At 66.6% G+C, this 45,114-nt stretch carries 40 protein-coding genes, 1 tRNA gene and 1 pseudogene; 15 read left to right on the forward strand and 27 right to left on the reverse strand.

Annotated features, from left to right (window positions below):
- From Q0C41_RS09520 to Q0C41_RS09530, 3 genes are all read left to right on the forward strand, one after another.
- Positions 1-414 (forward strand): protein-disulfide reductase DsbD domain-containing protein (locus Q0C41_RS09520; RefSeq protein ID WP_291983195.1); only part of this gene is annotated, 414 nt, incomplete at its 5' end.
- A 12-nt stretch (positions 415-426) separates the two neighbouring features.
- Positions 427-501, forward strand: a tRNA-Cys gene (locus tag Q0C41_RS09525).
- Between the two features lie 30 nt (positions 502-531).
- Positions 532-1,800 (forward strand): putative sulfate exporter family transporter, encoded by a 1,269-nt coding sequence (locus Q0C41_RS09530; RefSeq protein ID WP_291983197.1) that lies wholly within the window; start codon positions 532-534, stop codon positions 1,798-1,800.
- 207 nt (positions 1,801-2,007) lie between these two features.
- Here the strand turns inward: Q0C41_RS09530 and Q0C41_RS31395 are convergent.
- The 9 genes and pseudogenes from Q0C41_RS31395 to Q0C41_RS09570 form a co-directional block, all read right to left on the reverse strand.
- Positions 2,008-2,418: pseudogene (locus Q0C41_RS31395) on the reverse strand (cation-translocating P-type ATPase C-terminal domain-containing protein); the annotation flags it as partial.
- On the reverse strand, positions 2,340-2,612 hold the full coding sequence (locus Q0C41_RS09535) for a hypothetical protein (protein ID WP_291983199.1): 273 nt from the start codon (positions 2,610-2,612) through the stop codon (positions 2,340-2,342). The pseudogene Q0C41_RS31395 and the gene Q0C41_RS09535, both read right to left, overlap by 79 nt.
- Positions 2,609-6,085, reverse strand: a complete 3,477-nt coding sequence (locus Q0C41_RS09540; protein WP_291983201.1) for an efflux RND transporter permease subunit — start codon at positions 6,083-6,085, stop codon at positions 2,609-2,611. Before Q0C41_RS09540 ends, Q0C41_RS09535 begins: the two co-directional genes overlap by 4 nt.
- 5 nt (positions 6,086-6,090) lie before the next feature.
- Positions 6,091-7,368: an efflux RND transporter periplasmic adaptor subunit gene (locus tag Q0C41_RS09545; protein WP_291983203.1), complete on the reverse strand. Its 1,278-nt coding sequence runs from the start codon at positions 7,366-7,368 to the stop codon at positions 6,091-6,093.
- Positions 7,365-8,627: a TolC family protein gene (locus tag Q0C41_RS09550; RefSeq protein ID WP_291983204.1), complete on the reverse strand. Its 1,263-nt coding sequence runs from the start codon at positions 8,625-8,627 to the stop codon at positions 7,365-7,367. The genes Q0C41_RS09545 and Q0C41_RS09550 overlap by 4 nt, the downstream gene beginning before the upstream one ends.
- 1,190 nt (positions 8,628-9,817) lie before the next feature.
- On the reverse strand, positions 9,818-10,171 hold the full coding sequence (locus tag Q0C41_RS09555) for a DUF190 domain-containing protein (RefSeq protein ID WP_291983206.1): 354 nt from the start codon (positions 10,169-10,171) through the stop codon (positions 9,818-9,820).
- Positions 10,168-13,242 carry a CusA/CzcA family heavy metal efflux RND transporter gene (locus tag Q0C41_RS09560; protein ID WP_291983208.1) on the reverse strand — a complete coding sequence of 1,025 codons (3,075 nt, stop codon included), beginning with the start codon at positions 13,240-13,242 and terminating at the stop codon, positions 10,168-10,170. The genes Q0C41_RS09555 and Q0C41_RS09560 overlap by 4 nt, the downstream gene beginning before the upstream one ends.
- Before the next feature lie 15 nt (positions 13,243-13,257).
- A complete protein-coding gene (locus Q0C41_RS09565; RefSeq protein ID WP_291983210.1) occupies positions 13,258-14,433 on the reverse strand; it encodes an efflux RND transporter periplasmic adaptor subunit in 1,176 nt (391 codons plus the stop codon).
- Entirely contained in the window at positions 14,430-15,692 is a 1,263-nt protein-coding gene (locus Q0C41_RS09570; RefSeq protein WP_291983211.1) for a TolC family protein, read from the reverse strand. Before Q0C41_RS09570 ends, Q0C41_RS09565 begins: the two co-directional genes overlap by 4 nt.
- 246 nt (positions 15,693-15,938) lie before the next feature.
- Here Q0C41_RS09570 and Q0C41_RS09575 point away from each other — a divergent pair, with 246 nt between their 5' ends.
- The gene (locus Q0C41_RS09575; RefSeq protein WP_291983260.1) at positions 15,939-17,318 is read left to right on the forward strand and encodes a sigma-54 dependent transcriptional regulator; all 1,380 of its coding nucleotides are present in this window, start codon (positions 15,939-15,941) and stop codon (positions 17,316-17,318) included.
- A 4-nt stretch (positions 17,319-17,322) separates the two neighbouring features.
- A complete protein-coding gene (locus tag Q0C41_RS09580) occupies positions 17,323-19,227 on the forward strand; it encodes an ATP-binding protein (RefSeq protein WP_291983213.1) in 1,905 nt (634 codons plus the stop codon).
- A gap of 14 nt (positions 19,228-19,241) precedes the next feature.
- Here Q0C41_RS09580 and Q0C41_RS09585 read toward each other — a convergent pair whose 3' ends face one another.
- The gene (locus Q0C41_RS09585) at positions 19,242-19,613 is read right to left on the reverse strand and encodes a hypothetical protein (RefSeq protein WP_291983215.1); all 372 of its coding nucleotides are present in this window, start codon (positions 19,611-19,613) and stop codon (positions 19,242-19,244) included.
- A gap of 74 nt (positions 19,614-19,687) precedes the next feature.
- Between Q0C41_RS09585 and Q0C41_RS09590 the strand changes: the two genes are divergently transcribed.
- The gene (locus tag Q0C41_RS09590) at positions 19,688-20,569 is read left to right on the forward strand and encodes a VWA domain-containing protein (protein WP_291983217.1); all 882 of its coding nucleotides are present in this window, start codon (positions 19,688-19,690) and stop codon (positions 20,567-20,569) included.
- Between the two features lie 337 nt (positions 20,570-20,906).
- On the opposite strand, the gene Q0C41_RS09595 is transcribed toward Q0C41_RS09590, so the two are convergent.
- The 9 genes from Q0C41_RS09595 to Q0C41_RS09635 all read right to left on the reverse strand — a co-directional run bounded on the left by Q0C41_RS09595 (position 20,907) and on the right by Q0C41_RS09635 (position 31,970).
- Positions 20,907-21,095 (reverse strand): hypothetical protein, encoded by a 189-nt coding sequence (locus Q0C41_RS09595; RefSeq protein WP_291983218.1) that lies wholly within the window; start codon positions 21,093-21,095, stop codon positions 20,907-20,909.
- A 168-nt stretch (positions 21,096-21,263) separates the two neighbouring features.
- Entirely contained in the window at positions 21,264-21,737 is a 474-nt protein-coding gene (locus Q0C41_RS09600; protein WP_291983220.1) for a chromate transporter, read from the reverse strand.
- Between the two features lie 888 nt (positions 21,738-22,625).
- Positions 22,626-26,126, reverse strand: a complete 3,501-nt coding sequence (gene mgtE / locus Q0C41_RS09605) for a magnesium transporter (RefSeq protein WP_291983222.1) — start codon at positions 26,124-26,126, stop codon at positions 22,626-22,628.
- Between the two features lie 476 nt (positions 26,127-26,602).
- On the reverse strand, positions 26,603-27,088 hold the full coding sequence (locus tag Q0C41_RS09610; protein WP_291983223.1) for a hypothetical protein: 486 nt from the start codon (positions 27,086-27,088) through the stop codon (positions 26,603-26,605).
- Positions 27,089-27,479: 391 nt separating this feature from the next.
- Positions 27,480-28,997 carry an SAVED domain-containing protein gene (locus Q0C41_RS09615; RefSeq protein WP_291983225.1) on the reverse strand — a complete coding sequence of 506 codons (1,518 nt, stop codon included), beginning with the start codon at positions 28,995-28,997 and terminating at the stop codon, positions 27,480-27,482.
- A gap of 96 nt (positions 28,998-29,093) precedes the next feature.
- Positions 29,094-29,984: a CBASS oligonucleotide cyclase gene (locus tag Q0C41_RS09620; RefSeq protein ID WP_291983227.1), complete on the reverse strand. Its 891-nt coding sequence runs from the start codon at positions 29,982-29,984 to the stop codon at positions 29,094-29,096.
- On the reverse strand, positions 29,981-30,484 hold the full coding sequence (locus Q0C41_RS09625) for a hypothetical protein (protein ID WP_291983229.1): 504 nt from the start codon (positions 30,482-30,484) through the stop codon (positions 29,981-29,983). Before Q0C41_RS09625 ends, Q0C41_RS09620 begins: the two co-directional genes overlap by 4 nt.
- Positions 30,481-30,954 (reverse strand): hypothetical protein, encoded by a 474-nt coding sequence (locus Q0C41_RS09630; protein WP_291983230.1) that lies wholly within the window; start codon positions 30,952-30,954, stop codon positions 30,481-30,483. The genes Q0C41_RS09625 and Q0C41_RS09630 overlap by 4 nt, the downstream gene beginning before the upstream one ends.
- On the reverse strand, positions 30,951-31,970 hold the full coding sequence (locus Q0C41_RS09635) for an AAA family ATPase (protein ID WP_291983232.1): 1,020 nt from the start codon (positions 31,968-31,970) through the stop codon (positions 30,951-30,953). Before Q0C41_RS09635 ends, Q0C41_RS09630 begins: the two co-directional genes overlap by 4 nt.
- 227 nt (positions 31,971-32,197) lie before the next feature.
- On the opposite strand from Q0C41_RS09635, the gene Q0C41_RS09640 reads away from it, so the two are divergent.
- The 6 genes from Q0C41_RS09640 (at position 32,198) to Q0C41_RS09665 (ending at position 36,253) form a co-directional block, all read left to right on the forward strand.
- On the forward strand, positions 32,198-33,463 hold the full coding sequence (locus tag Q0C41_RS09640) for an XRE family transcriptional regulator (protein WP_291983234.1): 1,266 nt from the start codon (positions 32,198-32,200) through the stop codon (positions 33,461-33,463).
- A 5-nt stretch (positions 33,464-33,468) separates the two neighbouring features.
- On the forward strand, positions 33,469-33,978 hold the full coding sequence (locus tag Q0C41_RS09645) for a hypothetical protein (protein ID WP_291983236.1): 510 nt from the start codon (positions 33,469-33,471) through the stop codon (positions 33,976-33,978).
- A 56-nt stretch (positions 33,979-34,034) separates the two neighbouring features.
- Positions 34,035-34,157, forward strand: a complete 123-nt coding sequence (locus Q0C41_RS09650) for a hypothetical protein (RefSeq protein ID WP_291983238.1) — start codon at positions 34,035-34,037, stop codon at positions 34,155-34,157.
- 6 nt (positions 34,158-34,163) lie between these two features.
- The gene (locus Q0C41_RS09655; protein WP_291983239.1) at positions 34,164-34,829 is read left to right on the forward strand and encodes a hypothetical protein; all 666 of its coding nucleotides are present in this window, start codon (positions 34,164-34,166) and stop codon (positions 34,827-34,829) included.
- 5 nt (positions 34,830-34,834) lie between these two features.
- Entirely contained in the window at positions 34,835-35,593 is a 759-nt protein-coding gene (locus Q0C41_RS09660) for a DUF6602 domain-containing protein (protein WP_291983240.1), read from the forward strand.
- 129 nt (positions 35,594-35,722) lie between these two features.
- Positions 35,723-36,253, forward strand: coding sequence for a hypothetical protein (locus Q0C41_RS09665; RefSeq protein WP_291983241.1), 531 nt, complete (start codon positions 35,723-35,725; stop codon positions 36,251-36,253).
- A gap of 17 nt (positions 36,254-36,270) precedes the next feature.
- Here the strand turns inward: Q0C41_RS09665 and Q0C41_RS09670 are convergent, their stop codons facing one another.
- Positions 36,271-37,245, reverse strand: a complete 975-nt coding sequence (locus Q0C41_RS09670; protein ID WP_291983242.1) for a hypothetical protein — start codon at positions 37,243-37,245, stop codon at positions 36,271-36,273.
- A 319-nt stretch (positions 37,246-37,564) separates the two neighbouring features.
- Here Q0C41_RS09670 and Q0C41_RS09675 point away from each other — a divergent pair, with 319 nt between their 5' ends.
- Together Q0C41_RS09675 and Q0C41_RS09680 are read left to right on the forward strand one after the other, a co-directional pair.
- Positions 37,565-38,038 (forward strand): hypothetical protein, encoded by a 474-nt coding sequence (locus tag Q0C41_RS09675; RefSeq protein WP_291983243.1) that lies wholly within the window; start codon positions 37,565-37,567, stop codon positions 38,036-38,038.
- Between the two features lie 11 nt (positions 38,039-38,049).
- Positions 38,050-38,604: a hypothetical protein gene (locus Q0C41_RS09680; protein WP_291983245.1), complete on the forward strand. Its 555-nt coding sequence runs from the start codon at positions 38,050-38,052 to the stop codon at positions 38,602-38,604.
- A gap of 112 nt (positions 38,605-38,716) precedes the next feature.
- On the opposite strand, the gene Q0C41_RS09685 is transcribed toward Q0C41_RS09680, so the two are convergent.
- From Q0C41_RS09685 to Q0C41_RS09715, 7 genes are all read right to left on the reverse strand, one after another.
- The gene (locus Q0C41_RS09685; protein WP_291983246.1) at positions 38,717-38,932 is read right to left on the reverse strand and encodes a hypothetical protein; all 216 of its coding nucleotides are present in this window, start codon (positions 38,930-38,932) and stop codon (positions 38,717-38,719) included.
- Between the two features lie 9 nt (positions 38,933-38,941).
- Complete coding sequence (locus tag Q0C41_RS09690) at positions 38,942-39,289, reverse strand: hypothetical protein (protein WP_291983248.1); 348 nt, start codon at positions 39,287-39,289, stop codon at positions 38,942-38,944.
- Between the two features lie 41 nt (positions 39,290-39,330).
- Positions 39,331-39,705 carry a hypothetical protein gene (locus Q0C41_RS09695; protein ID WP_291983250.1) on the reverse strand — a complete coding sequence of 125 codons (375 nt, stop codon included), beginning with the start codon at positions 39,703-39,705 and terminating at the stop codon, positions 39,331-39,333.
- Positions 39,706-39,893: 188 nt separating this feature from the next.
- Positions 39,894-40,412 carry a JAB domain-containing protein gene (locus tag Q0C41_RS09700; protein ID WP_291983252.1) on the reverse strand — a complete coding sequence of 173 codons (519 nt, stop codon included), beginning with the start codon at positions 40,410-40,412 and terminating at the stop codon, positions 39,894-39,896.
- A gap of 319 nt (positions 40,413-40,731) precedes the next feature.
- Positions 40,732-41,838, reverse strand: coding sequence for a hypothetical protein (locus Q0C41_RS09705; protein WP_291983254.1), 1,107 nt, complete (start codon positions 41,836-41,838; stop codon positions 40,732-40,734).
- 121 nt (positions 41,839-41,959) lie between these two features.
- Positions 41,960-43,108 carry a hypothetical protein gene (locus Q0C41_RS09710; protein WP_291983255.1) on the reverse strand — a complete coding sequence of 383 codons (1,149 nt, stop codon included), beginning with the start codon at positions 43,106-43,108 and terminating at the stop codon, positions 41,960-41,962.
- A gap of 136 nt (positions 43,109-43,244) precedes the next feature.
- Entirely contained in the window at positions 43,245-43,568 is a 324-nt protein-coding gene (locus tag Q0C41_RS09715; protein ID WP_291983257.1) for a hypothetical protein, read from the reverse strand.
- A 333-nt stretch (positions 43,569-43,901) separates the two neighbouring features.
- On the opposite strand from Q0C41_RS09715, the gene Q0C41_RS09720 reads away from it, so the two are divergent.
- A partial coding sequence (locus Q0C41_RS09720) for a DEAD/DEAH box helicase family protein (protein ID WP_291983259.1) occupies positions 43,902-45,114 on the forward strand: 1,213 nt, incomplete at its 3' end.

Raw genomic sequence — 45,114 nt, forward strand, 5'->3', positions numbered from 1 at the left:
CCGCGCCGGCCGGTGGCGCAACTCGATCCCCGGCCAGCGCCGCTGACCATCGCGGCCGGATCGACGGCCCGGCTGGTGCTGCGCGTCACGCTGCCCGAGGGCATCCACGTCCAGGCGCACGAACCCGACGACCCCTTGCTGATTCCCACCGTCGCGACGATCACGGCGCCGGTGGGCGTCAGGTTGGGTGGGTTGAAGTACCCGACGCCAACACCGTTCGCCCAGGCCGGCCGCGACACGCCGCTGCTGGCGCTCGGCCCGGTGTTCGACGTCGAGGTCGACGCGACGGTCGACGCGTCCGTGGCTGCGGTGTCGATCGAGGTGCCGGTGGTGCTCCGGTATCAGGCGTGCGATGACCGCACGTGTTTCCCGCCGGCCAGGGCGTCGGCGGTGTGGCGAATCGCCGTGCGATAGCCGGCGACACATGGTGCGGTGGCGAAGTGGCAACGCGGCGGACTGCAAATCCGCTATGCGAGGGTTCGATCCCCTCCCGCACCTCCATTCCTGACGGCCCGACGAGGAGAGCTGACGATGACGCCAACGGCGGATCCGGCATGGTGGGCACGTGAAGACTGGCTGGCGGTCTGGCTGGGCGCGACGACGCTGGCGCTGATCGCCGTGGTGGCGCCGCCGGCGCTGCCATCTTTGCGCTGGGGCGGCGGCATCGCCTGGAGCGCGCCGTTCGTGCCGTCCACGATAGGCACCTGGACACTCGTGGGCGCCGCGGCGTGGGCGCTCTCGGCCGCCGGTGTGGCGATGCAGCGCGGCTCGGTGGCCCGCTACACGGCCGGCTTCGCCGTGGTGTTCGGCCTCGCGTGGCTGTCGATGGTGCTCGCGGCCAACAGCGCCATGGCGGCGTGGGGGCTCGAGTACGTGGTCTTCGCGCTGATCTCGGGCCTGCTGGTCGGACACACAGTGGGCACACCGGCGTGGCTGAGCGCGGCGGCGCGCACCGAGTACTTCATCAAGACCGGCCTCGTGGTGATGGGCGCCACGGTGCTCTTCGCGGAGGTGCTGCAAGCCGGCTTCCTCGGCCTGCTGCAGGGACTCGGCGTCGTGATCGTCGTGTGGTACGTGGCATTCTGGCTGGCACGCCGATTGAGGGTCGATGACGAACTGGCGGTGATGCTCGCCTCGGCCGTGTCGATCTGCGGTGTCTCGGCGGCCATCGCGGCCTGCGGCGCCATCCAGGGCGACCGTCGGAAGCTGAGCTACGTCACCTCGGTCGTCTTGATCGTCGCGCTGCCGATGATCGTGCTGCTGCCATGGATCGTGAAGCTGACCGGCATCCCCGACGTTGTCGCCGGGGCGTGGATGGGCGGCACGCTCGATACGACGGGCTCGGTCGTTGCGGCCGGCGCGCTCGTGAGCGAGGCAACGGTGAAGATCGCCACCATCGTGAAACTGTCGCAGAACGTGCTCATCGGTGTTGCCGCCCTCGTGATCTCTGCGTGGTGGACGATGCGTGCCGGGGGCAGCACCGGAACTGGCGCAATGTCGGGCGCCGTCATCTGGGAGCGCTTTCCCAAGTTCGTGCTCGGCTTCCTCGTGGCGTCCCTCCTCTTCTCGTTCGTGCTCCCGGCGTCCTCCGTGAACGCGACGAAGGCGGCCATCGGGTCGGTGCGCACCCTGTGGTTCGCGCTGGCGTTCGTCTCAATTGGCCTCGAAACGCGGCTCACCGATCTGCTGTCGTTCGGCGAAGGGCGTCCACTCACTGCCTTCCTGCTGGCCCAGGCCTTCAACCTGCTCTGGACGCTGCTGCTGGCCTTTCTGATCTTCGGCGGCGTGCCGCCGGTCTAACGGCAGACGCCGCCAGCAGGTGGTGATCAGCGGTCCCTGCCGGTCTTTCGGGCAGGGCGACACCTCAGGCGCGTTACCGCCGCGGCCCGCTCGGCTCGATCCGGTGGGCTCCTTTGCTTGCCCCCATCGAGGAATGGCCCGAGGCCTTCGTGCCGCTTTGCGACATACCAGCCGACCTGATTCCCTCAGCCGCACATTGGTGAACGCGCCTACTTCCCCAAAAAGGCGAGTCGTACTGCGTGCGGCAAAGGCTCGGAACAGCTCACCGAAGACGAGCACGGAGAGGGCGAGGTTACGCGCCTCCACGAGGTCTCGACCGTTGAGCGGCCAGGCGAAGACGCTCAGCGTGGCCACGGCCTGCAACACGCCCGTGCTCACGATGAAAACCCATTGCTCCGGTCCCAGCATCGGCTCGTCGGGATGCCGCGGCGGGCGCTGGAGCATGTCGTCTTCTGGGGGGTTGCCGCCACCATGACGCTGCCGCCGTCGCGGAGGACGCGGGCCTTCGGTGCAGTCATCGAAGGCATGTTCGTGCTCCCTCAGGCGATGCGAAACACCAGAAGCCCCACGACTCCGGCCAAGAGCAGCCAGCAGCCCCAATACATCGCCAACGTCCACCGGCTGTCTCGGGTGGTCGCGTCCGGTTCGCGGCGGTGCTTGTCCCACATGCCGAAGCCGTGCATCACCAGGCCGACGGCCGGAATGAGCCCAGCCGCGGGCTTCAGCCACTCAGACCAGAGCGCCCCGAGCCCCAGTCCCAGCACCACCGCACCTACGCCAGACGTCAGGTCAGCGATCTGCAGCCGCGTCATGACGACACCTCCTCATCCATCGGCGCGGTTGCGGCCAACGGCGCGGCTGGCATCGCCCGGCGGACCTGCCCTCGGCGCCACATCGTGTATCCGGCCGGCAGCACGAGCAGGGTGAGCACCATGCACGACCAGAGGCCACCAACCACCGGGGCGGCCGTCCGAGCTGAGACATCGGCGCCAACGCCCGATTCCCAGAGCAGGGGCAGCAACCCGAGCACCGTCGTCGCGACCGTCATGAGCAGCGGTCGGACACGTGCCGACGCGCCTTCGATGACGGCCGCGTCCACGTCGGCCGGTATGCGGATACGCCCCTCCCGCATGTGCCGCGCGAACGCCTCATCGAGATACACCACCATGACGATGCCAGTCTCCGCTGCGACACCGGCGACGGCGATGAGGCCCACCCAGACCGCGGTGGACAGGTTGTAGTGCATGTACGAAAGCAGCCAGACACTGCCGGCGACGGCGAAGGGCAGGCTGGACAGCACGAGGAAGGTCTGCGGCCACCCCTGCATCGAGAGGCAAAGCAGGATGACCACCAGGATAAGCGTCAGCGGGATGACATAGCGGAGACGGGCTTCCATCTCCGCCAGGAACTCGTACTGGCCGGTCCACTGCAGCTGGTAGCCGGCCGGCAGCGTCAGCTGCGCCGCGACGACGGCCTTCGCATCGTCGACCCAACCGCCGAGATCGCGCTGGGTCTGGTCGATGTCGGCGAAGACGTAGCCGACGAGCACGCCGTTCTCGTCCTTGATCATCGGCGGCCCCGTCGTCACACGCACGTCGGCGAGCTGTCCGAGCGGGACGGACGCGGCGGGTTGGCGCCACTGCTCGAGGAAGTCGGGGTCCGACGTCGCAGTGCCGCCCATCAAGGGCTGCGATACGCCCGACGCCATGCCGCCAGGAGCCATGGGCGGCCGCGCGCCGCCGCCCATCCCGCCCATGCCGCCGCCACTGGCCGCCGTCAGGCCCACCAGTCCGGCGCCCGCCCCGCTGGCCCCTGCCCCGGTGTTGGTGCCAGACACGTCAGCGAGAGCGCCAGTAGACGGCACCTGCACGAGCAGCGCCCGCACCGCTTCCGGGTCGGACCGCTGATCCGCGGCGACGCGGAGGTTGATCGAGAAGCGCGCGCGGCCGGCGATCGCGGTCGACACGGGCATACCCCCGATGGCCGCCTCCACCACGTCCTGCACATCGCGCACGGTGAGCCCGTAGCGAGCGATGGCGGCCCGGTCAGGCACGATATCGACGTACTCACGCCCCGTCTGGCGCTCGGCGAACGTGCTCGGCGTGCCCGCGACCTGACGCAGCAGGCCCTCCAGGTGGACGCTGATGCGCTCGATCTCGTCCAGGTTCTCGCCGAACACCTTCACGCCCACGGGCGTGCGGACCCCAGTGGTCAGCATGTCGATGCGGGTCCGGATCGGCGGCGAGATCGCCATCTGGTAGCCGGGCATCCGCAGCGCACTATCGAGGTCGCGAGACAGCTGCGCCAGCGTGCGGGGCTCCTGCTCAGGCCAGATGCGGCGGAGGAATGCCTGCTTGAGCCAGTCTGGTGCGTAGTCGCTGTGCCAGCGGGGGGTGTAGCTGGTCGGCCACTGCCCTCGTGGCTTCAGCATGACCACCGACTCGATCATGTCGAGCTGGGCTGGATCGGTGGCCGTCTCGGCTCGGCCCGCTTTCCCGTGCACCGACTGCACTTCCGGGAACCGCATGATGATCTGGTCCTGCGCGACCAGCGCCCGGCGCGCCTCTTCGATCGCGATGCCGGGGAAGGTCGTCGGCATGACGAGCAGTGATCCCTCGTCGAGCGGCGGCATGAACTCGGAGCCCAGCCGCTGGAACACCGGTACGGTGGCCACCATCAGCGCCACTGCGGCCAGTACCACCACCACACGCGCCCGCACGACGAGCGTCGCCACCGGTCGATAGACCGCGCTCAGCAGGCGGCTGACCGGGTTGGTCGCCTCGGTGCGGAACCGGCCCCGCAGCAGCAGTACCATCAGCGGCGGCGCCAGCGTGATCGACAGGATCGCCGCCGCGAACATCGCGAACGTCTTGGTGTAGGCGAGCGGCATGAAGAGCCGCCCCGCTTGTCCGGCCAGGGTAAAGATCGGCAGGAAGCTGATGGTGATGAGCAGCAGCGAGAAGAAGATCGGCCGGCCTACTTCTTTGCACGCGTCCACGATGACGCGCTTGCGGTCGCTGCCCGCGGGCGCCGCGGCGAGGCGTACGTGGGCGTTCTCGATGAGCACGATCACCGCGTCCGCCAGTTCGCCGACCGCGATGGCGATGCCGCCGAGCGACATGATGTTGGACGTCAGGCCGAGGAAGCGGATGGCGATGAACGACATCAGCACCGACATCGGCAGGACAATCATCACGATCAGGGCGGAGCGGAGGTGGAACAGGAAGACCAGGCAGATGATCGTGACGATGACCGCCTGCTGCATCAGCGTGTTGGTCAGCGTGTTCACCGACCCGACGATGAGCTCCGATCGGTCGTAGGTGGGAATCAGGCGGACGCCGTCGGGCAGCCGGAGCGTGGCGATCTGCGCCTGAAGGGCGCGGATCACATCGAGCGCGTTCGAGCCGATCCGCATGACCACGATCCCGCCCACCGTCTCCCCGGTGCCGTTCAGATCGGCGGCTCCGCGGCGGATATCGGGACCGTAGTGCACGCGTGCGACGTCGCGAAGGCGGACCGGAGTTCCACCCCGGCCGACCGCGACCACGCTGCTTTCGAGGTCGGCCAGCTCTTTGACGTAGCCGCGGCCCCGCAAGACGTACTCCCGGCCAGCCAGTTCGAGGACACGGGCGCCGACTTCAGCGTTGGCGTCGCGCACCGAGCGGGTGATGTCGCTGAGCGTCACGCCGAACCCGACGAGCTTGTCGGGGTCGACGACGATCTGGTACTGGCGCTGGAACCCCCCGAGGGACGCCACTTCCGCCACGCCGCCGACCGCCTGCAACGCCGGCCGAATCGTGAAGTCCTGCAAGGTCCGAAGCTCGGCGAGATCCAGACGGCCCGTCGTGTCCTTCAGGGCGTACTGATAGATCCACCCGACGCCGCTGGCGTCGGGCCCCAGGGTCGGCGTCACGCCGGGCGGCAGCGACTGCTGGACTCGCCCGAGCTGCTCCAACACGCGTGTGCGGGCCCAGTAGATGTCGGCGCCTTCACCAAACAGGGCGTAGGTGAAGCTCATGCCGAACATCGAGTATCCGCGCACCGTCACGACACCAGGCGTGCTCTGCAGCGTGCGCACCAGCGGATAAGTGATCTGGTCCTCGACCAGGTCCGGACTTCGCCCCATCCACTCGGTGTACACAATCACCTGCGGATCGGAGATGTCGGGCAGCGCATCGAGCGGCGTCTTGCGGACGGAGTCGGCCGCCCACAGGGCCAGCACGAGCACGACGCCGAAGACGACCCACTTGTGCTTAGCCGACAGCTCGATGAGACGTTCGACCATGGCGGCTACTCCTTGTGCCCGGCATGCGGGTCGACGCTCGGCGGCGTGGCAGGCGTCGCCTCCCGCGCCGGCGTACTGCCGTGGGCATGCCCACCCATGCCACCCGTGGCTCGCAGCCGGCTCTCCGAATCGAGCAGGAACACGCCGGCCGTCACGACGCGGTCGCCGTCGTTCAGGCCGGTCCGCACCTCGACACGGTCCGCCAGTTGGAGGCCCAGCGTCACGGGGCGAGGCTCGAAACGGTCTCCAACCGCGACGAAGACGTGCTGCTGACGTCCCGTGTCCACGACGGCATCTCGCGGCACGGTGATCGCCGGGGTTCCGGCCACTGTGAAGGCCGCCGTGCCATACAAGCCCGGGCGTAGCGTGCCCCGCGTGTTGGCGACACTGAACCGCACGCGCAGTGTGCGGGTCCGATCGGTAAGTGTCGGATAGAGGAAACTCACGCGAGAGATGAACGGCGGGCGGCCGGATGCGGGAAAGTCGAGCGTTGCGTTCGTGCCGGACCGCACCGATGGGATGCTGGCCTCCGGCACCTCGGCCAGAACCCACACGGACGACAGATCCGCGATGGTCAGCAAGGGCGTCGACGGGTCGATGGCCGTGCCCACGGTAACGCCACGCGTGATCACGACGCCGCTTCGGGGGGCTACGACCGTGATGAGGCGCTTCGGCTCGCCCGACGCCTCGATCGCCGCAATCTCTTCGGGTGCCATGCCCAGCACACTCAGACGAGTACGGCCGCTCGCGATGACGGCGCTCGAAATGCCCGAAGCGACTACGGCCTGCCGCGCGGCCAGATATTCGGTCTGCGACGACAGCAACTCCTGCGAGAACACACGCGCCAGGGGTTGTCCGGCGCGCACGGATTCACCCGTGGTGTTGACGTCCAGTTGTTCGACCCATCCGGCCACGCGGGTATGCACGTGCGAAATGCGGGACTCATCGGGCGCCACGGTCGCGACGGCCTGAATCGTGTCGGTGAGTGCCTCGCGCCTGACCTCTTGAGTCTGCATGCCCAGTGTCTGCAGCGTCTCGGGCGCGACCTCGATGGCCACGCGGGACGGTGGGTTCTCGGCAATCTCACCACTCATGTCCATGCCGGCCATGTCCCCAGCGGCTGCCGCAGACGTCGGAGCCGCCAGGGCCTGCTGGGGCGCACTCGAGAATGGCCAGCCGTGGCGCTGGCGCTGCACCCACAGCGCGCCCACGAGGACGGCCGCGGTGACGATCGACGCCACGACCGGGGCCAGGGCCCCACGAACACCAGAGCGACGGGTCATCGCAGTACCTCCTCGTACGAACCGATGGCGCGGCCTAACCGCACCCAGGCCAGGCCGAGCTCGACGTCGGCCACAATCACGTCCGCTTGCACGATCCAGAGGGCCTGCACGGCCTCGATGACGCTGACCAACGGCAGCTGACCTGTGGTGTACCCGGCGATGGCGGGGCCAATCGCCATCCGCGCGCGTGGCAGGACGTTCGTATTCAAGGCGTCCTGTCGGTCACGCCATGCCTGGACTTGACTCGTCGCGGTCGCGGCCTCGCCCTCGAACATGCGCGTCATCGCCCGCAGCTCAGCGTCAGACATGGCGCGCATGGCTTGGGCCTCTGCCACGCCCGCCCGCAGCTTGCCGCGCCAGATCGGGAGGCTGAGCCCGACCATGGCCATCCAGCCCTTGCCGTCGGTCATCGTGTAGGAGGGGCCGGTGCGAATCGTCGCCATCGGGCGATACATGTCCCGCATGACCTGCACGTCGGCCTCGGCCCGTGTGATCTCCGCACGGACGGCCGTGAGTTCCGGGCGCTCGATGAGCGCAGCACGAAGGGCCGGCCAGGGGGGTGGCGGCTGCGGCACGACGACCGCCTGCAGCGGCGGCAGGGGCGTGTCGGCGTCGAGGCCAAGGCTTGTGGCCAGCATGCTTTCGGCGCCGCGCACCTCGCTCAAAAGGGAACGGGCCTGCGCCTCGAGACGGGCGACTTCCACTTCGGCACGCAACACATCGGATTGCGGCGCCGTGCCGGAGGCATACCGCGCATTCGCCGCCGCGACGACGCCGCGTGCGAACGCGACCTGCTCCGAGAGCAGCGCCTGCGTCCGTTGCCGCTCCTGGAGCATCAGGAACGCGGTCGCGGCCTGCAGTCCGACGTCCAGACCGGCCCGGCCAGCCTCGGCACGCAGTCGGTCGACGTCCGCCAACGCGGAGGCGCGCCGATGGCCGCGGATGCCCGAGAGGGGGATCTGCTGTTCGAGCGTGACGCTGACGTCGGCCCCGCCCCACATGAAGGGCAGGTGGTCCAAGGACGGCGACACCATTGGATCCTGGAGCGCCGAGACGATGGCCGGCCGCTGCTCCGCGGCCCGAGTCCTCGCCCGCGCGGCGTCAATCTCCGCCCGCCGTTCGCCGGCGATGCGCACGACGTCGACGAGTCGAAGGGGCGACGGCAACACGACCTGTGTTTGCGCGACCCCGAGGGACGGCCACCCCACGATCGCGATGGCCAACGCAAAGGCAGTGTGACCAGTGAGACGGCACGCCATGATGTACTCCACGGATTCCTCTGGTGACCCCACGTCACCGAACTACGGCCAGCCAAGGGTCAGCACGTGACCGTGCGTCACGTCGAACCAAGGCCCAAGTTGTTCGGAAGCAGCCGAGGGCCGCGAAACGCAGTCGGACGAACAGACTGCGTGCGGCCAAGAGGAGATCAGATGCGGAGCGGTGTTGTCTGCGGTCGATTCAGGTCGAACGGTGGCCGTCCCCGGGTCCAGGTCGGCACGAGGTGCGTCGCGGTCGGAACGAGCTGGAACCACGTGTTCGAGAAGACGGCGCTACCGCCAGGCGTTGGCGCGCGGTGGAGGTCTTCCTTCATGAGACCAGCGGGCCCCTGAAGCGAGTCGTCACAGGAATGGTCGCTGCTCACGCTCGCGCGGTCCCCATTGGTGTCCCGGTGGCAGCCGTTCTCTGCCGCTGCCTGGGGATCGCACCACGCCTTGCAGAACAACGAGGCGCTCGGCCCAGCGGCGAATAGCAACACGACGGTCAGGATGGTTGCGCGAAACACGTTCAGCTTCCGAATAGTGTGGAGCAAGAACGGCGCCAGTCAGATAGGCCGCGGATCTGCGGGCAGTTCCGGACCTTATCGGCGCCATTCGCCTCGAACGTCTGGAAGCTGACGGCCTATTGCTCGTCGCCCCGAAAAATCCCGCACCGCCTCCGCGCGGCAATCGCCAGACGCGGAGGCTCGGCTGGTTCACAGTCAGCTGCACGAGCGTCGTTCGTGCAGCTCCGCAATCCAGATGAGATAGCGCCAGATCTGTTCGCCACGCCATGCGCACGAGGGTGACGTCCTTGCCATTGGAGTCGCGCCTCGGCCTGGCGTTCCGCCAAGCCGATGGGTTGGGCGGCGGCGGGAAGCTTCGGTCGGGGCAACCCAAGGGGCGCAAGAAATCCGACCCGTGGGGCGTCTTTGTGAGTGAGCGGCGGGAGCCGTCACGCCGGAGGTGTGTTTGGCGGAGAGGGTGGGATTCGGACCCGATCACCTCCTTTGGATTCTGTAACTTACAGACATCACGTTGCCGTAGTTGCCATGGGTGCCAGCATTGCCGTCGCGCATTGCCCGCCATTGCCCGCCAGACGAGGCGCGATTGGCGCACGGTCCGTCAGTTGACGAAGCGTGGCGGGCCGGGCTCAGGTGCATGTCCTTTGAACGCGGGATTCGCGTCAGACCTTACGCGGTGCCGTCGCGACCGCTGCGGCTCGGTCCCTGGTGCAGCACTTCCACATCCGACAGGACAATCAGCCCCTCACGCACCATCGGCCTGAGCACCTCGACGGCCGCGCGCAGCGTCGGTTCAGCATCGATCGCGATGATGGCGATCGGCTTCTCGGCAGCGACGCCAAAGAAGCCCTGGCGGTGAAACTGCCCGTGCCAACCAAAGCCCATCATCCCTTCGAAGGCCGAGGCGCCCGCCACACCCTGCTTCTGCAGAGCCGCCACAATCGCCTCGGACAACGGACGTTCATGCCAGGTTTCGTGCCGATCGATCAGGATCAGCAACTGCTTCACGGGTGCGTTGATCACTCGGACCGCCTTCGTCGATAGACCAGGTAGTACAGGTTCGGCAACACAATCAGCGTCAACAGAAGCGTCGAGGCCAGGCCGCCGACGACCACCGTCGCCAGTGGACGCTGCACGTCCGAGCCGATCCCAATCGCCCGAGCCGCTGGAATCATCCCCAGCAGCGCCGCCACAATCATCATCAGCACCGGCCGCGTCGTCGCGATGGCGCCTTCGACAATATCCTCTTCCAGCGTCTCCTCGCCAACCTGCCGCCGCCGGGTGATCTCGGCGACGACGAGGACGCCGCTCATCACCGCGACGCCGAACAGCGAGATGAAGCCGACGGCCGCCGAGACACTGAGGTTGATGCCGCGCAGCCAGAGCGCGATGATGCCGCCCACCAGCGACAACGGCACGTTCATCAGGACCAGGAATGCGTAGGTCGTGGAGTCGAACGCCAGGAAGAGCAAGGCAAAGATCAGCCCGACCGTCACCGGCATGATGACGGTCAGCCGGCGTCGCGCCCGGTCGAGATTCTCGAACTGCCCGCCCCACTCGACCTTGTAGCCGTCGGGCAAGGCAATCGCGTCCTCGAAGCGCCGCCGGGCGTCGGTGACGAAGCCCCCCTGGTCGCGCCCGCGGATGTTGGTGCGCACGGTCATCTGCCGCTGGTTCTCGCGCCGCGCAATGATGCTTGCGCCATTGGCGACCTTGATCTCGGCAAGCGTCCCGAGCGGGATGCGCCCACCGTCTGCCGTGTGGACCAGCAGTCGCGACAGGTCGTCGATGTCGGTCCTGGCTTCCGCTGCGTAGCGGACGACGATGTCGAAGCGGCGTTCACCTTCGAACAGCGTGCTGACGGTCCGGCCGCCGAGCCCCAGTTCGATCAGTTCCTGGATGTCGTCGACGTTGACGCCATAGCGCGCCAGTTGCTGACGGTCGACGCCGATCCGCAGCTGCGGCTGGTCCGCTTCCTGTTCAATCGCCGTGTCAACCGCGCCCGGCACCTGGCGGACGACCGCGAGGCTGCGAGCGGCCAGGTCGCGCAGTTCGTTGAGATCCGGGCCCGAAAGGATGACCGCGAGGTCGGCCGAGGATCCCGTCACCGACTCGGTCACAGTGTCAATGATCGGCTGCGTGAAGTTCAACGTGATCCCAGGGATTTCCCGCCGAAGACGCGTCGAGAGCTCGTCCACGAGCACTGCCTTGTTTCGGCCGCGTCCCCATTCGTCATAGGGCTGCAAGGTGAGCAGCAACTCGTTGCGATTGGGGCCGAACGGGTCGGTCCCGGAATCGTTGCGCCCGGTCTGCGACGCGACCGTCTTCACCTCTGGCGACTGCCGAATGAGGGCGCGCATCTGCGTGGCAATCTCCGCCGACTTGCTCAGCGAGACGCCGGGCGGCAGGTTGGCGCGAATCCAGATCACCCCTTCGTCAAGCTGCGGCAGGAATTCGCTGCCAAGTCCTCGCGCCAGTGCCATCGTCACCAGCACAATCACGGCGGCGGCCCCGACCACCAGCCCGGCGCGTGGCATCGTCCGAGCCAGCAGCCGACGATAGGGACGATACAGCCAGTCCAGGCGCTCGCCGTGGCTCGCGTGTGCCTGGTGCTTGAACAGATAGGTGGACAGGACCGGGATCACCGTCAACGTGAAGAGCAACGATCCGAGCAACGCCGCACAGACGGTGAACGCCATCGGCGTGAACAGGCGTCGTTCGACGCGTTCGAGCGTGAACAGCGGCAGGTAGGCCGAGATCAGGATCACCAGCGAGAAGAAGATCGGTCGCTGCACCTGCAACGCGGCGTCGCGGACGCGCTCGACAATGCTGTCGCCTTCACGCGCGGGTCGACTCAACGACGCCACGATGTACTCGACCATCACCAGGGTGCCATCGACGATGATGCCGAAGTCCAGGGCGCCGAGGCTCAGCAGATTGGCGGGGATACCTGCCCAATACATGCAGATGAAGGCGAACAGCAGCGAGAATGGAATCGTCACCGCTGCCAGCAGCGCCCCTCGCACACTGCCGAGGAAAACGAACAGCACGGCCAGAACGATGAGGAGCCCCTCGATGAGCGTGCGTGAGACCGTGCGCAGGGTGTTGCTCACCAGGTCGCGGCGGTCGTAGATGGGGACGATCTGCACGCCCGGTGGAAACCCGGTGCGATTCAGCGCCTCGACGGTGGCGCTCACGCCCGCGAGCACCTCGCTGGGATTCTCGCCGCGCCGCATCAAGACGATGCCTTCGACGCCGCCCGGTTGGTCGTTGACACCGAGGATGCCGGTCTGCAGCGCGGCTCCCAGGTGCACGGTTCCGACGTCGCGCACCAGCACCGGAACGCCGCGGACCGAGGTCAGCACGACCTGCTCGAGGTCGGCTGTCGTCCTCAAGAGACCGACGCCGCGAACGGCGAGCGCCTGCTGCCGGTTGTCGAGCATGGCGCCGCCGCCATTGCGATTGTTGGCGCCAATCGCATGGGCAATCGCCGCGACCGTCAGGTCGTACTTCTCGAGCGCGGTCGGATCGATGTCGACCTGGTATTGCTTGACGAGGCCGCCAAATGGCGCGACATCGGCGACGCCGGGCACCTGGAGCAGGCGCGGCGTGATCACCCAGTCCTGGATCTCGCGCAGTTGCCGCTCGCCCATCGAGGCCGGTCCACGCAACGTATACCGAAAGAGCTCGCCGATAGGCGTTGAGAGCGGACCGAGTGAAGTCTCGGCTCCGTCGGGCAGTGACGCCTCTCGCAGTTTCTCGAGCACCACCTGGCGGGCGAAGTAGTCGTCCGTGCCGTAGGCGAACGTCAGCTCGACCACCGACAAGCCGAAGATCGTACGGGAGCGCCTGGCGATCACGTTGGGCACGCTGTTCAGCGCCCGCTCGACCGGGACGGTGACCTCCTGCTCCATCTCTTCGGCGGCGTGGCCCGGCAGCAGGGTGATGACGACGACCTGGGTGTCGGAGATGTCGGGGTACGCCTCGACCTTCAGCTGTTCGAGGGAGTAAATCCCCAGGGCCACCACGAGGACGGCCACCAGCAGCGTGACGAACCGCTGGTGCAGAGCGGCGCGCAGAAGAAGGGCAATCACGCGACGTCCTCGAATCTAGCGACGAACCAGCAGCATGGCGCCATCGACGACGACCCGGCTCGACGGGTCGAGGCCGCGCAAGACGGGGACGAGGTCGCCGTGACGGGTCCCGATTTCCACCGGCACCGCGCGAAAGCGTCCCGGCGCCGATTCGACGAACACGGTGATGCGGTCTTCGCCGTGCACGATGGCGGCCGGCGGCACGACGGGCAGGTCGCGAAAGTTGGCGGTGTAGCGCACGCGGCCGAACATCTCCGGACGCAAGCGCCCATCGGGATTGGCCAGGCTGGCGCGCACTCGAACGGTGCGGGTCTGCGGATCCACGGATTCACCGATGCGCGCGACCTTGGCCTGGAATGTCTCGTCCGGGAACGCCGCCAGTGTCACCGACAGGGGTGACCCGACCGTGACCAGTCGGATCTGGGTTTCCGGCACGTCCGCCGTCACAAAGACTTCGCCGAGATCGGCGATCGTCAGCAACGGGTCGGCGGTGTCGCTGCGATACTCCCCGGCCACACCCGTCATCTCGAGGACCTTGCCGGCAACCGGCGCTCTCAGCGTGAGTACACCTTCGGAGGCCTCGGGGTCGACGCCGTAGATCGCGAGTTTGCGACGGCCCTCCGCCACACTGGCCTGCGCCGACTCGACGTCGGCGTTCGCCTGCGCCGCCGCGGCGTCGGCGACGAGCACGTCCTTCTGCGCAATCGCCTGATTCTCAAACAGATCGTGCACGCGGGTGCGGTCGGCCTCGGCTTTGGCCTGCGCCGCGCGCGCCTGCCCGAGCCGCGCGGACGCCTGCCGCAACACCGAGATCGTCGTGTCGACCTCGGGACTCTGCAGGGCCAGCAGTGGCATCCCCTGCTTCACCGCATCGCCGACGCGCACAAACACCCGCGCCACGCGTCCGGCCGCCGGTACCGCCACCTTGGCGATCCGGTTGGGATCGGCTTCGATCTTCCCCGGCGCGTTGATGACGTCGACCGGCACGCGTGCGGTCTGCACCGACTGCAGGGTGATGCGCTTGAGTTGCGGCGAGTCAGGAGCAAAGACGACGTCATCCGAGGTGGCGGTGACGCCAGCTCCGCCGACGGCAGTCCCTGTCGTCGTATTCGCCGGGGCCGACCGGCGACAAGCGCCAGCTGCCACCGCAAAGGCCGAGATCGTGAAGAGGAGGACGATCGGACGTGTCATGGCCGACGATCACCCGCTGCGGCGCGCAGCTGGAACACGCTCCGGGCAAAATCGGCGCGAGCGTCGTTGTAGGTTTGCATCGTGTCGTTGTACGCCCGCTGCGCATCGAGGTATTCGATGAGGCTCGCTTCACCTCGTCGGTACGAGTACTCGGTGATCCGCCGGACCTCGCGAGCGCGGTCCAGCATGCTGGCTTCGAGGCGATCGAGAATGGCCCGCGACGCCTCGTACTGGGCGAACGAGGTGTCGACGTCCTGACGGACATTCCGCTCCAGCACCGCTCCCTGCAACTCGAGCTGCTGCTGCTCTGCCCTGGCGCGGGCAATCTCGCCCTGATTCCGGTTGAACAGTGGCAGGTTGCTACTAAAGAAGACACCAATCGAGTTGCCCTTGCCAGCGACGCCCTGCTGCCGGCGGTACTCGGCACCCACCGAGTAGTCGACCAGCCCCTGTGCCAGTTGCAGTCGTACTTCGGCTTGCGAACGCGCCTGCTCGGCCCGCGCGGCGAGGAGATCCGGTCGCTGCGCCAGCGCTCGTGCCGTCACATCGGCGAGATCGACGGCCGGACGGACGCGGCTCGGGTCATCTTCAATCTCCGGCAATGGGTCGGTCGCGGCGAGGCCGATTAGCGCCTGCAGTCTTGTCCGCGCCACCCGCAAGCCGACCTCCGCCTGACGAACGGTGGTCTCGAATTGCAGTTGCGCGAGCTGGGTTCGCAACAGTTCGACCGCGGCCAGATCGCCGGCGCGGACCCGTTGTTCGTTGAGCCGTACCAGGTCATTCAGTGCCGCCAGGCTGTCCTGGGCGAGCGCGAGTGTCGAGCGAGCTCGAAGCACGTCTGCGCATGCCGTCTGCACGTCCAGCGTCAGTTGCCGGACACGGTCTTCAAACAGCAGTTGGCTCGTCGTGCGCACGGCAGTGGCCAAGTCAATCCGTCGCGCCCGTTTGCCGCCGCGCTCGAACAGGAAATCGGTTCGCGCGCTGTACTCCGGCGGCCCGGCGTTGTTGACCTGGTCGTAGCCTGTGCCGAGCCAGTCGAGATGATCGGCGCCAAGGCTGAATACAGGATTCGGCCGCAGTCGCGCGGTGACCAGGCGAGCATCCGCAATCGAGAGATTGACACGTTCGGCGAGTACGGCCAGGTTGTGCTCGAGAGCCCGGTCCACGGCCTGGTCAATCGTCAGGGCAGCGCGCGTCTGTCCCCAGGCCGTCGACCCGCACACCGTTACCACCAGAAGAACGAGCCACGTGAGGCGCACGCTGCCGCGTAGTGCAGGGGTTGTGCCTGAACCTTCGGCACGGCAATTCGCTAGTCTTTCCCGCCCACCACTCTCGGGTCCGGCGGTCAGCCGGCAGCACCGACCGGGCAACTTGCATCGAAACGGCCTCACGGTTCCTGCATTTCGCCCGGACAACGCGACACCGCGGCAGGCCGGGCTTGCCCAGTGCCGCGCGGCGTGGGATTCTTGGCCCATGTCAGCTGTCTTGCAAGAGGGCACCGGACGATGACGGGAACCTTTGTCGCCTGTCAGGCGCCCTGGTCCGCGCTGATTGTGGATGACGATGCCGGCGTGCGGCAGTCCCTGCGCCTATGCCTCGAAGCGGCTGGCGCTCGCGTGCTCGGCGTGGCCACGGGACAAGCGGCGCTCGAAGCTCTGGAACGCGCCCACTTCGACGTCGTGTTCCTTGATCTCTGGCTGGGCGCCGAGGCGGGCATTGAGGTGTTGCCAGAGATGCTCCAGCGACAGACCGACCTCGGTGTCATCGTCGTCACGGCATTCGCCTCCATCGAAAGCGCCGTGGATGCCGTGAAACGGGGGGCGGTGGACTACATTCCGAAGCCGTTCACGCCCGACCAGATTCGCCTGACCGCCAACCGGGTCCTTGAAGCACAGCGGCTCCGACGGCGACTGACCGAGTTGCAGGACGCCCTCGATGAAACGGGTGAGCCGGCCCTCTTCGACACGCGCAGCCAGACGTTCCGGCAGTTCCTTCACACCGCCGGCCGCGCTGCCGCCTCTGATGCCGTCGTCCTGTTGCGTGGCGAAAGCGGGACGGGCAAGAACCTCCTCGCCCGCTGGCTGCGCGCCAACGGCCCGCGGGCCACGGCGCCGTTTGCGACGGTGAACTGTCCGGCCCTGGCTGGCGAGCTGATGACGAGCGCGCTCTTCGGCCACCGCAAAGGGGCCTTTACTGGCGCCGTCGCCGATGTCGCTGGCAAGGTGCAGGAGGCCGAAGGCGGCACGTTGTTCCTCGACGAAGTCGGCGATCTCAGCGCTGATGCGCAAGCTCGCCTGCTGCGCTTTCTCAACGACCGCACCTACGAGCGCCTGGGCGAAGCGCGCGAACGCCAGGCCGATGTGCGGGTCATCGCGGCGACCAATCGAGCGCTGGACGCCGAAGTGCAGAGCGGCCGTTTCCGCGAGGATTTGTTCTACCGTCTCAACGTCATCACCCTCACGGTGCCGCCGTTGCGCGAGCGCGCCGAAGACATCCGGTTGCTCGCCGACTACTACCTAGAACGGTTCGGACGCAAACAGGGCCGTCACGACCTGCGGTTCTCTCCGGAGGCCGACCGTGCGATGCAGGCGCACGCGTGGCCCGGCAACCTCCGCGAGCTGCGCAATGCCGTTGAACGAGCGGTCATTCTCGCGCCAGGTCCGCAGCTGACGCCAGCCGACCTCGGGCTCGCAAACGGTGCTCATTCGACACCGTCGGCCGACGGCGGCGTCCGCGTTGGCGCGCCGATCTCGCTCGATCTGCTCGAACGTGAACACATTGCCCGCGTCGTCGCGCAAGCGCCCTCATTAGAGGCCGCCGCGCGGACGCTGGACATCGACGCCACGACCCTGCAGCGCAAACGCAAGCGCTATGGCCTGGTCTGACCGCATGTTGCGCATCAGCCTGCGTCAACGTTTCGGGATCGCGGCGGTGCTGCTCGTCTGCACGACGGTGATGGCCAGCATGTGGACGTTCGTCGCCCTGTCTCGTCTCAGCGGCGTGGTCACGGACACGGTTCGTGACAGCGAAGCCGTCACCGCGGTCACCTCCAAGCTGTCGGGGGCGCTGGAACGCGAAGACGACGCGGTGCTCCTGGTGCTGGCCGGTGAGGCGCAGGGGCGGGCCGAGCTGGCGCGTGAGCGGACGGTCGTGGACCGGGCGGTCGGCGATCTGTTCGATGTCCTCGGCCCCGTCGATGAACAGGAGCTGGCCACGCCGCTCAAGACCGCGCTCGAAGAGTATCGTCAAGCGGCGGATGCGGTGATTCCGGTCGCGTCGGCCGAAGAAGCCCTCGGCCAGTATCACGAGCGCGCCAACCCGTTGCTCCGCCGCGCCGTAAACCTCACCACGGTCATTCGCGATCGGCACTTCACCCTCGCCCGCCAGGCGGTGACGACCGCCCGTGACGAGGCGGCATCATCGCGTCGCGCGGTTCTCTTCACCACCGTGGTGGCACTGGCCTTCGCGGTGCTGGTGTCGTGGCACCTGACGAATCGGATTGTGACGCCGCTTCGCCGGCTCACACGCGGGGCCGACGCCATTCGTCGCGGCGAGTTCGATGAACGCATCGACCTGCGCTCCGGCGACGAGCTGGGTGAACTGGCCGCCGCCTTCAACGATATGGCCACCGACCTGGCCGAGTTCCGCCGCACGAACGTGCGCGAGATGATCGAGGCGAAGCAGGCGCTGGAAGCGACCTTGGAAGCCTTGCCCGACGCCGTGTTGCTGCTGGCGCCAGACGGCCGAATCCTGTCGATGAATCGCATGGCGCAGGCGACCTGTCGCGCCGCACACCTGGCCACACCCGCAACACTGCACGAATTGCATCTGGAGGGGCTGGACCACGCGACGATTCTCGAGGCGCTGCGAACGGCCAGCGAGGTCGGCCTGAATACCGACCTGACGCGAACGGTACAGATCGAACGTCAGGGCCGCCGACATCGCCTCCTGCCCCGCGTCGTTCACATGCCGACCACCGGCGCCCCCCACGGTGCCATCCTGCTGCTGTCAGACGTCACGGAACTGGCGCGGGTCGATGAGATGCGGTCGGAGCTGGTCGCCGTGGCATCGCACGAACTGCAGACCCCTCTGACGACCCTGCGGATGACGCTGCTGATGTTGCAGGAAGCCGCAGCGGCCCTGCCGGCGCGCGAACAGGAACTCATTGCCACGTCACTGATGGGCGTCGAGCAGCTGAACGAAACCGTCCACGAATTTCTCGATCTGACGCGCATCGAGGCAGGGGAACTGCGCCTCGCGCTCGAACCGGTTCAGCTGACGCGCTTGCTGGCCGAAGTCGTCGGCTCTGCCGAGGCGCAAGCAGCGGGGTTAGGGGTCAGCATGGAACGCGCTGTCGCGAGCAATCTGCCGCCGCTCGCGGCCGACCGCCCCCGGCTCCGCATCGTCTTCGACAACCTGCTCTCGAACGCGTTGAAGTACACGCCGCGTGGCGGCGCAATCAGGGTCGAGGCCACCTTCGAGCGACCATCCGGCGACGCCCGCGTGGGCCAGGTGGCCATCTCGGTCCACGACACCGGCCCGGGGATTCCCCGCGAGTATCGAGAGCGGGTCTTCGAGAAGTTCTTCCGTCTCGAACACCAGCACCTCGACGATCGACGTACTGCGCGTGGTGCCGGCATCGGACTCTACATGTGCCGCCAGATCGTGGAGTTGCATGGCGGCAGGATTCGCTGTACGACCGGTGACGGCGAGATCGGCACACGGATTACGGTGCAACTGCCGGTTCGGCAGCGCGTATTCGAGGCTGCAGACGCACTGGCGCCGTCAGCCTGACACGTTCGTCCCGGCTACGGCCGGCACTCGAGGTTCAACGACCGGACTTTGCCCGCGAGGGAGGCGTCGAGACGCGGCACGGACGTGCCGGCGGCAAAGCGGGCAGTCGCGCCAGACAGTTCAGGCTGAGCGTGCAGGCTGAGCGTGGCGGACAGTCCGACCTGAAGACTGCGAATGCGGCCATCCCACGTCCCGGACGGCGAGGGTAAGGTCGCCAGTGACGAGATGCGGCGCGGACCGTTCACCACCGTGCGCTCGCCGGCGTATGAGACGTCGCTGAAGATGAACGCGTAGCATCCGTTGGGATTCGGCGCACCAGGCGAAGCCGACGACGAGGACTGACGCACGGCCGGGGCGCACGCGGACAACACGATCGTCATGGACATGAAGAGGATGACTCTTGTCACCAGGACCCGATCTTAGCGCAGTCCGCGTGTGGCTCGTAGCGACCGTCGCCTTCGTGGTGGCCAGCGGTATCTGGCTATCGGGACAGGCGCCGCCGGCTTTCCGCGGCGGTGTCGATCTCGTCAACGTCGATGTCACCGTACGTGACGGCCAGCAGCGTCTTATCAGAGATCTCGGGCGCAGCGACTTCACGGTGTTCGAGGACAACCGCCCGCAGCAGGTCGTGCACTTCCAGCCGATCGGCGTGCCCTTGGCCGTGGCGTTACTCCTCGATACCAGTGCCAGCATGCAGGAGAGCATGGCTGCCGCCCAGCAAGCCGCGGTGGGGTTCGTCGATGCCCTGAGCGAACGGGATGTCGCGTCAGTGGTCGACTTCGATTCGAAGGTCGAGATCGTTCAGGATTTCACAGGCGACCGACAGGCCCTGCATGAGGCGATCGGTCGTGTCCACGCGGGCGGCTCGACGTCACTTTACAACGCCGTCTACATCGCGCTCAGGGGTCTGGAACGCCAGCGCGCCGAACCTGCAAACCTCCGGCGCCGGGCGATTGTCGTGTTGTCGGATGGCGAGGACACATCGAGCCTCCTGAGCTTCGACGAAGTACTCGACACGGCAGTGCGGTCGGGCATCGCGATCTATGCCATCGGTCTTGGCTGGCGGATGTCGTTACCGACAGTGAGCGCTGAACGCCCGGGGCAGTACGATCTGCGTCGCCTGGCGCAACAGACGGGCGGTCGTGCCTTCTTCCCTCAGCAGTCCACGGAACTGGCCGCCCTCTACCGCGACATTCTCGACGAACTGTCGCACCAGTACGCCCTGGCGTACCAGTCGACCAACACGGCTCGCGACGGCCGGTACCGGCGGATCGCCGTGCGCGTCGAGCGTGGCGGCGTGACGGTCCGCGCACGACCCGGGTACTACGGACCCAGCCGATGAGTCACCATGACGTACCGCGTTCGACATGGCGCCGCATTCACGGCGACCTGGTCACCTGCGTGCATCACGTAGCCGATGATCTGTACATCATCGAGGCGATTGACGACACGAGGGCCGTGCAGCCGCTGGACGGACGTTTCGAGACACTGCAAGCCGCGCAGGCTTCGGCTGATGAACAAGTGCGCCGGCGATTTCGCCATCGCTGTTCCACGGATCACTGCAGCGGTTGGCTCGAGTGGCTGCCTAGGCGTTAGTCGCGAATCTGATCACGATACGTGGACGATAGCAGCGCCTCGGTCAACGCGTGAACGGACGGAACTCCGCCCGGATAGATACGTCAGGTGGGTGCGAGCCGCCGCGCGACAGGCTCTGGCAGGCCGAAGATGTCGCGACCGCGACACAGCACCGTCGGAGTGTCATAGCCTCGTCGCCCATCAAGGAGTTCCAGCGCATCGACGTCGACGACGTCGTAGTCGTCGTCCGGCAGGCCAAGTCGTCGCAACGCCAGATTGAGCCGGGCCTGCATGGTCGCAGTATTGGCGCAGCCGCTCCGGGTGAGGACGACGAGCCTCCCCGTTGCGGCGTTCCGTCCGGCTTCTGCGGGACTTTCCGTACCCATGAGCAGCAGTATCGCACCCCACAGGGATTGGGCCTCGCCGTTCTCAGGCACCCCTCCATCAGACGCGCCTGATCGTCACGGCCTCCACAGCAAAGGCCCCATCGCCGCAGACGCGAGGATAACCACGACTGGGGGAACCCGTCCGCTCGCGAGAGCGACGACACCGCCAAGCGCCAGGGCCGTGAGCGGCCAGGTCGGAATGGCGTCGGCGGCCAGCTGTGTGCTCGTCGCGGCCATCAGGACACACGACGCCAGGACGATGGCCGAGCAGGCGCCCCGGACCGGCGCTGCCTGCTGGCGGAGGACCAGGCGCACGGTCGCCACGACCAACACGGCTGGCGACGCGAGGGCCAGCACAACTACGAGGGCCCCGGCCCAGCCCGCCGCGAAGTAGCCGGCCATGACGACGTACAGCCCGAGAGGCCCGGGTGACGCCGGGCTGATCGCGCTGCCACTGTTCAGTTGCTGGTCGGTGATCACCGCGCGAGCGACGACCAGCTCTTCTCGAATCACAGGCAAAGAGGCGAAGCCGCTGAACGACAACCACATAGCCGTCCGCGCTCGTGGCAATGTTTCACGATGATCTTTCGCAGTGGCACGAGTCCCCCCGAATGCATTTCGTTAAACGCTGGTCGGGGATCGACAGGGTCGGTGTATCGCAACGGCCATGAGACACGCCCCGAACTGCGTCCGCATCTCGCACACCGCGGCTGGGTGCGCCATCGAAACCCCAGGTCTTCCGAGACGGCGAGCTGAGTACGGCCAAGCTGCATCCGACACACAGCTTGGCCGTGAGCTGGGCCGACGAAATTCACCGCAGCTAAAGGCTGGCTGGTCACGCCAGCTCTAGTCACGGATTTCGATGCATCGGTGAACTTGCGCAGGCCGCGCACAGCTTTGGGCGTATGCTCTGAGAGCAATCCATCGGGAATGTCGCTGAAAACACCAGCTCTGTTCACGCCTGGCCCATCGTGTCCGGCCTGCCAGAGCCCCGCAACGGTTCTGACGGTGACGCGGTTCAACATCGAACGCTGGTACTTCTGCACTGCGTGCGAACACTTATGGCTTGTGGCCGACGGGTGCATGCCTTCTCCGCCCAGATGATCAGACCGACGTAACTGCCGAGCAACTCGGAGGCGTGCCAGCGGATCGGGGTCGTTTGGATTCGCCATGGTGACGAACGCCGCGGTGTTCAGCCGCTGCACATGAAGCCGGGTGTATTCCGCCTCGAGGCGGCGCGAACAGGCGCCGGGAGCATCTGAAGGTCCCGGGGGATGAGTCTGCGCTTTACGGGACTCGGAACTTACCTCGGGTTCTCGCTATTGCCGTCGCTCCATTTGGCGCTGTTGGCGCTGACGTTAACGTGCTACGTCGCGATGACAAGGTCGTGGAGGCCAGATTGAAGCGCCGTGGGTGGATCTGAGCCCTGATGGGCCACTAAAGCAGCGTCCCGCGCAGAAGCATCAGCGCGACGCTGAAATAGATGATCAAGCCGGTGACATCGACCAGGGTCGCGACAAACGGCGCCGATGAGGTTGCGGGGTCAAAGCCGAGCCGCCGCAACACGAACGGCAGCAGCGATCCGACGAGTGTCCCCCAAAGGACGATGCCGACCAGCGCCAGTCCGACCGTCCACGCCACCAGCAGCCAGTGCGGGCCGTAGATGGTCGAGAACGCCGACCAGATACTGATGCGCAGGAAGCCAATGGTGCCAAGGATGGCGCCCAGCGCCAGTCCGGCGGCGATCTCGCGCCGGACCACGCGCCACCAGTCACGCAACGTGACCTCGCCCAGCGCGAGGGCACGAATGACCAGCGTCGACGCCTGCGAACCCGAGTTGCCGCCGCTCGAGATGATGAGCGGGACGAACAGCGCAAGGACGACCGCACGCTCGATCTCCGCTTCGAACGCCCCCATCGCGGTCGCCGTCAACATTTCGCCGAGGAACAGGGCGGTCAGCCAGCCGGCCCGCTTCTGAATCATCCGTCTGAAGGAGATCACCATGTAGGGCTCGTCGAGAGCTTCCGAACCGCCGATGCGCTGAATCTCTTCCGTCGTCCGGGCTTCCGCGACGTCCAGGACGTCATCGATGGTGACGATGCCGATGAGCATGCCAGCGGTGTCGGTGACCGGCAACGCCGTCCGGTCGTGCGCTCGAAACTCGGCGACGGCCGCTGCCTGATCGTCGGTCGCCTTGAGCGCCACGTAGCGCCGGTCCATCAAGTCCGAGACCCGGCTGGACGGCTTCGTCAGCAGGAGCTCGCGAATCCGGATGTCGTCGATCAGCCGGCCATGCTCGTCGAGCACGTAGATGACGTTGAGCGTCTCCGAGTCCTGGCCGTGCTCGCGGATGAAATCGAGCACTTCCTGAATCGTCCAGTGCTCCCCGACCGCGATATACGCGGGCGTCATCAGGCGGCCGATCGAAGCCTCGGGATAGCCGAGCAGCGTGCTGGCGATCGCCCGTTCCTCCGGCGTCAGCAGGGCCAGCAGCTGCCGCGTGACCGGCGCCGGCAGTTCTTCGAGGAACATCGTGCGGTCGTCTGGCGCCATCTCGTTGAGCAGCGCGGCGACGTCTTCCTGCGCCATTGCTTTCAGCAGCCGCTCCTGTTCGTCGTGGGTCAGGTACTCGAACGCGGCGGCGGCATCCTTGCGCGGCAACAGGCGGAAGACGACCACCTGGTCCTCGATCGTCAGGTCGGCGAGCATCGTCGCCACCGATTCCGCCGGGCGATTGCGGATCATGTCGCGCAGCCGCGCGTAGTCGCGTGTGCGCACGATGGCGGCGAGTTCATCGCCGGGGCGCGCGGCCGTCTGGATTGCCGCGAGCGCGGCCTCGCGGCCAGGTCCGTTGAGTTGTTCCGCCATTTGCGTCAGGGCCGCTCGCACCACATCGTGGTGATGGACGTGTGGTCCGACCGCCTTGACGGCGTCGAGCCATACGTGATGAATGAGATCGAGATCGCGCGAGGAGAGTTCGGGGTCGTGGGCGCCGAGATGATACGTGTCGGTCCGGCTGCTGCGGTGATGGACGACGAGCCGGACGCCCTGCAGGTGGCCGGTGTCGGCACGCTCCCACGCGTCGCCGAGCAGGCGCGCCTGCTGCTCGGCCGACAGGGTCGTCGATTCACCGACGTAGACATCGGATGCCTGCAGCCGCAGCACCGCCGTTACCGTGGCGTCGAACACGTTGTAGGCCGGGACGATCAGCAGCCGCACGGGACGGTCGTGACGCTCGGCGAGCGCCATGACGCGCGAGAAGAGCTCCTGCTCGGTCGCCGTCGGATGCGGAGCGTGCGGGTCTTCGTACTCGGCATCGAGGCCAACCAGGCGAACGGTCATCACGATGAGATCGCGATCGCCGGTCAGCGTCAGGGCGTGATTGAGATGGGCGAGCGAATGCGGATTGCGGACCGCAATCAGTACTCCGCCAGGCCTGGCCGCCACCTGCTCCAGGGTCAGGGCCGGTGACGAGATGAGCTGCAGCGGGTCCATGTCCTCGGCGGGACGTTCGGGCAGTTGTTCAGCCGAGAGTCCGAACAGGCTTGCTACCGTCAGTAAGGCCAGGCTGGCACCGATGGTCGGCGCATCGCCGCCCAGTACCATCGTGAGCCACGTGAGGCCGACGATGAGCCCGACTGTCACGAGGCCGAGCGGCCACTCACGCTGGCCTAGGGGCAGGGTAAACGGGACGCGGAACGGCGCCTCTTCGATCGGGCGGCGCAGCCGGATGAGCACCGTGACCTTCAGAACCAGCGTCCACGCCAGGCACGCGGCATAGGCGTGCGCCAGCCATTCGACTCTGCCGGCGCTGCTGATGACGACCACGACCGCGACGCCGGCGGCCGTGTCGATCGCGCGTGCCAGCGTGCCGAGCCGGGCGTGCGGCACCGTGAGCGCGCGGGTGAGCCGCCCCTGCTGACCCAGCTGAACCAGCATCCGCTCGGCGCCGGATACGCCGGCTCGGGCCGCCTGCCCTAACAACAACGTGGCGGCGCCCCCCACCGCGAGGGTGATGACCGCTCTCGCCCACGCCGCCACCGGCAGATACTGCGTGATGCCGAGGAGCGGCACATCCGCCCACACCCGTTGCGCGTCGACCGGCAGCAGTGTCACGAACAGTAACGTCGACGCGACGGTGACGAACCCGCCGTAGGCGGTCAGGATGATCAGCGTGCGCCAGACCCCGCGAATCCGCGGTGGCTCGAGTTCAGCGGCTGCGCGCGCGAGGCTGTCGCCGCTGCCCACCGCGGGCAGCGCATGGCCGAACGCGAACACCAGGCCGAGCAGCACTCCGACAGCGGTCGCCGGCGCGTGCGCCAGGCCTTCCACGCCGCGGAACGGCGAGAGGGTGCCGAACACCGCTGGCGTGGCGACGACAGCCGTCACTGCCCAGACGATAACGACGAGGACGATGCCGACCGCGATCCACGTGCGGGTCACCGTGCGGTTGACATCCGTGGTGTAGCCCAGGCGCGCTCTCGCCCACGCGAAGCCGAGCAGCAGGACCGCCGCCAGACTGGCCGGATCCTCCGCCCGCAAGTAGCTCGGCCATAGCGTCGCCGGCACGAAGAGCCACATCGGCAGCGCCGCGACGTAGTGGCCGAAGACGAGTGCGACGAGCGCGGCGAACAGTACGCGCTCCAGGAGTTGCGCCGAGGCGGCCACCGCGGCTGCGCGGGCGCCAAACGCCACTCCCGCCCGCCCGGGCAGTCCACCGCTGACGCGGAGTCCCCACCCTTCCACGTCCACCGTCCGACACGTCAGGCCCAGGAGCACCGCGGCTGCCACCAACCACGGCGCCAGCGCACCGGAGCCCGAACTTGCCACGCCGGCAACGAAGAAGACCGCGACGCCGACGTCCGGGATGGCGAGCGCCGCGGCCCGCCACGCCGAGGCAAACCTGAGCAGAGTCGTCGGAACGAGGACGACCGGCACGCGTGCGCGTAAAGGCGGCAGAAAGGACGGCATCTTCGGGCGGAGAGCCCTATTGAATCTCGCAGTCGAGTTTCAGGGATTGCATTCGTCCCGTCAGGCCGCCTTCGTTCTGGGAGACGGTCGCTCCTCGTCCAAACCGTCCCGATCGGCCGCTGAGATTCGGATCGGCATAGACGGTTACAGCTGCGGTATCGCCGAGCCTGGCGCTTCGGATCCGGCGATCCCAGTCACCGTTCGGGGAGACGACTGTGGCGAGCGGCGCCACGCGGAGCGGTCCATCTAATACATAGCGTGACCCGTTGAACCCCGGACGCTCGAATACGAATGCGAAACAGCCATTCGGATTCGGCGCTGCCGTGGACACAAGGGGGAGCGTCGGCGCGGTGGCGCAGCTCGTAACACCCGTAATCGCGCAGATGAGGGCGAAATGCTTCACCACGACCGTTTCTATCGTAACGGCTTGACGTGCGGGAGCGCTACCGCGGTCGACGCGAGGCCCCGCTTGTCAGGGGTGGCGGACAGAGAAGGGACACGTGCTGATTCAGCATCTGCTGAACACGCTCAAGCCTGGCGGTGGGGCCATCATCGCGACGTTCGGCCCGGATGGTCCAGAGAAGCGCAACGGCCTGCCGGTCCAGCGGTACTCGCAGGACGCGCTGGCGCAGCAGTTCGGCACGCGCTTCGAACTCGTCGAAGCGCGGAACCGTGTCACACGACACCGTGGGGAGGCCAGCAGTCGTTTCAGTATTCTCGCCTGCGGCGCCCGCACTGAAGCACGGCTCGCCGCTCAGAAGTTCATCCAAACCCCGGCCGTCGAGCGACGCCCACGCGTCCACCGGCCGTCTGGCCCTTTGGCGGGCCGCAACAGCGAGTTCCAGCGGGTCTGTTCGCACGTCCGTGAGGTTCTCGGCGTTGATGAACAGGCGAACGCGCCCGACCCGTCGTTCCGCCAGGAGGCCCACGATGACGTAGGGCCGCGACGATTCCCGGTAGGGATTGACCTCGAGGCGCTGCCGCCCCGAGGTTTCGCTGAAAGTCTGGGAGGTGTTCTCGGGGCCTGTGACGACACGGGCGTCGGTGGGCCGGCGCCGGGATGTTCGATCCTGGATGACCTGAGGAAGACGCCCTCGGTCTGCGCATCCCCGAGGGCCTCCGCGCCGGCTTCCGTCGTCGAACGCCTCACCGCGACGCCGCACCCGGAGCCGCACGTCACTCTGACGCGCTGCACGCTGACGCGCGGTTCAGCGCTCGCCGCATGCGTGCCTTATTTGCGCGTCTCTGACTCCGTCAGCTGTACCCGTAGCGGCACCGTGGGTTGCCTTAAGAACCCGCGTGCCATGCTGCAACCATCGACTAGTCGATCACGAACGACGGCTGGTACGTCTTGTTCCCTCGCCTGTCGAAGTCGAACTCGTAGACGACGCATGGAGCGATCCCCTGATGCTGCTGGCCCAGGTAGAACAGCACACTATTGGGGCACGCCGCGAAGATGTGAACGACCGCGTCTAGATCGTCTGCCTTCAAGCGCCGGATCTCGTTTGCGATTTGTTCTGCGACCGCCGCAGCATGGCCGCCGCCCGAAATGTTCTGCTGGCCCGGTCCCGTCGGCAGGCTAGCGCTCAACAGCCGACCGACATCAGGCAGCCGCGACGCGGCGTAAGCGCGCGTCTGTGCTTCGGTGGCCTGCGAAATGCTGACTGCAACCGCGATATCCCTGCGACGCCCGCCCACCTCGTGAACGACCGTGTCGAGGCGCGCCCCAGTCGTCCCGTCGTCGGCCCGCCACGTTCTGGTTCCCACACGCCCCTTCTGAACAAGCTCAACGAGGACGCCTGACTTCAGATCGAGAGTCGCACCAGCCAGAAAAGCGATGGACGCGTGTGCGTCGAGAATCAGACGTACGCGGCCGACAGCCGCACGGACTCGCTCTCGCAGGAACAGCTGCACCTCCGGCCGAATGTCCCCCTGCCATCCGAGGTCGTCCCGGAGGTATCGCTCGCGAAAGTGGTCGACCAGTACAAGTGTGTTCTCTTCAGACGCGCCCACGACGTCCGATGCCGGCCCGAGGAAGCTCCGGACTGCAATGCTCAGCGGAACGGGGTCTTGGTCCGCACAAGCTGCGAACAGGCCTTCGTCGCGACACAGCTGCTCAAGGACTGCGCGTGTCAGCCCGTTCAGGCCGCGCACCTTGAGCTGGCGCGCCAGCTCGTCGTACCGAAACTCGGAATGCGCCTCGGTTTGGGCGAGCATTCCGACGACCCTCGCTCGCAAGTTGATGTTCGTCCGCAGCTCGTCGAGCGACCTGTGCCCCTCCAGAACGCGCAAGCCAGCCACGACACTGCGCAGTGCGGCATCATCCGGCAGACTGAGGTGTTCCCTCCAGAGCCGCCTCACCTGTCCCCTTCGACTCTTGTCCGTCGTACCGTCGAACAGACGTTCAAGGAGTAGCGACTTGTCATGACCGGAGATCAACTCCGCAAGTGGATCACCGTCCTTGACCCGGTGGGTCGTCACGAAGGCGAAGCGTGAACCTGTCGGCGCCTTGCTTTTCGCGTCCCGCAGTCGCTGCAGGAGCGAGTGCGCCTTCGCGCCGATGAAGGCCGGATCGACGAAGTCTTCAAATCCGAATCGACCGTCGTAGGCGACGTGCCACTTGACTTGATGGTACTCGGCAGGCACACGCTCAGGCCCAGACCTAACGACCGGCGGATCGTACTTGACCACCACGTCATCGAACGCCTTCGGACCGTCGGCCTCGAACGTCACCTCCACAACACAGGAGGTGTCGTCCAGCAGGTTGAGCGCGTTCTCCCAGAAGATGCGCGCCTGATAGTTGGCTCCATGCCACTGCGGCACTACTGAATCAGCCACGTCCGTCGCACCCTTCCGGCGACAGCGGCGCCTCGGCCGTGTCCGCAACCGGCACGAATAGCGCCAACAACGCCACCACGTTCACCTCCTCGTCGATCAGCCCACCGGAAACAGCGGCCCAAACAGAGTCCGCCAGGCACGAAGGGCATCACCCAACTTGCCGTCTCGCTCCAAGCGGATGGCTTCGGCTGCCTGTCGTTCTGCCGCACGAAGCTCGTTTCGCGCTTGCTGGACCTTCTGTGCATCCATGCTGTCGCTGACCGGCGGACCGAGCCCAGCCGGGTCGGCCCACGTCTCATGAATCCGGTCGGCGAGGCTGGCGAAGAACGCCTGCATCTCGCGGCGGTAGTCGCCACCCCACGGCGGCAACAGAATCTCCAGGGCCATGACTTCAATCAAGAAAGACGGCTTGATCGGCTTGTCTCGCTGGGCGTTCCACTTCTTCATCATGCGGACGAGGCCCTTCCATTCGCCGCTGTACGCCTCCTGCGCTTCCACGGCCTTGTCGAAGTGGATCGTCGGATTCGTCTCGGTCCACCCCGACGAGGTGGCCGTGTCCGGGATCTCGTAGTGATCCTCTTTTGCAAAGGCCGGCACTACGTCAAAGCTCATGACTTTGTAGTCGGTGCGGTCGTCCACTGGCGTGACGCCGAACTCTACGGTGCAGGACCGACGTTGCTTCGAGACCTTGTCGCTTCCGTATTTTTTCGCGAGCGCGCTCTCCACCGCGCTCAACAGCGTCGCCGGCGGCTTATCGCGATAGTGGCGCTCCTTCGCTCCCAGAACGCAGAAGATGTCCACATCCTTGAGGGGCTTCGTCTTCGTCCACCGCCGGTACGAGCCCGTCAGGAAATCGTGGTCGATGTCGAACGCGTCATCCATCACCTCGCGGATCTCCTTCTGTCGCCGCGAGGCATCGTCCTGCTCCTTCTGGTTCAGCTCAAGGCGGCTCCGGAACTTTCGGAACGCGTCCTGCGTGGAGATCATGAGGTCTTCCTCCAGTAGCCGGTTCCAGCGCTCAGCCCGCTGCCATTCACCGATGTGCCGATGCCCTGCTTGACGAAGCCTGATGTCGAGCGCAACGTCGTGCGCGACCATCCCTGCACGTCGGGCCGCCCCGGCTTGGTCGTCGCGACAATTCGGTATTCGCAGCTGCCCGGCCAGACTCCCTGCTTCTTGATGTGGTACTTGATTGCGTCAGGATCAACCCAGAAGGCGCCGTCACCTTCAAAGCCGTAGAAGATCGCGAAGTCCCATCGACCGATGAGTGTGTCCTTGACGGGGTCGTAGACCTCAAGATGCAGTTCCTCGAGATCCTGCGACCGCAACCACGCGCTGACGCCTCGCTCGAGGGCCGTCCACTGATTCGTGAGCTTGTCCGGACTCAGTCCGCTCAGGAGCACAATGCCTTTGATCGACGTCAGGAGCTTGTCGGTGACGTACGTCACCGCGTGCGTGCACGTGTTGACCGATACGTGTGTGCTCATGATCGAAGGAACGCCTCTCTGTCGATGACCGCCGCTGGGGCAGCACTTGCGTCCGCCGAAGTCGCTTCGTCGCCTACCGCCGTGCCAGCTTCACGCGCCGTGACGTGCGTCGAGCGCTTCTTGAGTGATTGCTCGACCCACGCAAGATCCTCTGCCGAGCAGGGCAGCGACATGTGCCACTCGCCTTCTGTTGGCGTGAACGTCAGCGCGGCTTCGCTGGCCTTTTCACCTACGATGGCGTCCTCGTCGTACAGGCAGTAGACGCGCAGCCTAGGGCCTGAGCCGAAGACTACGCAGGGGTCAGCCTTCAGTGACTCGTCTGCGATGAGACAACTGGCCACGCCTCCGATGTCCAGCAGTTCCTGCCTGGCGGCGCTTCCGGGCTTCGTGACGAGTTCAACGATGACGTTCCACGCGGCGGAAGCGGACCGCGCAGGCGTTGCAAGGACGCGCCTGGACACAACAGTCATACGCGGCTCCGTCTCGTCGCAGTCACGCCTTCTCGTGCTTGAGCAGCTGCCCGAAGAAGGTCATCGAGTGTGAGGCGGTTCGGATCCAAGGCCGTCTGCTTGTTGAACGCACACGCCGCTGCAACCATCTTGCGAATCCCACGGCCGTCGAGCTCCGAGCAAGCCTCAACGAGGCGCTCGAAGCCCGAATGGGACGAGAGCCTCCCGACCTCTGGAAACCGTGACCCGACAGCCTCAAGCGTCGAACGCAAGATCATGCGCCGCGCAGCTGCGCCGGGCAGTGGAACCTCCAGGACGAGGTCTGCCCGTGAGAGCAAGGCTCGGTCGATGGCTTCCGGAAAATTGCTGGTCGCGACGAACAGCACGTTCGGGCACCGGTCGGCAAGCAGGTCGAGCTGCGCCAGCACCGCATCAGTGGCTCGGTGAACGTCGACCGGATTGGCTTCGAGACTGAGCCGAGACCGATCGACGGCCAGCGTCTCCACCTCATCGAGCAGCACGATGAGCGGGTGCGCCGCCGCGTACTCCGTGATTGTCGATCCCAGCAGCTCGGTCACAGCCTTCTGGCTCCGACCGAGCGCTGCACTCGTGAGAGAGTGCGGATCGACCTCCAAGTAGAGAAACCGTCCGATGCCGGAGACAACGCCCGCGGTAGCGCTTGCCAAGCCACGCGCCAACGACGTCTTCCCGGTGCCTGGAGGGCCGAAAAGAACGATGATGCCGTGCAGCGGCAGGTGTGCGCGCGAGACCTGGGTGCGAATCGTGAAGTTCAACACCGCTTGGGCAAGGAGACGGTCCTTGAGGTCGTCCCCAAACACCAGCGATTCCCACAGCCCGGCGAATTCCTGGTCCGGCAGATTCCGGCTGTCGAGAATGCCGGCCGCGGAGACGCCACCCGAACCGACGCCCTTGATGACCGCTCGTCCCCCCGGGTCCGAAAAGGCCGCCGGTTGCCTCCAGTCCGCGATCCGCGCTCCAGCAGGAGGCAGGTCGCTATGCTTTCCACGCTCTCTCATCTCTCGACCTCCGCCGTCTTCTGCCGTGTTCGCTGCTGAATCGGGGTCCAGAGCGCCCCTGGCTGTGCGATATTTTGCGCAGCGTCGTGTTTGGCACACTGCATCTGGTGCTCGTCAGGCTTGCGCAGAAACGAGCAGCAACGGCATTATGGCACAACTTGACCAATGACGTTAGAAATCCTAACATTGAGCCGACGGCAAATGCCGTTCGTCAGGGAGGAGCGTAGATGCCCGTAAGCCGCCAGGAACTTGCTCGGCGACTTCGTGTGGCGCGCGAGGCACGTGGCCTCACGCAGGAGGACGTCGCGGAGCACTTGGAAGTGTCCCGCCCGACGGTGGCACAAATGGAACTCGGCAACAGAGCCGTCACGAGCTTGGAACTGGATCGGCTTGCGCGCTTTTACGGGCGAGATCTGCGCGAGTTCCTCGTGGACGATTTTCAGGAACAGGATGCCCTGGCCGCACTGTTTCGGGCCGATGCCGGTGTCGCTGAGCAGTCGCATGTCGTCGACGCCCTACGGAATTGCGTTGCCTTGGGCCGGGAGGTCACGAACTTGGAGCGCCTCTTGGGAGTCGACCACGAGGATGGGGCCGCTGCGGTCTATCCGCTGCCTGCCCCTCGCAGTCGCTGGCAGGCCGTCCAGCAAGGTGAGCGCGTTGCGGCACAGGAGCGTCAGCGACTCGGAATCGGTAGCGCCCCTGTGGGGAAGGTCTCGGAGCTTCTCGAATCACAGAACATTCGGGCAGCGTGGATCGAGCTACCGAAGGACGTGTCCGGTCTCACGATGTCCGATCGCGAGATCGGCGTTTTCATCGTCGTGAACGCCAGTCACCCAGCCGTCAGACGACGCTTCTCCTTCGCGCACGAGTACGCGCACGCGCTGCTCGATCGGGAACGCCTGGGGACGGTCAGTCGGACCACTGAGCGTGACGACCTCTTGGAGGTTCGAGCGAATGCATTTGCGGCGGCATTTCTGCTGCCTACCGAGGGCGTCCGTCAGTTCATGGCGCAGATTGGCAAGGGCGGCCCGAGTCGCCAGCGAGCGGACGTCTTCGACGAAGGCGGCGTGATCGAAGCATCGACCCGCGCCGTGGCCAAGAGTCAGGACACGCAGATGTACGACGTCGCTGAGCTGGCTGAACACTTCGGCGTGAGTCGCCTCGCGGCGCTGTACCGCTTGCGAAACCTTCGTCTCGTGTCCGATGCCGAATTCGCGCATCTCAAGCAGATCGAGGACTCCGGATACGGAAAGACCGTCGCACGGCTGCTTCTGCTACCGGAGGTCAGCGAGGAGGAGGCACGCGACGAGTACAGGCACCGGTTCCTGAGCCTGGTGCTCGAAGCATTCAGGCGGAATGAGATTAGTCGCTCGAAGCTGAACGAACTCGGGAACATGATCGGTCTTGCCGAGCCCGACATGGTCGAATTGCTGGAGAGCATCGGGTGGGAGTCGGCCGATGAACCAGTAGACGTACTCGCACCACCGGAGTGATTCGTGTGGCGGATTCGACAGCGTCGCGAGTCATCGTCGGTGATGCGAATGTTCTAATCAACTTTCTGCACGCCGGTCGACTTGGGCTGCTGACGTTGCTTCCTGGCTACGAATGGGTCGTCCCTGAGGATGTGGTATCAGAGATCACGGACCCCGTACAGCGTCAACAACTCGACGTCGCAATCGCACACCAGCAGTTCCGTGTCGAGACGATCTCGGAGCCGGGTGACCTCGTTCAGTACGCGGAACTCAGGCGAACGCTTGGTCGTGGGGAATCCGCTTGCATTGTCCTTGCCGCGCGCTTCGGGTGGCTCGTGGCTTCGGACGAAAAGGGGAAATTCCTGCGCGAGGTGACAGCACGCTTGGGGCACAGCCGTGTGGTGAACACGGCTGGGCTCTTCGTGGCCGCGATTCGCGCTGGCCTGATCACCGTGGAGGACGCCGATGTGGCGAAGGCCCTCCTCGATCAGCGTCGGTTCCGGCTCCCTTTTGCGTCGTTTCGGGATGTTCTCTGAGCTGATCGAGCCAATTGCTATGGCTACGCCAGCTCCCGATCAGGCCGCAGATGGACATGCCCGCACGACACCATGCGCTCGCCAACTGGCCATCGATCGTGAGCGGCACGACCTACCCTGAAAGCGTCCTCTCGAAGTACGAGGTCCAGAGCACGTTCATGGCATCCCTGGCCGCATAGACAGTCGTGAATAGCCTCCGGCAATGGGCGAACGGTTGGCTCAGCGAGATCTCGTACGTCGGATCTCGGGCGAAGGGCACGGCGGTCGCCGGCGGCACGGACCTGGACATCTTCATTTCACTCAAGCCGGACACGCCCTACACGCTGGAACAGACGTATGAGCGTCTGCTTTTGTGGTCAACGAATCAGTACTGGTTGCCACGCCGGCAGAATGTCTCCATCGGCATCAACTACCTGGGCACGAAGATTGACCTCGTTCCGGGGCGTCTGCAGGACGGATTCATCTACTACCACTCGCTGTGGCGGCGAAAGGCGCACGCGTGGACCCAGACGGCACCCGGAATCCACATCCCGACCGTCAGGGACAGTGGCCGTACGCGCGAGATCCGGGCCATCAAGGCCTGGCGGCAGAACTACGCGCTCGACTTCCCGTCCTTCTACCTGGAACTGTCGGTCCTTGACGCGCTCCGTGGTTGCGGATGGGACCTCGAGCGGAACGTTCAGCGCGCGCTTGGGCCCATCGCGGACCACCTCGAGACGGCGTCGGTCGCGGATCCTGCCAACACCGCGAATGTAGTGTCAGACGAACTGACAGCCGCGGAGAAGAGAACGATCGCCCGGCAGGCCCGGCGTTCATTCGACGAGAAGAGCTGGCGCCTCACCCTCTGGTAGACACGATGGCGAAGAAGAAGGCAGCAGCGAAGAAAAAGCAGACGAACCGGCTCCGCGATCTCTACGGTGCGCTCGAAGATCAGGTGCGGACGCAGCTGGAGGTGCGCCGCCTCGCACACACGAATGCCGAGGCCCGCGGCGACGCTGCTGAGGAAGTCTGGCTCAACCTCCTGGCTTCGCATCTCCCGAGCCGATATCGAGTCGGAAAGGGAATCGTCGTCGACTCGAACGGCCGCGAGAGCGACTACATCGACATCATCATCTACGACCGGCACTTCACGCCTCCGGTGTTCAGCGATCTCTACGTCCCCGCTGAGAGCGTATACGCAGTGATCGAAGCAAAGCAGGATCTGAGTCGCGCGAACATCCTGTACGCTGGCAAGAAGGCGCAGTCGGTGCGACGGCTGCACCGCACGAACGCGCCCGTGAAACACGCGGGCGGGAAGATCGACAATCCACAGAAGCCGTTCCGAATCCCTGCCGGGATTGTGACCTACACGAGCTCTTGGAAGACGAGTCCCTTCGGATCACCGTTCGAAAAGGCGCTTGCTGCGCTGACGGCGAGCCAGCAGCTCGACTTCGGTGTCGCGGCGGACCACGGCTACTTTGAAGTTGCGTACGCCGCCGACGGGCCGGCGGTCGAGGAATTCCTTAAGAGTCGCGTGCTCGCCGCGTTCCTGATGCGTCTGCTCGGTAGGCTGCAGAAGCTTGGATCTGTTCCGGCGATCGACTACGACGTCTACTCGAAGATCCTGTCGGCGTAGCCGTTCGACTTCCAGGTACACCACGCGGCCGTCTCCTGTCTCTACGACTCGAAGAGGCTGAGACTGCTGGAGGAGATTGGCGAGATTGCGTTTCCGGTCGCGCAGCTCAAGAACGTCAATCTGCCAGGCGTGAACCAGACGTTCGACGGCTTCGACCGTACGCCGTACCTAGCGGCCTTCCAGGCCGGCAAGACCAGCCTCATGATGGTCAACGTCCACCTGTTCTTTGGGTCGGAGAGCGCCCGGGACATGAACCGGCGCGCGCTCGAGACTTTCGCGGTGGCGAAGTGGGCGCGGGCGCGGCAGAAGAGCAAGTTCTCGTTCGCACGCAATGTGTTCGCGATGGGCGACTTCAACATTCCGAAGAAGAAGGCCGGCGACCCGGTCTTCGACGCCCTGACGAAACTGGGGCTGGAACTCCCTGCCCACTCATCGGAGATCGGCTCGAACCTGTCCTCGGATAAGCACTACGACCAGATCGCCTACTTCCCTGGCGAGAGCAAGAACCTGATCTCCAGCGCCGTGGGCATCTTCGACTTCGACGGCGCGATCTTCCCGACGCTCTGGAAGGACGGCAACAACGTCAAGAACTTTAGGGCCTACCTGCGCTACTACATATCCGACCACCGGCCGATGTGGATTCAGCTCCGGCCCGCCTAGCTGGGCTTCGTGGCCACTCAGCGTCGATGCTCGGCGTCGTCATCAGCCTCTGCGTCTCCATCAGCCGCGGCAACTGCCGACGGAAGCCGCCAAGTCAGGAACCGGTCGACGGCATCTGGGCCTTTGGCCAGCGCACGCGCTTCTTGAATACGTAGCTCGACGTCCGCCCGCTCGACCTGCCCAAGGGACGCCGCACGGCGAGAGACCTCCAGAAAGAACGCCTCGAGCGCGAACGCGTCGGTCCAGGCGCCGAGGATCGTGCGAAGCTCGTCCCTGGCCGCTTGGCGTGCCCGCTGGCGCGCCTCGACACGTTCGCGAGCCCGGCGCCGTCGTTCTTCAATCGTAGCCTGGGCCTGGTACTCGCGTTCGCGCTGCTCGGCATCTTCTACCGACTTCACGAGCACGGGCGCCACCTCTTCTAGTGCGTCGGCCACCACCTTGGTCATGCTGCCGAGGTCGCCCTTGCCGCTCTCGGTCCATTCGTGTTGCCACGGCGCATCACGCCGCGGTGAGTACGCCCTCAGGACGAACCGTCCTGAGGGCATGTCGCGCGTCTCGTCTGCTTCCCCGGGCAGCTGAGGCGCATAGCGGTGTGTCGGCGGCAAATCACTGATTCGGACGTAGCGATCTGCGCCCTTGCGGCGGACACGCACGTGCTCCGTTAGCTCGAACAACGTCAGACCGATCTTCGCACCACGCAGATAGACAATCGTCGGCCGGTTGGGCTGCCAGTCCCCGGAGCGGCGGTCGTACTCGTTTCTGATCGGTCGCTGCGCCACGTCGACCGGTGGGCGATGGTCGCGATAGTCGGCCGAGAGCTGAACGCGATGGCCGCGCATCTCGAGTTCGACGAGAAGCACATCGAGCGCGTCTCCGGCGTTCCGGATCATCGCCTTCGTCACGAAGGCGTCGAGCACGGTCTTCTTGCGCGGCACCATGTAGCCGTTCGCGGCCGGAACCGCGTCCTCCAGGAAGCCACGCCACGCCGTCACTAGTGGATGATGGGCGGGACGCTTCGCTGGTCCGGCCGCTCCCTTGGATCTTGGAGGCTGCGCAGGCAGCTCCAGCGGTGGAAGCCGCTCCAGGACGGCCACGCCCTTTTCCCAGGAGAGGGGATCGCCCGGGCCGGCCGGCGGCAGCGACGGGACCGGGATCTCTTCGCCGGCGGCCCGTCGGGCCCAGTAGCCGCGGGGCGGGTGCGGCACGTTGAGTCCCTCGCAGACACGGGCAAGGTAGCTCGACGACACGCCGTAGCGCAGCGCGAGCTTCGTTGCGGGCGTGGTCCAGATCTGCCGGTAGAGCTCCTCACGTGTGATTCGCATCGTGCCGAAGTATCGCCGTTTGCGCTCCGCTGCGGTGACTGGCTATCGTGTTCAGCCCATGTCTCAACGCTGGCGGAAGATCACGCGCCCGGCAGATGAGCTGCCGCTCGTCGTGTTGTGGACTGAGATGCTCGCGGCGACGGGCATCCCCGACTCGCGTGCCTGGCAACTTGTGCAGGAGGGCCGCTTCCCGATCCGAAAGCTCCCGTATCACGGCTACTCGCCGCGCGGCCGGTCTCGCTCCCTGGGTCGGCGTCAGATCGACGCCCGCGGTTTCACCTTCGCCAAGGTGGAGGTCCTCAAGTTCCTCGCGTTGGACGAGCATGACCGCCACCGACAGACGCTGCTCGATTGGGAGCTGCCGCGCTGCTGCCAATGCCCATTTCACTGCCCGCCGCACGGCCAGGCGCAACAACAGCACCCCTACGCTGCCCGCTTCGGAAGGCGATGGTGGCATCAGTGACAGCTCGGACCGTGACGTCCATCGACGAGATTCCGGCGGTGTGCCTTGAAGACGACCTCGTTGCCATCTTTCGGCTATCAGCGAGCACGATGCGCTGGTGGCGGAAGTACCCCGAGCACATCCCGTTCCCGCCTCTTCCGATGCTCGACCGCCAGATCCGCGTCAGCGGTTGCGTTGTTGCGTGGTTCCTGGCGCAGGAATCGGGCGAGTACCACCGGGCGTTCCTGGCTCCCCTCGAAGCATTGGCAAGAGAACAGCGTGGGCGCACTCGCCCGCCCTGGTGGATGTTCGCCTCTCCGCATGCTGCGCACTGCCGCGTGACGCCTCTTGACGCCGAGACGCCCGTGCTCGGTGTGCCCGAAGTGGCCGCGATCCTGCGGACAACGCCGTCGGCCCTGCAACGCGCAGCAAGGACGCCCGAGTTCCCGATGCCACCGGCACATGCGCGGCCCCTCCGCTGGACGGAAGGCCAGGTGGAGCGTCTGTTGTGGGCACCGCAGGATCACGAGGAGCATCGCCGGACCATGCGCCGCAAGAAGCCGAATCCGAAGCCTCGATTCCGCTAGCCGGGAGCTGTCTACGACGTCCAGTGCTCCTCCTGCGGCCACTTTAGGAGTCCGCAGGTGGTTTGGCGCGCGCCTCGCGCATTCTCTCGCGATGCTGTGGCCGCGACCCAGCCTACGGAAGCGCGGCGCGCCTGTGGACCCTGCGCGCAACGGACTCCGGCACGCGCAGTACCCGATAAGTGCGCTTGCCGGGTCGGTACTTCGAGAACACGACAACCCCCGGCTCGTGGCGAAACAGGCGACGTACGAAGTCGTCGCTCACTTGCCAGAGTGTCGCGAGCTCCTCCACCGAGTAGTGACGCTCGAAGATCTGCTCCTGGCCCTCCACGGTGGCTCCTCAGTTCAGTTCCGCCTGCGAATCGGCAGGGCTCTCCGCGCGACTCGCGCGCGGGTCTCGAAGCGCTTCAGCGTCATAGGCCTGCAGGATCTCGTTGCGCAGTGGCTGCTGCGCCGCCAGGTCCTGCACCGCCCTAAGCAGCGCAAAGTTGCGCCGCTCGCCATGCACGACGAACGGCCGGGCCGGGAACGACACCGTGTTGCCGGTGCCATCGCGCCGTGCCCACACCGCGAAGCCCACCAGCTTGAGCCCCGCCAGCACGCCATCGCCGAAGTGCACTTCCGCATCCGCCAGCTTGCCCGCTGGCGCTCCGACTCCGACCCGTCGAATTCGAACCTGAATGCCCATCGCGCTCCTCCGTGGATGTCTTCGAGTTCTGGCTGCTCGGCCTACGCGTGGCCGCGCGGGCGGTCGGCCGGCGGCAGACCGATGCGGTGCCACAGCCAGTGCTGCAGCGTGTTCAGCCCCACGAGTAGCGGGTCGGCCGGCGTGAATAGGTACCGCCCCTCCCGGTAGCGGGCGCGCTGCCACACGAACTGCGTGGTCTCGACCAGCACAAGCCGGCCGGACCGCTGGCGCCGCGCCAGCTCGAGCCGCACGGGATCGGCGGCCAGGCCGGCAACGTCGGTGAGCGAGGCCGCGTGCAGCGTGAGGGTGGACGGCGCGTCGTAGGCGGCCGGCGCCGTCGTGATGAACGCGTGGTAGACGCGCGTCTGGCGGCCGATCGTGACGGTGATGGTCGGGGTGAGCAACGGCAGGGTCATGCGATCTCCTTCGAAGGTGGTCGAGCGAAAATGGGCGTCACAGCCTGCTGGCCATCGCGTAGATGCTGAGACGAGGCGGCCCGGAGGGCCCGTCAAGTCCGGCAGCCCCGTGAGGGGTCGAGCGCAGCGAGAGACTTGACGAGCCCGAGGACCGCCCGACCATCCACGGCGCGATGGACGGCGCGGGGTCAGAAGCGCGAGAGCCCCGCGCCTCGTGTGGGGAGCAGACCGGCCTCGCGGAAGCTGTAGTAGCGTCCGTCACTGCCGACGATCACGTGGTCCAGCAGGGGGATGTCGATCACGTCGGCCGCATGCGCGAGCCGGTCCGTGAGCCGGGCATCGTCCGCGCTGGGGGTGGGATCCCCGCTGGGATGGTTGTGGGCCACCAGCAGCGCCGTCGTCCCCGGCGTGAGACACGCCGGCACGAACACGTCGGGTAGCGACACGCTGGTGCCCGACCGCGTGCCGCGCGAGAGCACGTGCCACGCGAGCAAGCGGTGCCGGGTGGAGAGACACGCGACGCCGAAGATCTCGACGGCTTCGTGCTCGAGGAGCGGCGCCAGCGCGGCCGCGGCAATGCGCGGCTCGCTGAGCGCCAGGGTGGAGAGACGCACGGGCTGCCCGTGCTCGTTGCGCAACGTGCGGTAGGCGCCGACGAACTCGCGGACGCGGTGTCCGCGGGGCGCCGGAGGGGTCTGACTGGACATGGTTGGGCTCCGACGAAGGGCCGCCGGCGCGGTGCCCCCCTCGCCCAGTCGTGCGGGCACGGCGGGATAGGCGACAGCGCGACGAATGGCGGCGAGGGGTGGACAGGGAATGCCGCCCGGACGGGCGGCGAGCGGTGAGGGTGCGGTAGCTGACATCGGGCGCATCGCGGAGTCCTCCGTGAACGCGCCGGCTCTGTGAGCGACGACGGCCGCGAGCGACGGGGTCGCCCGCAGGGGTGCGAGGCGGCGTGATGCCGCGCTCGCACCGCTGGTGGTGGTTGGGGCGTCCGGGCTCAACCCGAGACGCGACTCGCCGTGGTCAGTCGACCGTGGCGAGCAGCCGACTTGCGGCTTGGTCGAGCGCGAACCGCTGGTCCTGCCACGGCAGGCGCTGGCTGAGACGGGTCAGCCCCTGCACATAGCCCCAGACGGACCGCGGATTCGGCTCGGTCGTGGCCGCGACGTCGTAGGCCTCGCCCGCGACCTTCTGCGACAGGTCGAGTCGCTGGGTCACGGTGTCGAGGACGGCCTGACGCGAGGACCCGAGTTCCTGCGAGGTGGCGCGCAGCAACCGTGTCCGATCCGCGTCCAGGCCCGCGTCGAGGTGGCCGGCGATCTCCGTGAGGGAGTCGTGCCACGCCTCGTGAATCGACGCGCCCACGTGGCGGCGGCGAAAGCCGACCACGTGCTGCAGGCCCCAGATGATGTGGTTCCCGCACACGGCGCGGAACAGGAACATCTCCAGGCTGAGGGCTGCGGCACCCACGTCGCTGTTCCGCAGGATGAACCCGCGAAACAGACCGCCGTTCGACGGGTCGGTGGGGTCGTCGATCGCGCGATTCCCGTCCACAAGGAACAGGAACAGGTCGCGATCGCCGAGGTAGGCGCCTGACGGCACCTTCTCGGCGCCCCAGACGCCGTCCTTGTAGCCGAGTGGCAGGTGCCAAGCGGGATGGGCCTCCATGAGGTCCACCACCCGACCAGCCAGCTCGTCGTGGTGCACGCGCGTGTACCGCTGTGAGGTCACGGCGTGGATGGTCCACGGGTCGTCGACTTCCGCGAAGAGCTGCACGCCCTCGCGGCGCCGACGGCTCAGCCCCACATTCAGCGCCAGGGCGGCGATGGACGCAGGCAAGGTGCGCAGGTAGCGCGGCGGCGCGCCAGCGATGCCGGCGAGCTGCTCGAAGCTCCAGTGGGTCAGCGCCGCTTCCCGGCCGAACGGCTCGCGTAACACGAGGCTGTCGTCGGTGGGCGCGACGGTATGCACCTGGCTGAGGTCGAGGCGGCGTTCGTGCGTGCGGTCGCGGCGGGCACGCGCGGCCTCGAAGAGCGCGTGGACGCTGGTGAAGCGTTCGTCGGGCGGGCGTGAGGCCCACTCGCGATGCGCGGTGTACGCGCTGACGGTAGAGACACTGGTACTGTGCATGGGAAGCTCCGTGGCTGTGCCCTGAGGGCGGTGGCGGGAGGAACTCCACGCCGCTGAGCGCGCGTGGAGGGCGTGGCCGGGATGGCCACTAGGGAGACCGGAGGTGGGCCGAGGGCCTACGTCATGACTCGTGGACTGCCGGGCTTGGAGCCTCCGGCATCAGGCACTCCCGCCGCAGCGTGAGCGGCCCGTCTTTGATCACGGCGAGCACGGTGACCAGCCGCAGCCGGGGCGCCTTGAGGTCGACCGTCCACGCGAGCGTCCGCTCTCGGAGGAAGACCTGGGCGTCGGGCACGGCCTGCCGCATCTGCTGCAGCACGGCCCACTGCCCTGCTGTCGCCGTGGGCAGTTCGCGGGTGACTACGCGCAGCGTGTCCGGCGCCACAGTCACCTCGGCGAAGGCGACGTGCGACCGCAGATGCGCCTGCAGCCGCTCGACGCCGTCCGGCACGTACGGCGGCAGGTGGTCGAGCGCGCGGAAACGATCGGCCGCCATCGCGGCCGTTCCCTCTTCGAGCGGCAGTACGCCTGCGGCCAGGCGCTCGCGCTGGTCCGGAGAGCCGTGCTCCGCAATCCACGCGTGCACGAGGCGCTGCTTCTCGCTGTGGGTGACGTGGAACGCCTGCTGCGCTTCGGCGGTGCGGGCACGGCGCGCCTGGAGGTCGGCCAGGAAGCGACGCTGCGCTTCACGCGGCACGTCGCGCGCGGCGCCGCGGTCGCGGCTCGCGTCGAACGTCAGCCGACCGCGTTCGGTGGGCACCACGCAGCGCCGTGACGTGGGCGATGGATGCGGCAGGGCCCGGCGTTCGGGGTCTGCCAGAAAGGCCACGGCCACGGAGTCGCGCCACGTGCGGCTTGTCTCGTCCCGCGTGGCCCGCATCGCGGTGCCCTGGGCGCGGTAGGCCGCTTCCATCTGATGGTTGCGCGCGGCGTCCTGCAGCAAACGCTCGGACGACGGGGGCGTGTCGTATTCGGGGGACTCGTCAATGCGCACGATGCGCTGGTCCGGACGCACCTGGAACTGCGGTCGTAGGCGCAACCGCGCCGTGCCGTCGCCGTCCACCTGCACCAGGTGCAGCCGGGTCGTGGGCACGGACAGGGTCAGCGTCTGCCCCTGCTTGCCGTTGCCGCCGGCCAGCAGGGACGCCTTGCGCCCCGCCTCTGACAGTCGGAACGAGGCAACCACGGCGATGGTCGAGGCGTCCGGCTGGCTGGCCAAGGCGGTTACCGGAGCGGGGCGGTCGGCCACAACGAGCAGGGTGCGGTCCATTTAGTCCTCGGTCGCGAATGCGGTCGAATCGAGTCGTGAGCGACGGGGCCGGGCCGCGCGTGAGGCGCGACCCGGCCGAACGTCAGGGGCCGTTGGCGGTGGCGTGACACCACGACCAACAACCCCATCGAGGCGGTCAGGCCTGAGGCTCGACAGCGGCAAACGCGTCGAGAATCAGGTCCCGCACGGCCTCCTGGCCGCTGAGGTCGTCCTTGGACGGACGCAACAGCGCATAGCTTCGGCGTTCCCCGTTGACCGAGTACTGCCGAGCCGGGAACGTGACGTTGCGGCCTGCGCCGTTCCGACGTTCCCAAATGGCGAATCCCATCAGCTTGAGCCCGTTGAACGGACCGGCGCCGGATTCGAAGACCACCTCCGCATCGGCGAGCTTCCCTACGGGCGAGCCCTTGTCGTTCGGGGTGATCCGGACAGACACCATCTCTGTGCGCTTCATGGACATGACCTGCTCCTAGGCACCGCGTGTCTGAGACGCGCGGCGCGGGTGAAGGTCCGCCGGCCCTAAGGGTCCGGGGACGAGGCGGCACCACAGTCATGACGACTGAGGCGCGGTGACAGGCGGAGCTGTCGACGTACTACAGAGAACGCCTACGCGTTGACGTTTCTTGCACCGCTGACGATGGGCCCTGAGGATCTAGCCGAGCCATAGTGCTCGACGTGCAAAGGCGCCCGCGATGAGACGTCTGTAGACGCTGAAGCCGGAAAGGGCAGCTAAAGCGAACCTTTCGGCTAGAATCCGAAGCGCCGGCCGCGCTGGCCAACCACTGAGACCGGAATGTCCAACCAGTTCTTTGAGCGGCCCATCGTCAATTCTCCGTACGAATACCCCCGACAGCACTGGGAATTGGACGAAACCGGGCAGCCGACAGGGCTCCTGCTCGATCGCCGGCGCCGGGCCGACTTCGTCACGCCCATCCCGAAGGCGAAGAAGCGCCGCGGAAGCCGCCAGCAGGAACTGGTCCTTGACGAGGGCAAGGGCCTCACGACGAAGAAGCAGGCGTACGACCTCACGTCGATCATCAACGAGGTCCGCAGCCAGGTCGATTCGTGGCGGAGCTTGTCGACCAGCCAATGGCAGGTGACCCCCGAAACCGCCCGCCTGCTCGACCATTGGCGGAACTACAAGTTCGGCGGGGTTCGCCCGTTCTTTTGCCAGATCGAGGCGGTGGAAACGGCCATCTGGCTCACCGAAGTCGCGCCCCACCTGGTCGGCGGCAAGCGGCTGCTCGACTACCTCAAGGTCGTCAACAACGAGGCCAACCCCAGCTTGGAGCGCCTCGCTCTGAAGTTGGCCACTGGCGCTGGCAAGACGACGGTCATGGCGATGCTCATCGCCTGGCAGACGCTGAACGCCGTGCGCCGGCCCGGCAGCAAGACGTTCACGCGGGGGTTCCTGCTCGTGGCGCCTGGCCTGACGATCCGCGACCGCCTTCGCGTCCTGCAGCCGAACGATCCAGACAACTACTACGGCACGCGTGAACTGGTCCCGCACGACATGCTGGAGGACATGAAGAAGGCGCGGATCGTCATCACGAACTACCACGCCTTCAAGCGGCGCGAGCGTCTCGAGCTGTCGGCGGGTGGGCGCGCGCTCCTTCAAGGTGCCACCGGTCCCGAACTGCAGACACTCGAGACCGAAGGCCAGATGCTGCAGCGCGTGATGCCCGAGCTGATGGGGATGAAGCACATCCTCGCCCTGAACGACGAAGCGCACCATTGCTACCGCGAGAAGCCTCCGGACCCGGACGACGAGTCGCTGAAGGGCGACGACCGGAAGGAAGCCGAGAAGAACAACGAAGCGGCGCGCCTCTGGGTGTCCGGGCTGGAGGCCGTGAACCGAACGCTCGGCTTCGCCCGCGTGGTCGACCTGTCGGCGACGCCGTTCTTCCTCAGTGGATCGGGCTACGCCGAGGGCACGCTGTTCCCGTGGACGATGAGCGACTTCTCGCTCATGGACGCGATCGAGTGCGGCATCGTCAAGCTGCCCC

The organism is Luteitalea sp. (assembly GCF_022842525.1).
Taxonomy (GTDB): Bacteria; Acidobacteriota; Vicinamibacteria; order Vicinamibacterales; family Vicinamibacteraceae; genus Luteitalea.

Coding starts and splice junctions, on each gene's coding strand:
- Q0C41_RS09700 (WP_291983252.1), bottom strand. CDS start 40,412: ATGTCCAGTCAGACCCCTCCGGCGCCCCGCGGACACCGCGTCCGCGAG.
- Q0C41_RS09705 (WP_291983254.1), bottom strand. CDS start 41,838: ATGCACAGTACCAGTGTCTCTACCGTCAGCGCGTACACCGCGCATCGC.
- Q0C41_RS09565 (WP_291983210.1), bottom strand. CDS start 14,433: ATGACACGTCCGATCGTCCTCCTCTTCACGATCTCGGCCTTTGCGGTG.
- Q0C41_RS09715 (WP_291983257.1), bottom strand. CDS start 43,568: ATGTCCATGAAGCGCACAGAGATGGTGTCTGTCCGGATCACCCCGAAC.
- Q0C41_RS09540 (WP_291983201.1), bottom strand. CDS start 6,085: ATGGTCGAACGTCTCATCGAGCTGTCGGCTAAGCACAAGTGGGTCGTC.
- Q0C41_RS09600 (WP_291983220.1), bottom strand. CDS start 21,737: ATGTGGTTGTCGTTCAGCGGCTTCGCCTCTTTGCCTGTGATTCGAGAA.
- Q0C41_RS09635 (WP_291983232.1), bottom strand. CDS start 31,970: ATGAGAGAGCGTGGAAAGCATAGCGACCTGCCTCCTGCTGGAGCGCGG.
- Q0C41_RS09550 (WP_291983204.1), bottom strand. CDS start 8,627: ATGGCGTGCCGTCTCACTGGTCACACTGCCTTTGCGTTGGCCATCGCG.
- Q0C41_RS09650 (WP_291983238.1), top strand. CDS start 34,035: ATGCCCGCACGACACCATGCGCTCGCCAACTGGCCATCGATCGTGAGC.
- Q0C41_RS09660 (WP_291983240.1), top strand. CDS start 34,835: ATGGCGAAGAAGAAGGCAGCAGCGAAGAAAAAGCAGACGAACCGGCTC.
- Q0C41_RS09535 (WP_291983199.1), bottom strand. CDS start 2,612: ATGACGCGGCTGCAGATCGCTGACCTGACGTCTGGCGTAGGTGCGGTG.
- Q0C41_RS09545 (WP_291983203.1), bottom strand. CDS start 7,368: ATGACCCGTCGCTCTGGTGTTCGTGGGGCCCTGGCCCCGGTCGTGGCG.
- Q0C41_RS09630 (WP_291983230.1), bottom strand. CDS start 30,954: ATGACTGTTGTGTCCAGGCGCGTCCTTGCAACGCCTGCGCGGTCCGCT.
- Q0C41_RS09640 (WP_291983234.1), top strand. CDS start 32,198: ATGCCCGTAAGCCGCCAGGAACTTGCTCGGCGACTTCGTGTGGCGCGC.
- Q0C41_RS09695 (WP_291983250.1), bottom strand. CDS start 39,705: ATGACCCTGCCGTTGCTCACCCCGACCATCACCGTCACGATCGGCCGC.
- Q0C41_RS09625 (WP_291983229.1), bottom strand. CDS start 30,484: ATGAGCACACACGTATCGGTCAACACGTGCACGCACGCGGTGACGTAC.
- Q0C41_RS09575 (WP_291983260.1), top strand. CDS start 15,939: ATGACGGGAACCTTTGTCGCCTGTCAGGCGCCCTGGTCCGCGCTGATT.
- Q0C41_RS09580 (WP_291983213.1), top strand. CDS start 17,323: ATGTTGCGCATCAGCCTGCGTCAACGTTTCGGGATCGCGGCGGTGCTG.
- Q0C41_RS09530 (WP_291983197.1), top strand. CDS start 532: ATGACGCCAACGGCGGATCCGGCATGGTGGGCACGTGAAGACTGGCTG.
- Q0C41_RS09585 (WP_291983215.1), bottom strand. CDS start 19,613: ATGTCCATGACGATCGTGTTGTCCGCGTGCGCCCCGGCCGTGCGTCAG.
- Q0C41_RS09690 (WP_291983248.1), bottom strand. CDS start 39,289: ATGGGCATTCAGGTTCGAATTCGACGGGTCGGAGTCGGAGCGCCAGCG.
- Q0C41_RS09620 (WP_291983227.1), bottom strand. CDS start 29,984: ATGATCTCCACGCAGGACGCGTTCCGAAAGTTCCGGAGCCGCCTTGAG.
- Q0C41_RS09595 (WP_291983218.1), bottom strand. CDS start 21,095: ATGCAGGCCCGGCTCAATCTGGCGTTGCGACGACTTGGCCTGCCGGAC.
- Q0C41_RS09710 (WP_291983255.1), bottom strand. CDS start 43,108: ATGGACCGCACCCTGCTCGTTGTGGCCGACCGCCCCGCTCCGGTAACC.